Genomic DNA, 57,671 nt, shown 5'->3' with positions numbered 1-57,671 from the left:
GGTATCGGTCCCAGTCGACCTGAGTGGTCACTCGGGTGGGGCATGGGGCGTTGAGGTTTCGCTCCAGATACCAGGTCGACAGCGCCTCGAACGGATCACCGTTCTCGGGCACATCGGTGGAGATGTAGCGGTATCCGGTGTACAGGTCGTCGTCGACCACGATCACCCCGGTCTCCTCGATCACGTCCAGCAGTTCGGGCCGCGGGGCGTGGCAGAAGTGGCCGGACAGATAGAGCCTGACCACGTCGGGCTGCGCTTCCGCAGCCGGCTCGATCGCGTCGAGAAGGCGCTCGAGGGCAGCGGTGTGTTCGACGATGTCCATCACCATGCTCGACTTCACCAGCACCTGCATTTCGCTTGCGGTGATGCGGAGCCGGCCGGAGCGACGCAGCTCATAGAACTCGCGCAGCAGACGCCGGTTGGCGTTGAACATCCGAATGCTGGCGGTCAAGGTATCGGAAGTGATCGAAACACCCAGGGCGGCTTCGATCTCGGTGGTGAGTTCGCCGATGCGACCCGCCACCCGCGGTCTTGTCCACGTATCGTCCATGGCGCTGGTGAGCTGGGCGAAGTGCACAGGTTTCTCGGGTCGCGCCCATCGGATCACGTCCACCGCGCCGAGCAATTGCACGCAGTGGTCCGCCGCCACGAAGGCGTCGAAGACGTCGAGCTGACCGAGCGCCGCCTGATCGGCGACACTGCGGGTGTATCCGCAGTAGAACTCGGCGAGCAGGTTGCGGCCTTCGGTGATCGGGGTCCGGTTCTCCTGGATGAGCACCGGAAGGGCGCCGGCGGCGTGCACGAGTTCGGAGGGAAAGTTCATCGGGAAGGAACCGATCAAGCTGCGGCCATGGGTCGCCTTCCATGTCTGCGCGTAGGTGACCGGATCGTCGGCCGCGGCGCGCAGCGTCGCCATCAGTTCTGGACTGAGTCTGTTCACGTTTCGCCCTCGGATTCGTCGATGGATGCCGACAGCGACAAGTCGGTGCTTCGCTGCGACGTCGAGCTAGATAATACTTAATTTGGTAGTTAGTATCCAGAGTTGTCAAACATTGATGCCGTTCGGAGGTAGAAGATGACGCGTGTACTCGACGGGCTGCGGGTGGTCGAGCTGGCCGGGATCGGCCCCTCCCCCCATGCCGCGATGCTGCTGGCCGACCTCGGGGCGGACGTCGTGCGGATCGAACGTCCCGGCGGGGTGAGCCAACTCCTGCCCGTGGAGCAGGACGCCGGCCTGCGCAACCGTCGCTCGGTCCGCGCCGATCTGAAAGATCCCGACGATCTGCAGCGCGTGCTGGACCTCGTCGACAATGCGGATGTGCTCATCGAGGGCTACCGCCCCGGCGCGGCGGAACGCCTCGGCATCGGCCCCGAGGTGTGCCGAGCACGCAATCCCCGACTCGTCTACGCCCGGATCACCGGATGGGGACAGGACGGTCCGCTGGCCCCCTACGCGGGGCACGACATCAACTACCTCGCCCTCACCGGGGCGTTGAACGCGATCGGACGGAAAGGCGAACGCCCGCTGGCGCCGCTCAACCTGGTCGCCGACCTGGGGGGAGGCTCGATGCTGGCGATCACCGGCATCCTCGGTGCCCTCTATGCGCGGGAGCGGTCCGGGCAGGGTGACGTCGTCGACGTCGCGATGGTCGACGGCGTCAGCACGCTGATGACGATGTACTGGACGCTGACCGAAAACGGCCTATGGTCCGCCGACCGGGGAACCAACGTCGTCGACGGCGCGGCCCCGTTCTACGACACCTACGAATGTGCCGACGGGCGGTACGTCGCAGTCGGCGCGGTCGAGCCGGCGTTCTACGCGCACCTGCTCACGGGCCTCGGACTCGACCCGGCACACCTTCCCGATCAATACGATCGCACGGCCTGGCCTACGGTGCGCACTCGGTTCGCCGAGATCTTCCGCGGACGCGATCGCGACGAATGGGTGGAGCACTTCGCCCCCCTCGACGCGTGTTTCACGCCGGTGCTCGCCCTGGACGAGGTCGCGGCGCACCCGCACATCGCCGCACGCGGGACAGTCGTCGAATCGTTCGGACAGCGTCAGCCGGCGGCATCGCCACGCTTCGCGAACGCGGCGCCGGCCACGTACTCGGCACCTCGCGTGCCCGGCGCGGACACCGACGCCGTCTTGCGCGACTGGGGTGTCGACGGTGCGGACTGATGTGCGACATCCCGCCGCCCCCGCCCCGCCGGGGTCCGGTGTGGCGTTGCTCCGACCGCCTGCGCGACGATGGACCCATGATTGATCCCGACATCGGATCCGCGTCCGACAAGGACGCAACCCCCACCCGCAGCGCCCGATCCGTGCTTGTGACGGTGCTCGGCGAGTTGGTCGAACCATACGGTCGACCGGTTCGTACCGCGGCACTGCTCCACGTCCTGAAGGGACTTGGATTCGGTGAGCCCGCGGCACGGCAGGCTCTGGCCCGCACGGGATCGTCCGGGTTGATCGCCGCCGAGCGGGTCGGTCGGGAGACGTTGTGGCACCTGACCGACGAAGCGCACCGACTGTTCGCCGAAGGCGACATGCGTGTCTTTCCCCCCGATGTCGACGTCACCCAGTGGGACGGCCGTTGGCTGGTGATCAACGTCCCGGTTCCCGAATCTCACCGCTCGAGCCGCAAGAAACTGTATGCGGCATTGCGGTGGGCCGGCTTCGGAAACCCGACCCCCGGGGTCTGGGTGACCCCCCACGTCGATCGCGCCGCGGAGGCCGCCAGGACGATCGAGTCGCTGGGGTTGACCGACAACACGGTCACCTTCGTCGGCCCAATCGGCCAGCCGGGCATCACCGAGGCCGAACTCGTGCGGCGGTCCTGGGATCTCGACGAGGCCGAGAAGGTTTACGACGAGCTGCTCGCCCGGTTCGACGTGCGCGGATTCGCCTCGGACGACGAGTTGCTCATCACCCACCTGCAGCTGGCCGATTCCCTGCGCCGGATGCCCTACCTGGACCCCCGACTGCCCGAGGTCCTGCTGCCGGACTGGGCCGGACTGCGGGCGGCGAAGCGACTGCGCGACCTGCGTACCGAGTGGACGCCGGCAGCGCACGCTCGCTGGCGTGAGATCGCGGGCGTCGGGTAGGGGCCACCGGGTCGGAGCCCGGCTGGTACCGGCCCGATCAGACCCCGGCTACCGTCAGCCCCGCCGCCCGGTGCGCGGCGTCGAGAAAGGCACGCACCAGGGCGCCGTCGCGGTAGTACTGATCCCCGACGCCGGCCACGGCCCGGCGCCGCCCGTACTCGTACAGCACCGCCAGCTTCCACAGGGCCAGTGCCGTGTACCAGTCGAGGTTCGACAGGTCCGCGCCGGTGGCAGCCGCATACCGCTGGGCCAGTTCGTCGCGGGTCGGATACCCCTCCTCGAGGACCGCGACACCGAGATCTTCGGTCGGCGTGCGTTCCTCCCCCTCGACGGGATACGACGCAAGGAAATACCCCAGATCGAACAGCGGGTCGCCGATCGTCGCGAGCTCCCAGTCCAGCACCGCCGCAATACGTCCCGGCGGGTCAGAAGCGAGGATGACGTTGCCGATGCGGTAGTCGTTGTGGATGATCGCCGCACCGGACTCGGCGGGAACGTGGGCGGCGAGCCACGCATCGATCTCCGCGAACTCCGGCGGCGGCGTCCCGTCCTCGGCAGCCACCAACCGGCCCATGCGGCGCAGATGACGCTCGTTGAAACCGTCCGGCCGGCCGAGGTCACCGAGGCCGGCGGCCCGCCAGTCGACCGCGTGCAGTGCCGCGAGGGTGTCGATCAGCGCCTCACCGATCCGGCGACGGTCGGCCGGCGCGCTCAGCGCGGCCGGGGTCTCGGTGGTGACCACCGGACCGGCGACGTAATCCATCACGTAGAACGGGACGTCGAGCACGTCGCCCGTCTGACCGACGGCAAGAACGGCCGCCACCGGCACGCCGCTGCCGGCGAGTGCACCGACGAGCCGAGCCTCCCGCAGCATGTCGTGAGCACCCGGCGGGACGGGCGGCGGGGGCGGTCGACGGACGATCACCCGACGTACCCCGTCGGACACCAGGAACGTCAGATTGGAATGCCCGTCACCGATACGCGACGTCGTCAGCGGTCCATCTGTGATACCCCGCTCACGCAGAAATCGTTCCAGCGCGCCGAGGGTGTCGGGAGTCCATTCCCAGGTCATATTCTCGCCTCCATCAGATTGTGCCGCCGGCCGCGCCGCCCGGCCCCGATCGCTGCACGCAGTCGTTCGTCGACGTCTACGCCCCGGTGAAACGCGGAGCGCGCTTCTCCTTGAATGCGGCCAGCGCTTCCGGCATGTCAGCGCATCGGGTCAGTAGCGCCTGCCCCCGGTTCTCCAACTCGAGCGCCGCCGCGTACGAGGTCACCTCCTGGTTCCGCTGCAACGCGCGCTTCGACATCCGGATCCCGCCGGGAGAATTCGTCGCGATCGTCTCGGCCAGTGCGACGGCTTCGTCGAAGAGGTTCTCGCTCGGCACCACGCGGTTGGCCAGCCCGATCCGGACCGCCTCCTCGGCGCCGACGAAGCGCGCCGTGTACGCGATCTCCGCCGCCCGGCCCGGCCCGACAAGGCGGGTCAGTTGCCAGGAGGTGCCGAGTTCCCCGACGGACAACCCCACCTTGACGAAGGCCGCGTTGAATTTCGCGGTCGGGGCGACGAGCCGGATGTCGGCGGCGAGGGCGAGCGACATACCGCCGCCGGAGGCAGCGCCGTGGATCGCCGCGATGACCGGGAACGGCAGATGCCGCAGCGCAGCAAGGCCTCCGGTCGCGGTCTCCTGGAATTTCAGGAACTCGCGCACGCCCATTTCGGTGATCACACTGATCTCGTCCAGGTCGAACCCGGCGCAGAACGCCCGCTCGCCCGCACCGCGGATGATCAGTGCCCGCGCGTCGGTGTCGCGCAATGCGTAGGCGGCCGTGTTGAACTCTTCGAACATCTTCACGACCATCGAGTTCATCCGGTCGGGCCGGTTGATCGTGAGAACGGCGATCTTGCCCTCGAGCACCTCGAGGGTGAGGGTCTCCAGCCGGGGTGGCTCGTAGTTGCTCAGCACGGACGTATTTTCCCGCGTGTCCATCTGCGTCATGTCGATCACCGGCCCGTGAACTTCGGGCTGCGCTTGTCCTTGAACGCGGCCAGCGCTTCGGGCATGTCCTCACCACGGGTGAGCAGCGCCTGGCCACGGTTCTCCAGTTCGAGCGCCGCGGCGTAGGACGACACCTCCATGTTCGCGTGCAGTGCGCGTTTCGATAGCTGCACGCCGGCAGGCGAGTTCGCGCAGATGAGGCGCGCCATCACGAGCGCCTCGTCGAGCAGCGACTCGGCGGGAACCACCGCGTTCAGCAGCCCGAGCGACTCCGCCTCGACGGCCTCGATGAATCGGCCCGTGTAGGCGAACTCCGCGGCCCGCGCCGGGCCGATCAGCCGGGTGAGGTGCCAGGAGGCGCCCAGGTCCCCAGCCGAGAGGCCGATTCGCACGAACGCCGCGTTGAACCGCGCGGCCGGCGAGCCGATCCGGATGTCGGCAGCCAGGGACAGGGACAGTCCTCCACCGGCCGCCGCGCCGTTGACCGCCGCGATCACCGGAACGCGGATGCTGCGGATCGCCGAGAGCGCCCGCGCCGCCAGCTCCTGCTGATCGAGCATCCCCATCGGCGTCAACGACGACAGCCCTTCGGCGTCGTCGAGATCGAACCCGCCGCAGAATGCCTTGCCGGCTCCGGTGAGGATCACGACCCGCAGGTCGTCCTCGTGGTCGAGGTGCAACGCCACTTTCTCGAGTTCGACGAACATCGTGTTCGTCATCGAGTTCATTCGTTCGGGACGGTTCAGCGTCACGACGGCGATCCCGGGTTCGGGTCGCTCGAGCGTGAACGTTTCCCATGTCGTGGGCTCGGTCACGGGTTCACTCCTTCTTCGGTCCGGCGGTTCCAGGTGGGCGCCGTGAGTTCGTGTGATCGGTCAGGCTTCGGCGGGGGCGTGTCGTACCGCGCCCGAGCGCAGCCATTGGTCGGTGCGGTCGGGGTCGATTCCCCAGTCGGTCAGGATCTCGGTGGTGTGCTCCCCCGGAGTCGGCGGACGGCGGTCCACTGCCGCCGCCGTCCGGCTGAATCGGGGCGCGGGGGCCGGTTGGACGAGTCCGTCGACCTCGACGAAGGTCCCGCGGGCGACATGGTGGGGATGCGACGGTGCCTCGTCGACGTCGAGGACGGGCGCGATGCACGGCGTGTGTCCTTCGGCCGCGTCGAGCCACTCCGCGAGGGCGCGGCCCCGTACGGCGTCGGCGAAGACCTTCTTCATCTGCGGCCATTGCGCGCGGTCGTTCTGATCCGGCAGATCGTCGGGCAGGCCCAGCAGGGCTACGAGGTCGGCGTAGAAGTGCGGTTCGAGCGCGCCGACCGAGAGCCATTTGCCGTCGGCGGTCTCGTAGGCGTCGTAGAAGGGTGCGCCGCTGTCGACGAGGTTCGTGCCGCGTTCACGGTTCCACGACCCGCTCTGTGTGAAGCCGAAGAACGGCGTCGCAAGGAGGGCGGCTCCTTCCACCATCGAGGCGTCGATCACCTGCCCGGTGCCCGAACGTTGCCTCTCGTAGAGTGCAGACAGCACTCCCATGGCGAGAAGCATTCCGCCACCGCCGAAGTCACCGATCAGGCTGAGCGGCGGGGTGGGCGGGTGACCGTGGCGTCCGATCAGCGACAGGACACCACTGAGTGCCACGTAGTTGATGTCGTGACCGACGTGCTGCGCGAGAGGGCCGTCCTGCCCGAAGCCCGTCATGCGACCGTAGATCAGCCGCGGATTGCGCTGGGCACAGTCGTCCGGTCCGATCCCGAGCCGCTCGGTGACGCCGGGGCGGAAGCCCTCGATCAGCACGTCGGCGTCCGCTACGAGCGACAGCACCACCTCCGCTCCGTCCGGGTGCTTGAGATCGACGGCAAGCGAACGACGTCCCCGGTGCAGCAGTTCGGTGCGGAACTCTGCATTCGGCCCGACCAACCCTGCGCCGGTGGCGCGGTCGACCCGCACCACGTCCGCACCGAGATCGGCCAGCAGCATGGCGCAGAACGGCCCCGGGCCGATCGAACCGATTTCGACCACCTTCAGACCCGACAGCGGACCCGTGAACGAGCGTTTCGTGCCGTTCTGCGTCATTGCTGCACCTTCCCGAATTTGGTCCGATAATAATACCTTCGCGTTGTTCAGGGAAGCTTCCCAGAACACCCGGAATGCTCCAGCTCAGTCGCGGACCATGCTCGTCTCCCCCGAGCGGTCGGCAGCGCGCCCACGCCGGGACCGAGCCTGCGCACTCACCACCAACACGACGGACACCAGGACCACGACGCCACCGACGACCAGCGCAGGAGTGACCGGCTCGGACAGGACGACGGATCCGAGGGCGACGGCCACCACGGGGTTCACGTACGTGTGGGTGGCCACCAGCGGAAGCGGTGCATGGTGCAGCAGCCACGCGTACGCGGTGAATCCGACGACCGAGCCGAAGACCACGAGGTAGCCGAACGCGCCCCAGGCCCGCAGTCCGATCTCACCTCCGAAGCGCTCGCGGGTAACCACCGACGCCAGCATCATCGCCGCACCGGCCGCCAGGAGTTGATACGTCGCGCCCACGTACACGTCCTGCGGCAACCAGAGCCTCGGCTTGATCCAGGAGCCGAACGACCACGACAGACTCGACAGCACGATGACCGCCACACCGACCAGCGGAAGGCTCGAACGCTCACTTCCGGTCGGCAGCACCAGCACGGCCAGGCCGACGAGGCCCACCCCGACGCCGGCCAGTTCGAGAGCTCGCGGGCGGTCGCCGGACACGGAACGGTAGAGGCAGATCCACACGGGCACCATCGCGACGAGAAGCGCCGTCACTCCGGAGGGCACACCGTGCAACTGGCCCACCGACGTCAAGCCGTTTCCACACGCGAGCAGCAGGACCCCGAGGAACGCGGCCCCGCCGGCCTCACGCCGGGTGACGAGCAGCCGCCTCCAGCCGCCACGGACGGCGAGGAACACGGCCATCAGCAGGGCGGCGAGAAGGAAGCGCGCACCCATCGAGCCGAGGGGCGGCACCTCCTCGATCACCAGGCGGATCGCGAGGTAGATCGACCCCCAGATCAGGTAGACCAGCGACAGTGCGAGTGCGATCGCTCCGCGCCCGGCGGATCCGGACGGCACGGCGCTCAGGCGAAGCGCGGGGTGCGCTTCTCGAGGAACGCGGTGATGCCCTCCTTCGCCTCCCCGCTCTCGAACAGGTCCTGTTCCTGGGCGACCTCGAAGCGGAAGCCCTCGTCGAGCGGCGTGTCGAAGGACGCGTCGACGGTCCGGATGACGGCGCGCTGCGCGGGCAGCGACATCGTGCACAGCTCGGCCGCGAGGGCGAGCGCCGCGTCCGTCGCGCCGCCGGCGTCGACGAGCCGGTCGATCAGCCCGATCGCGTGTGCCTCGTCGGCGGAGATCTGGCGGGCGGTCAGCATGATGTCGAGCGCTCGGCCCCGGCCCACGAGGCGTGGGAGACGTTGGGTACCGCCGGCGCCAGGGATGAGGCCGAGTTTGACCTCGGGAAGCCCGAACTTCGCGTCCGCACCGCCGACCCGCAGGGTGCAGGCCATTGCGAGTTCGAGGCCGCCCCCGAGCGCGAGGCCGTCCACCGCGGCGATCGTGATCCGGTCGGCGGACGCGAGCCGGTCTAGCGCCCCGCGGAGCCGATCGCCGTAGGCGGTGAACGACTCCGCGTCCACTGACGACATGTGCTTGATGTCCGCCCCTGCAGCGAAGAAGCTGGGGATGTCCGATCGGACGACGATCACTTTCACCGAACCGTCGGCATCGGCGGCGTCCAGCGCCGCGTTCAGGCCGTCGATGATCGGCAGGCCCAGGGCGTTCGCGGGCCGGCGCTGGAGCGTGATCGTCATGACACCGGCGTCGACGTCACTCCATGCGACTGCGGGCGTAGCGGTTTCCGACATGCACACCATCCTGTTCGGTCCAACAATGACCCAACCATACTAATTGTTGGACCGAAATGGAAGGTCAGGGCCGACGCGGGAACTTCTCGAACTCAGGCCGGCGCTTCGCCTTGTACGCCTCCCGCCCTTCCTTCGCCTCTTCCGTGGAGTAGAACAGCAGATTCGCATCGTGGGCGAGCTGCTGGATGCCGGCCATGCCGTCCTCCGCCGCATTGAAGCTGGCCTTCATCAGGCGCAGCGCGAAGGGGGAGAGCTCGAGCATCTCGCGGCACCACTGGACGGTTTCGCGCTCGAGATCGGCCAACGGGACTACGGTGTTGACCAGCCCCATCTCCCGGGCCTGCTGCGCGTCGTACTGGCGGCACAGGAACCAGATCTCCTTGGCCTTCTTCACCCCGACCAACTCCGCGAGCAGACCCGCGCCGTACCCGCCGTCGAAGGAACCGACCTTGGGACCCACCTGGCCGAAGCGGGCGTTGTCCGCTGCGATCGTCAGATCGCACACCAGATGCAGGATGTGCCCGCCACCAATCGCATACCCGGCCACCATGGCCACCACCGGCTTCGGCAGTCGGCGGATCTGGATCTGCAGGTCGGTGACGTGGAAGCGCCCCACGCCGCCGGCCTTGCCCGGCTCGGTGAGGTAGCCGGTGTCGCCACGCACCCGCTGATCCCCGCCCGAGCAGAATGCATCGGGCCCCTCCCCGGTCAGCACGATGACACCGATCGAGGAGTCCTCCCGGGCATCGACCAACGCGTCGGAGATCTCCATCAACGTCTGCGGCCGGAACGCGTTGCGCACCTCCGGACGGCAGATCGTGATCTTTGCGATCCCGTCGCCGCTGTGCTCGTACCGAATGTCCGCGTACTCGCCGAGCGAGGTCCATTCCACGAAATCCGTTGTATCGCAATTATTCGTCATATACCGATCATAAGCTCTCCTGCAAACGATCGTTAACGGACCGCGACGCACGACAGCGCGGCCGGATAGGCTCCGGACTGCGCTGTCGGGGTGAGAACCGACCGATGACCGTCAGGCCATCGTCAGACCACCACTGACGGACAAGGTCTGGCCGGTGACGAACTCCGCCTCGTCGGAGGCGAAGAACGCCACGGCGGCGCCGATGTCGGTGGCCTTGCCGAGCCGCTTCATCGGCACCGCGCGGGTCATGCCGGCGATCACCTTGTCGGCTTCCTGGCCGGAGTTGTCGGCGAACTTGCGCAGGGCCGGGGTGTCCGTCGGACCGGGGCACACCGTGTTGGCGGTGACGCCCTTCGTGGCGACCTCCCGCGCGAGGGTCTTGGTGAACGCGATGATGCCGCCCTTGGCACCCGAGTACACCGCTTCGAGCGACGAGCCGACGCGTCCGGCGTCCGAACCGATGTTGATGACGCGCCCCCAGCCCTGCTCGACCATGCCCGGCAGGGTCGCCTGGACGACTCGCAGCTGGCCCTTGAAGTTGATCTCGAGAATCCGGTCCCAGAACGCCTCGTCGGTCTTCACGAACGGCATGAAGTCGTCCCACCCGGCGTTGTTGACGACGATCTCGACGGGGCCGAACTGCTCGGCGACCTGCTTGACCGCCGCCTGCACGGACTCGGTGTCCGTCACGTCGACCGGAACGGCCATTGCCTGGCCTCCGGCCTCGCGGATGGCGGCCGCGGTCTCCTCCGCGGCCTCGAGGTTGAGGTCGGCGACCGCGACGCGGAAGCCCGCGGCACCCAGCGCATCGGAGATTCCCTTGCCGATGCCCTGCGCGCCGCCCGTGACGAATGCGACTCGATTGCTCATGATTTCACTCCGTGTTGTCGGTTCTGATGTCGAAGTCGTACCGGGGACGAGGGCGTCAGCGCACGCCCGCGGCCCACTGGATCGGGCCGGCCACGATCGAGTGGCTGGTGAGCTTGCGGCCCAGCACCTGCTGAGCCTCGCGAGCGGCGTCGATGACCAGGTCGAGGTCGAGGCCGGTGTCCACACCCATTTCGTGGAACATGCTCACCAGGTCCTCGGTGGCGATGTTGCCGGTCGACCCCACCGGGACGGGGCAGCCGCCCAGTTCACCGAAGCTCGACTCGAAGCTCGCGCATCCCGCCTCGAGCGCGGCGAACGCGTTCGCGAGGCCCTGGCCGCGGGTGTTGTGGAAGTGCGCGGTGACCTCGACGCCGGGCAGACGTTCGATGGCCGCGGCGAAGAACTCCGAGGCATAGGCCGGATTGCACATGCCGGTAGTGTCACCGAAGCCGATCTCCGTGGCTCCGGATTCGGCGAATCGCTCCGCCAGGTCCAACACCCGCTTCAACTCCACCTTGCCCTCGAAGGGGCATCCGAACGACGTCGCGATGACCGCGGCGCAGTGCAGGCCCTCGGCGACGATCCGGCGAGCCATGATGTCGTTGTCCGCCATGGTTTCGTCGACGGTGCGGTTGACGTTCTTCTTGTTGTGGGTTTCGGACGCGCTGACGAAGATCGCGACCTCGTGGAAGGTGTCGCGAACCTTCAGCGCGTTGTCCAGGCCCTTGCTGTTCGGCACGAGGACCATCAGCCTCACGTCGTCGGGCACGTCGATGCGGCTGAGCACCTCCACCCCGTCCGACAGCTGCGGGATGACATCGGGCCGCACGAAACTGGCGACCTCGATCCGCTTCAGGCCGGCGCGCCCGAGGGCGTTGATCAGCCGCACCTTGTCGTCGGTCGGGATGGTCTCCGGCTCGTTCTGGAAGCCGTCGCGCGGACCGACTTCTCGGATCTGTACCCGTTGGGGACGCGTCATGGCGTTCACTCCTCGTTTCCGCTCGCTCCGCTACGAAGCAAGGTCGTGCTCGGTCAGTGCGATGTCCAGCTGCTCACGATGCTGCGGGGCTGCGACCGCGATCATTCGTCGGGCCCGTTCCGCGAGCGAACAGCCCCGCAGTTCGGCGACGCCGTGCTCGGTGACGACGTAGTCCACGTCGGCGCGCGCCGTGGTGACGGAGCCGAACTCGAGGGCCGGCTTGATCGACGAGCGGCCGCGCGCGGTGGACCGCAGCGCGATGATCGAGCGTCCACCGGTCAGGGCCGCGGCCCGGGAGAAGTCCACCTGGCCGCCGACCGCGCCGACGTAGGCGACTCCGGCCTGCTCCGCCCCCACCTGCCCGGTGAGGTCGACCTCGATGGCGGAGTTGATCGACACGAGCGCGGTCAGCTGCGAGAGCACCTGCGGCGCATGGGTATAGCTGGCGGGACGGAATTCCACCGGCAGGTGCGGCAGACGCTCGTACAGGGTGGCCGTGCCCAGCGCCGCCCCGGTGACGTGGCGTCCGACGTCGATCTGTTTGCGCGCACCGGTCAGCACGCCCTTGTCGATCAGCCGCAGCACCGCATCGGAGATCATGCCGGAGTGCAGGCCGAGGTCCCGATGTCCTTCCAGAGCCGCCAGCACCGCCGAGGGCAGCGTGCCCACGCCGACCTGGATGGTGTCACCATCCTCGACGAGGCCGGCGACGTGCCGGGCGATCGCCGTCTCGACGGCGGCGGGCTCACGGTCGGGCGCTTCGAGGAGCGGCCGGTCGGTCTCGACGACCGCCGCGAACCGCGACAGCGGGATCGCGGGTGCACCGTGGGTTCTCGGCATGCGCTGATTGATCTCGGCGATCAGGACGGGGGTGTGCTCGAGTGCGTCGGCGACGTAGTCGACGCCGACGCCGAGCGAGCAGTTGCCGTCGGCGTCGGGAGGAGCGACCTGCACGAACCCGATGTCGCACGGCAGGCGGTGCTCGGCGAACAGCCGGGGCAACGCCGCGTAGTGGCAGGGCACGACCTCGAGCCGGTCCCGTTGGCTGAGCCGGCGCAGTTCACCGAGCCCACCGTAGGAGACGACGGACAATTCGTCCGGGGTCTGCTCGGTGAGTCGGCGGTCCCAGGTCAGTCCCACGAACGCCCGGACCGCGCCGATCGACGGGAGCTGGTCGAGCAGGGCGTGGACGAGCGGGGTGGGTTCCGCGCTCGTCTGGCTCCACCAGATTCCGTCGCCGGCCCGGACGTGGGGCGTGAGGTCGATCATCAGTCGATCCGTTGAATCAGGGTGGCGGTTCCGAGTCCGCCACCGCAGCACATGGTGACCAGCCCGATTTCGGCGTCGCGACGTTCGAGTTCGGCGACGATCGTCGCGATGAGACGGGCGCCGGTGGCACCGACCGGGTGCCCGAGCGCGATCGCGCCGCCGTTGACGTTGACCCGGTCCATGTCGGGCTTGAGCTCGCGCTCCCAGGCCAGGACCACGGAACTGAACGCCTCGTTGATCTCGAAGAGGTCGATGTCGTCGATCGTCATCCCGTTGCGGTCGAGCAGCTTCTGCGTTGCCGGAATCGGACCGGTGAGCATGATGATCGGGTCGACTCCGACCGTGGTCTGGTCGAGGATCCGGGCGCGGGCGCGCAGACCGTGGGTATCGACCGCGTCCCGGGACGCGAGCAGGACACCGGCCGCGCCGTCCGAGATCGGCGACGAACTGCCGGCGGTGATCCGGCCGTTCTCCCGGAACGCGGTCCTCAAACCGGCCAGGGTGTCCAGGCTCGTGCCGGGCCGGACGGTCTGATCGGTCCTGCGGAACTCGCCGTCGAGCTCGAGGGGGATCATCTCTTCGTCGAACCGCCCGGCCTCGATGGCCTCGGTCGCCAGACGATGAGATCGGACGGCGAATTCGTCCATCTCCTGCCGGGTGATGCCCCACCGGTCGGCGATGAGCTCGGCGCTCTCGCCCTGGTGCACGAAGTCGTACTTCTCCCGCAGCTCGGCCGGCCACGGATCGCCGTAGAGCTCGGAGATCTTGGCCGGGGAGTTGATCGGCACGTGGCCCATGTGCTCGACGCCGCCGGCGATGACGAGGTCGTGCGTGCCGGACCCGACGAGGGCGGCACCCATCTCGACCGCGGTCTGCGCGGAGCCGCAACGGCGGTCGAGGACGACGGCCGGCACCTCGGGCGGGTATCCGGCCTGCAGCCATGCGTTGCGGCCGATGTTGCGGGACTGCTCACCGAAGGGCGCGGTGCAACCGACGATGAGGTCCTCCACCGCCGCCGGGGCCAGACCACTGCGGCGGATCAGATCCGTGTAGACCGCGCCGAGCATCTCGTTCGGATGCGTATCGCGGAACCACCCGCGTTCGGCGTGGGATCGGCCCATGGGGGTGCGAGCCGCTTCGGCGATGATCACCTCGCGCGCGGAGCGCTGGAACGGGTTGGTTGCGTTGGTCATCAGATCACCGTTCCACCGTCGACGGGCAACACCTGGCCCGTGATGTACGAGGCGCCGTCGGAGGCGAAGAACACGAAGCTGGCCGAGATCTCGTTCGGCTCGGCCCAGCGCCTCAGCGCGACACGCTCGAGGGTCTTGGCCGCGAGCTTGTCGTTGCTGCGGATGTTCTCGGTCATCGGCGTGGCCGCAAGGGGCGCAATGGCATTGACGGTGACCTGCTTGCGGGCGAGCTCGCGGGCCAGCGACTTGGTCAGGCCGATGATGCCCGCCTTGGCCGCCCCGTAGTTGGCCTGGCCGATGGTGCCCTGCAGGCCGGCGGCGGAGGTGACGTTGATGATGCGCCCGGTGCCGTCCTCCGGCAGATAGGGCAGTACGGCTTTACTGCACACGTAGCTGCCGACGAGGTGGATGTCGACGATGCGGCGGAAGTCGTCTTCCTCGAGATTCGGGAACATCGCCGGTGCGATGGCCCCGGCGTTGTTGACCAGGATGTTGACGACGCCGCCACCGAGTGCGGCGGCCTGTTCCGCCGCCGCGGCGGCCTGCGCGACGTTGCGGACGTCGAGCACGGCGGATTTGGCGGTACCGCCGGCGGCAATGATCTCCGCGGCGACGGCGGCGGCCGCGTCTTCGTTGACATCGGTGACGAGGACGGCAGCGCCGGCGGCGGCGTAGGCGTGCGCCACGGAGGCGCCGATGCCGCTGCCCGCGCCGGTCACGAGGGCGGATCTTCCGGTGAGTTCGAACATCAGTAGCTCCTGGGAAGGCCGAGCACGTGCTCGCCGAGGTAGTTGAGAACCATTTCCTGGCTCAGCGGTGCGATGCGGGTCAGGCGCGCCTCACGGAAGTAGCGCGCGACGTGGTATTCCTCCGAGTAGCCCATGCCGCCATGGGTCTGCAGGGCACGGTCGGCGGCCTGGAAGCCGGCGTCGGCGCACAGGTACTTGGCCATGTTGGCCTCGCGTGCACAGGGGCGGCCGTTGTCGTAGAGCCAGGTCGCCTTGCGCAGGACGAGCTCGGCGGCGTCGAGGTGGGCGAGGGAATCCGCGAGGGGGAACTGGATGCCCTGGTTCATGCCGATCGGGCGGCCGAACACCTCACGGTCGGTGGCGTACTGGGTGGCGCGGTGCAGGGCGGCACGGCCGATGCCGAGGGCCTCGGAGGCGACGAGCATCCGTTCCGGGTTGAGCCCGTCGAGGATGTACTTGAAGCCCTTGCCCTCCTCGCCGACCCGATCCTCGACGGGGATCTCGAGGCCGTCGATGAACAACTCGTTGGAGGTGACGGCGTTGCGGCCCATCTTCTTGATGGGGCGGATCTCGACCTTCGAGCGGTCCAGGTCGGTGAGGAAGAGCGTGAGACCGTCGGTCTTCTTCGTCACGTCCTCGAACTTGGTGGTGCGGGTGAGCAGGAGAATCTTCTCCGACTCCATCGCCTTCGAGATCCACACCTTGCGTCCGTTGACGATGTACTTGTCGCCGTCGCGCCGCGCGAAGGTGGTGATCTTGGTGGTGTCCAGGCCCGCGCCGGGCTCGGTGACCCCGAAGCACACGTGCAGGTCTCCGTTGACGATCCGCGGCAGGGTGCGCTGCTTGAGTTCCTCGGAGCCGTGCACGATCACCGGGTGCATGCCGAAGATCGACAGGTGCATCGAGCTGGCGCCGTTCATACCGGCGCCGGACGCGGCGACCTCCTGCAGCAGGATCGAGGCCTCGGTGATGCCCAGGCCGTGTCCGCCGTACTCCTCGGGGGTGGTGATGCCCAGCCAGCCGCCCTTGGCGAACGCGTCGTAGAACTCCGTGGGGAATTCGTGGGCGGCATCCTTCTCCACCCAGTACTGCTCGTCGAACTTGCCGGCGAGTTCTCGTACCGCATCTCGGATCGTTGCCTGATCCTCGGTCAGATCGAAGTCCACAACACAGTCCCGTCGTCGTCGCTACCGTTTGGCATTAAGTTACTAAAGGACAGACCATTTAGTCAACGGTAGGTCAGCCGGCCGCCGGCAGAAGAGGTAGGTCCCGAGCGAGACGCTCGTTCCACACCTCCGGGCTTCCGAACAGCTTCTCGTCGAGCTTGGTGCGCTTGTAGAACAGCTGCAGGTCGTGCTCCCACGTGTAGCCGATGGCGCCGTGCATCACCAGCGCGCTGTCGGCGGCCTGGACCGCGCTCCGGGTCACCTGAGCCTTCGCAATCGCCGCATGCATCGCACACTCCTCGAGACCGAGATCCACCGAGGCCGCGGCATAGTAGGCGATGGACCGAGCAGCCTCCACGGACACGAGAATCGTTGCGGCAGCGTGCTTCATCGCCTGGAAGGAACCGATCGGCACACCGAACTGGTGGCGTGTTCGGCTGTAGTCCACCGCCAAGTGCAGCATCCGCTCCATCGCGCCGAGCGCGTCCGCGGAGACGAGCACGGCGGCGCGCAATCCCGCGTCGGCCAGCGCGGCCGGCGCGTCGACGTCGAGGCGCTGCGCGACGACGTTCTCGAACCGGAGGTCGGCCGCGCCCCGGGACGGATCGAGGAAGCGCCGCGGCGTGACAGTGACGCCCGGGTCTGCGACCCGGACGAGGTAGAGGGCCGTTCCGTCGCCGTCGTCGGCGGGGACGACGAGCCGGGCGGCCCGTTCGGCGCCGAGCACGGCGGACACGCGACCGGTCAGCACCCCTCGCTCGTCGACGCGCACGGCATCGCGGAGCCCGAGTGGGCGACTGGAATCGACTGCCAGGGAAGCGAATTCGCCACCGGTGAGTGCCGCGTCGGCGACATCAGGCGGCAACAGAGGGGCCGCGAGCACCGAGGCGGTCCACGCGCTCGCCGGTGCGGCATACCGGCCCAGCGCCTCGGCGGTCAGCGCGAGCTCGAGCAGACCGCCGCCCTGTCCGCCCATGTCCTCCGGCAGGCCGGCCGAGAACCATCCCTCTTCCACGAACCTGCGTTCGAACTCTGCAGGTTCACCCGCTTCGCCCCACTTCCGCACGTTCGCGGGTGCCGCGAATCGCTCGAGCCAGCCGCCGAGGGCTTCGGTGAACATTTCCTGCTCTTCTGACAGCTCCCAACGCATGGAACTGGTCCTCTCGATGAGTCGGGGAATACCCTGCAAGATGAATGCAGCGACGATTCGATGGTATATTAGGTCTGACCGTTAGACCAGAGAGGGTGGGGAGTCATGTCACCAGCCGCACCGAGTACGACCCGGACCGGACGTTCCTCCATCCAGCTGACTCCGATGGAGGTTCCCAAGGCGTCGGATGTTCTTGCCAACGAGCTGCGCGAACGCATCCTCAGCGGCGAATACATCGAAGGGACCCCGCTTCCCCCGGAACGCGAACTCGTCGTCCAGACGAAGATGAGCCGGACCACGGTGCGCGAGGCTCTGCGCATCCTCGAGGTACAGGGCCTGGTACGGATCAAGGCGGGACGCGCCGGGGGTGCCTTCGTCCAGCGACCCGGCGAGCAGTCGATGGCCGACACCGTGGCGCTGCTCATCCGAGGACGCCAGATCCGCCTGGGTGCGCTGCTCGAAACGCGTGAGGCGATCGAACCGTTCTGCGCGCAACTGGCCGCCCGTCATCGGACCGACGAGGATCTCGCGCGGCTCGACGCCGCGAACGAGGACATCGCGGCCGCCGGCGACAAGCTCGACGCGTTCCTCCAGGCCAACGTCGACTGGCACATCGCCGTCGCCAGCGCGAGCCACAACGAACTGCTGTCGGGTCTGATGATCTCGCTGTCCCGTGCCATCTACGCTGCCACCGAGAACGAGGGCTTCATCGACGAGAAGGTCCGCGAGATCACCGTGAAGGCGCATCGTTCGGTCACCAGAGCGATCCGAGACCGCGACCCCGATGCTGCGGTCCGTCGCATGAGCCGCCACGTCCACTCGTACGCCGAGTCGATCCGGGAGTTCGAAGAGCGAACCGACATTCCACTGGACCAGGAGTCCTGAGCGACGCCCCCGTCCAGGCTCGCGGGCGTCCCCTCACCGGACAGAAACGATGGCCGCCCATACCACTTCGGTATGGGCGGCCATCGTGTTGCCTACGTCCGTACGGCGCCCGGCTCGGCGCCGGTCACCACGGCGCGGATCTCCTCCACCGCCTCCGGGTTCTCGGCACCGGACAGGTCACCGGGATCGGTGCCCAACGCCGCCGCTCGCACCGCGCGGCGCAAGATCTTCGCCGACCGCGTCTTCGGCAGACGCGACACCCGATGAACCACGGTGGGCGCAAACGGCTTACCCAGCTCTGCGGCCACACTGGCGGCCAGCTCCCCCGAGATGTCCGTCCCGTCCGCATCCGCGCGGGGCACCCAGAACGCCCAGACCGTTTCCCCCTTCTTCGGGTCCGGGACACCGACCGCCGCGGCCTCCGACACGGCCGGGTGCGCGGTCAGGACCGCCTCGACTTCCGCCGGAGCCAGGCGTTTGCCGGCCACGTTCATGACGTCGTCGGACCGGCCCCGGATGTACCACTGCCCGTCGCTGTCGACAAGCGCATAGTCTCCGTGCCGCCACATACCGGGGAACGTCGACCAGTACGCCTCGAGGTACCGCTCCTCGTCCTTCCAGACCCCGCGGGTCATCGACGGCCACGGCTGCCGGCACACCAGCTCGCCCTGTTCACCGCGCAGCGGACGGCCAGCATCGTCGACGACGTCGACGTCCATGCCCAGCGACGGACCGCCCAGCGAGCAGCTACGGATCGGCTGCACCGGATACGGTGCGAGGAACGATCCGCCGACCTCGGTACCGCCGGAGAAGTTGATGATCGGGACGCGGCCACCGAACACCTCGCGTGCGAGCCACTCGTACGAGTCCGGGTCCCACGGCTCTCCGGTCGAGCCGATCGTGTGCACCGAGGACAGGTCGTACCGCGCGGCGACATCGCTTCCCTGCCCGCGCAGCGTCCGGATGAGCGTCGGCGAGACTCCGAGCATCGTCACCCGATGCCGTTCGGTCAGCCGCCACAGCCGGTCCCGGTCCGGTATGTCCGGTGAGCCCTCGTACAGCAGCAGCGTCCCCCCGTTGGCATGCGTGCCGACGATCGACAACGGACCCATGATCCAGCCCATGTCGGTGATCCAGCAGAACACCCCGCCCGGCTTCAGATCGAACGAGTACGCCACTTCGCTCGCCGTCTTCACCAGGAACCCGGCGTGGGTGTGAACGGCGCCCTTGGGCTTGCCGGTCGTGCCGGACGTGTAGGCCAGCGCGAACGGCTCGGAGGCGTCCATCGCCTCGATCGGACCCGCATCACGGCTCGCGAGCAGTCCGGTCCAGGAAATCTCGTGCTCACCCGATCCTGCTCCGGCGCCGAGGTTGTCGACCACGACCACCGACTCCACCGTGGGGCAGGTCCTCAGGGCCTCGTCGAGGGCCGGCTTCATCGCGACCGACTTGCCCCGGCGTACGGTGCCGTCCGCGACGACCACCACTTTCGCATCCGCATCCTGAATGCGGGACGCGATCGCGCTGGGCGCAAACCCCGAGAACAGCGGCACGAGAACCGCACCGAGCCGGGCGACCGCGTACACCGACACGACGGCCTCCGGAATCATCGGCAGGAACAGGGCGACAGCGTCGCCCCGGCCCACTCCCAGCTCCCGCAGTCCGGCGGCCGCACGCTCCACCTCCGCCTCCAACTCGCGATACGTCAGCGTGCGGACAGTGCCGTCCTCCGCCTCGTGCACGACGGCGAGCCGATCGGCGGCCACCGGATCGGCGGCCCAGCGACGCAGGCACGCATCGACGACGTTCGTCCGTCCGCCGACGAACCAGTCGGGATGCTCGATGCCGCGTGAGGTGTCGAGCACGTCGCGATACGGCACCTGGAACGGCAGCTCGAGATCACGGACCACCGCATCCCAGTACCACCGCACGTCGGCGACGGAACGGGCACGCAACTCGTCCAGACCGCCGAGGCCGTGCGCGCGGGCGAGCCGCGTGACGTTGGCGTTGTCGACGTAGTCGGCGGTGGGGACCCACGTGTAGTCGGACATGGTCAGCTCCTCGGCATCTCGAGCATGCGCTCGGCGACGATGTTGCGCTGGATGAAGGTGGAACCACCGGCGATGGCGGTGCCGCGCGCCTGATACGCCAGCCGGAGCCAGCGCGACGTTCGCTGCTCCTCGTCGTCGAGCGCGAACTGGCCGCCGGCGGGCTCGAGGGACAGCCGGAAATCCACCAGTTCTTCGACGAGCGGGCAGAAGAACAGCTTGCCGATCGATGTCACCGGACCGGGTGGGCCGTCGTTCGCCGCCAGGGTGATCACGCGCTGGCCGATGAGATAGTGCACGAGCGCGCGGCCGTAGAGGTCCGCGACCTTCTGCCGGATCACCGGATCCGCACCGAGCGGGCGGCCCGACTCGTCGGTCATCTCCGCGATGTCGCCGATGATGTCGTCGACGGCCCGTTTGGTGTTGACCCGGCCGGTGGCGATCGCCACTCGCTCGTAGGCGAGCGTGCCCATGGCCACCTTCCACCCGCCGTCGACGTCGCCGACGACGAGATCGTCGGGGATGAACACGTCGTCGAGAAAGACCTCGTTGAACTCGGCCTCACCGAGCATATGGGCGAGCGGCCGAACCGTGATTCCCTCGCTGTCCATGGGGACGAGGAAGAAGGTGATGCCCTTGTGACGTGGTCCCCCGCCCGTGCGCGCGAGCAGGATGGCATGAGCCGCGATGTGAGCTCGGCTGGTCCAGATCTTCTGCCCGTTGATCTTCCATCCGCCGTCGACCTTCGTGGCCTTGGTGCGCAGTGATGCGAGGTCGGACCCGGCCTCCGGTTCGGAGAACAACTGGCACCAGATCTCGTCTCCGGTGAGGATCGGGCGCAGAAACCGTTCCTTCTGGGCCGGTGTGCCGAAGTCGATGATGGTGGGACCGGCGAAGTCCTCGCCGATCGTGTTGAGGCGCTCCGGCGCGCCCACGCGATCCATCTCCTCGGTGAAGATGGCCTTGCGGATGGGGTCGGCTGCCTGCCCGCCGTACTCCTTCGGCCACGACATTCCTCCGTAGCCGGCGTCGAAGAGCAACCGCTGCCATTGGCGCCAGAACGGGACCTTGTCGACCAGATCCACCGGTTCCGGCCAGGGCAGGGTTGCGACTGCCTTCTCGGCCCATTCTCGGACTTCTGCGCGGAACCGGGCTTCGTCCGGGGAATCAGCGAGCTCCATAGAACCCCTCCTCACGTATTTAGGCCAAATGATACTATAGGTCAGTCCAAAAGAGGAGGACCGTGATGACAGAACCACTCCACTGCGGCGAGGTGGACCGAGTCGAGTACGACGTCGAGCGCGGCAAGATTCGTGAGTTCGCCCGTGCGACGTTCACTACCGATCCCGCCCACACGGACCGGGCCGCCGCGCACGCCGCCGGATTCGCCGATGTCCCCGCGACCCTGACCCACACGGTCGTCGCCGGACATCAGCGCGACCAGCGCAGGTTTGTCGAGACGCTCGGCCTGGCGCTCGAACGAGTGGTGGTCGGCTCGGTGAAGTGGACATACCTTCGACCCCTGATTGCAGGCGACCACGTCGTCGGCACGCGGCGCATCGTCGACGACGCACAGCGCGAGGGCAAGCGCGGCGGATCGATGCGCGTCGTAACGCTGGAGACCGAATACGTCGACGCCGACGGTGATCCGGTGGTGCGACTGGAGGAAGTGCTGATCGAACGAGGAGAACAACGATGAGAGCACCTATGAAGGCCCGCATCGGTGCGGTCGTCGACACGCGTGTCGTCGGCCCGATCACCCAGACGGACATCGTGCGATTCGCCGGCGCCGGAGGTGACTTCAATCCTCTGCACCATGATCCGGAGTTCGTTGCGACGTCCGGTTTTCCGGGCGTCATCGCGATGGGTCAGATGCAGGCCGGGATCCTGGCCGGCTGGCTCTCCGACACCTTCGGCGTCGAGCACGTCCGTTCCTTCGGCGTCCGCTTCGTCGCCCCGGTCTTCCTGGGCGACACCCTGACCGTGAGCGGGACGATCACGGCGATCACCGAGACCGATGGGGAGGCGCGGGCCGATCTCGATCTGACCGTCTCCGGAACGAAGGGGCCGGTTGTCACCGGTTCGGCGACGGTCGTCGTCGCCGAAGTCTGACAGCCCACGGATTCCGGAGGGGTGATCCGGCGCCGAGGCCCGGTATCCGGCGATCACTCGGTGCGCGCCGTGCCGGTCCTGGCCGGCTCACGGCCGTCGGTGGCCCAGAGCCGCCTCGCGCAGGACGTCGTGTATCCGCCACCGCACCCCGACCCGCACGCAGCAGGCGAAGATCGCGTACACCGGCGTCACCGGCGGGGAAGTCCACCGGCGGTTGCCGCCACGCGATTTCGCCCCGCACGACGTGGAGGACCGTATCGAGCGCCATACGGCGACAGGGCTTCTCGGGCCGTTCGACCTCGCCGTCGGTGTTGCCCGACGGGCTGCATGGGCGGCTCTCGCAACGCCACTGGGTGTCGGTCGGCGACGACGGGTACATCGCACCCCCGTGTCCGGGCACCGTGTCAGGGTCGGGGCAGGACGGGCATGGCGCGATGAGCGCAGGTGAACTCCTGGTCGGTCGTGGCGTAAGCCACTCAACGAGCTACCAGGAGTTCACCTGCCTCCCAACCTTCATGGGCGTTGGGCACCGGCATCCAACTCTGCCGCGATGCGCTTGCGGAGGAGGTGTTTCTGAATCTTCCCGGTGGCGGTCATGGGCAACTCGGCGACCACCTCGACGCGTTCAGGGGTCTTCTGAATCGCAACTCCCCGATCGAGCAGATAGTTGCGGAGATGGTCCAGGGTGGGAGCATTCTGCTCCTCCTTGGGCACCACGTAGCAGCACAACTTCTCCCCGAGCCGCTCGTCGGGCATTCCCACCACGGCGAGAGCGAGGATATCGGGGTGCTCGGCCAACTTGTCCTCGACCTCACGCACACTGATGTTCATGCCGCCGCGGATCACGATGTCTTTGGTTCTGCCGGTAACCCGGACGAACCCATCGGCATCCATGACTCCGAGATCTCCGGACCTCGAGAATCCTTCGGGGGTAAAGAGTTCCGCTGTGTCCTCGGGCCGGTTCAGATACTCGATCATATGCGAGGGCCCGCGATAGGCGATGTCGCCCTCACTCCCCCGTGCCACCTCGAGGCCGTCGTCCCCCACAACCTTGACCTCTGCCCCCGGCAGCGCGGCGCCGTCGGACGTGACCGCCCGGCTCGGGTCGTCCTCGACGGTGCAGGTCGTCGTGGTGAGATTCTCACTCCTCCCGTACAGCGACAGGATGGCGGTGGTGGGCAGGTCGGACTTCGCCTTCTCCACCACGGCCGCCGGGATCGGGGAGCCGGCGCACACCCAGACCCGGAGGGAGGAGAGATCGGCGTCCGGATCCTCTTCGGCCGCAGCCAACAACGTCTGCAGGAACGTGGTGGCCGTGACCGCGGCCGTACATCCGAACTTCTTGATCTCGGCCAGCCCGCGCTCCGGGTCCCACTCCGCCATGATGTGGGTCGCCGCGCCGCTGAGCAGAGGGATGAGCACACTGGTGACGAGTCCTGTGGTGTGCGTGATCGGGGACGGCCCGAATTGGACATCCGCCTCGGTGTGCCCGAAGGCCGTCCTCAGTGCACGTGCGCCCGAAGCGTAGGTGTTGAAGGTGTGGAGGCAGCCCTTGGGACGCGACGTGGTTCCGGACGTGTACACGATGACGAACGGATCGTCGGGGTGGGCACGGAAGTCGAGTTCCGTGTCGATGACGTCCAGGTCCGCGTCCGCGACCAGGCTCTCGAGAGCCTCGATGTCCCGCTCGGCAAGTGTCTGACGGCTCCCGTCCGAAGCGCGCACCGCGATGATCGTCTCCAACGTCTGCGACGACCGCCGGATACCGTCGAACATCGACACATAGTCGAAGCCCTTGAACCGTGCCGGCGCTATTGCCATCCGGATCGAGGCATCGGCGACAACGTGTGACACCTCATCCGCCCGGTAGATCGGCATGATCGGCACCGTCACCACGCCGAGCCGAGCGAGCGCCGCTGCGACGACGACGAACTCCCCCCAGTTGGGCAGTTGAACGGCGACACGGTCGCCGGCCCGGAGCCCTGTTCGGTGGAGGCCGAGCGCCAGCCGCTGCGACTTGTCGTAGAGCTGCGAGAAGGTCAGCTCCTGCGCGCCGTCGGTGACGAAGATCTTGTCGGGACTGCTCTCGGCGCGTGCCCGCAGAAGCTCGGTGAAGTTCTCGTCGGCCCATTGGCCACTGGCATAGAACTCCTCTACCTGCTGGAGGGTGTATCGGCCGAGATTTCGTTCGCGCGTCATGGGAGGATTCCGTCCTTCTTGCTCTGCCACACGTTTACGTAAAGATTAGAATGGTTAGACCGAAGTGGCAACCACCTTCGACGACATTCGCGAGCGCTCATCGCACCCGTCGGTCGATCGGCAAGCACAGGGGCCCAGAGATGTTCGCCATCGGCGGCACACTGTTCAATCGATGGCGCATGCCGTCCGCATCCTCGAGGCCGTCGCCGGGCCGGCAAGAAGCGCGGTTCCTGTCGACGGCGGGGCCCCAGGAGACGGCCCTGGAACCTTCATCGCATTTTCCACACAGGCGAACGCTTCTCACGGAAAGCCGTGACACCTTCGAGAAGATCCTCGGTGGTGAATGCAAGGGCCAGTTGAGACTGCAGCGTCGCAAGTGCGTCCGGCAGCGACATGTCACGAGTGTTGTTGATCGCATCCTTGCCCAGGCGCATCAGCAGCGGTGACTTTCTCGCCAGTCGGCGCGCCCACGCACACACCTCTGCATCGAAGTCGCCGTCCGGGAACACGCGATTCACCAGTCCCAGTTCGCGAGCTTCCGCGGCGGTGAGCTTCTCTCCATACATCATCAGCTCATTGGCCTTGAGCCGGCCGACGTTCCGGTAGATGAGCGCGGAGATCATGAACGGGAAGACGCCGACATTGATCTCCGGGCACCCGAAGTGAGCCGACTCCTTGGCCAGCACGAAGTCGCAGGCGAGCGCGAGCCCGAACGCGCCCGCAAGCACGTCGCCACCGGCGGCGCAGATCACCGGCTTCCCGAGACCGCCGATGAGTCGGTACAACCGCGGGAAGCGGTCCAGGCCCGCATACTTGACGATCGTCGGGGTGTCGCTCGCGAACGCCTTCAGGTCCCCGCCCGCCGAGAAGACCTTCTCGTGCGACGACGCCAGCACGACTACCCGCACATCGTCGTCCGCCCGCGCGCGCTCGAGCGCGGCCAGGAGTTCGTCCAACAGGTCGTCGGACAAAGCGTTGCGGGTTTCCGGGCGATCGAGAGTGAGGACGGCGACGTGCTCGTCGACGTCGTATCGCACGGGGTGAGCCATACTGCCCATCCTTCCATTTTGGTCTTACCATTCGACCCTAGCGTTGCGACAGGATGGAGACAAGAGCCGATCGCAGTGATTTCCGCCAAGGGGGTGACGGGATTGGACTGACCATATACATTGAAGGTGGGCCACAGACGGCGACCGGACGTCCTGGCGATGCAACTCTCTATACTGTGTTGTGTCACAGGGAGGCGCGACGGCGTCGCCGCCGTCCGTGTGGCCGCCGTGGCGCGAGGAGTAGTGAGTGGTCATTTCGACGAGTTCGTTCGAGCTTGCCGAGCAGGCAATTGCAGAACTGCAGGAACTACTCGGAAGCGAGCCGAACCTGGTTCGCCTGGCCGGTGGCGCGCCCGACCCCGCGGTGATCCGCGCATTCGCAGCCCGCACGCTCCGGGAGGGCGCCAACTCCCCCGAGCAGGCGGTGCGGCTCGCCGAACTCGTCATGCGACTCGACGCCGCCGAGCGTGACGACATTGCGCGTCGCCTGCGCGTGCACACCGAGCAGTTCGAGGCGCTCCAACACGCGATGCGCACCATCGACGCCGGAGCCGACCAGATCGCACGGACCGTGACGCAGGAACTGTGCACGAACCTCGGATACGCCAAGGCCATGTTCTCCGTCGTCCGCGGTTCCATCTGGTCACCCATCGCGCTCGCCGTCCATCCGGAACTGACAGGGGATTTCCACCCACTTCTCGAGGCCATCGACGGTCGGGAGATCTCGCTGCGGGAAGCCCCGCGGGAAGCCGAACTGGTCCGACGTCGCCGGCCGTACGCAGTGGAGGCGGCCGACACGTACCGGCACACGTACCGCCCCCTCATAGACCTGTCGCGCCCGGCGGGATACATCGCCGTTCCCGTCGTCGTCGGCTCCCGCGCAGTGGCGATGATCCACGTCGACCGGCAGAGCGACGGACTGTCCGACACCGACGTCCACATCGTCGGCGCGCTCGCCGCGGTGTGCGCCTCGTCGAAGGAACGCGCCGACCTGCGGCAGCAGATCCATGCGCGCAACGAGAACGTCGAGGCCGAGATCCAACGCCTCACCCGGGCAATGCGGCACCTCGAACAGGCGCCCGTCACGATGCCGGAACTTGGTACCCGTGAACTGTCCCGCTCCGACGTAGCGGCCCTGGACAGTGGGTCGCGGGACCCGGGCGTTCCGCGCGCGCAGTCGCTGACCGCTCGCGAGCGCGAAGTGCTCACCCTCATGGCGACCGGGGCGACCAACGCGGCAATCTCCCGGCGGCTCTGCATTTCCGACGGCACCGTCAAGAGCCATGTCCAGCGGATCTTCAAAAAGCTCGGGGTATCGACGCGCGCCGAGGTGGCAGCGCTGTACGCCAACGCCAAGACGGTGACCGGTGGCGCCTGACGTACCCGAAGCGCATGCGCATCCGGATATGAACATCGGGGACGCCGAGCTCGATCGCGCCATCTCGGACATCCTCACCGACATGCGCACCGCGACCCCCGAACGAGCCACCGAGCTCGGCCGGCGCCTCGTCGATCTCCTCGATCGCAGAAAGGCCTTCGCGGAGAAGCGGTCCGCCGAGATCGGTGCACTTGCGTCAGGCATCGATCGTGCCGTCCACGCCCTGGACGATGCCGCCTCGAGTGCGGAACTCATGCGACGCGCGTGCGAGCGTGTCGCCGAACTCTGCTCTGCGCGGAAGGTCCTCCTGTCTCGGCTCGAGGGAGATCGAATCGTTCCCGTGATCTCCTTCAGCACCGACCCCGGCACGTCGCCGTCGCTGCCCCCCGGGTTCGACCTCGTGCCGGGTTCGCCCGAAGCGCACGCGCTCGCGACGAACACGGTCACGGTGGACGAAGTGGTTGCCGAGTCGTTTCGAGATATCCTGGGCGACAATGGTTTCTCTACCGTTCCGGTCGTCGTCGACGGGAATGCAACTGCGCTCGTGCACGTCGACACAGTGCTGGACGGTCCACGACGCCACGCCCTGAGCGTGTTCGCGGAAATGCTCGGCGGCTGCTTCGAGCGGGTCGGCCTCGAATCGCGACGCGAACGCCAGGACCTTCTCCTCCGCGAGAGCGCCCGGCGGTGGGGCAGCGACACCGACTTCGACGCGCTGCCCCCACGCGACACGCCCGACAGCGCGCCGTCCCACACAGAACACGACGACGTGGACCGGCGCCTGCTCGATCCGCTCACCGAGCGCGAAGCGGACGTCGTTCGGCTGATCCTCACCGGCGCGTCGAACGCCGCGATCGCCGCCGAGCTGGTCATCACCGTCGACACGGTCAAGTCGCATGTGAAACGCATCCTCCGAAAACTGGGCGCTACCAACCGCGCCGAACTGATCGCGAAGTATCAGTCCACCCCCCGGTGACTCGGCGGCTCCGACACCGTGACTCGTCCAGGCGTGGTGGGCCCGGCGATGCAGGCCCACTACGCCGCGTCGTCAGGCGTCCGAAGGCGGCACGGTCACCGTGATGGTGTCCACGTCGGGGGTCAGCACGAGCTGGCAGGCGAGGCGAGAGCACGGCTGGACGCCGTCGAGAAACTCGAGAAGATCCTGCTCCTCTGCCGTCGGCTGCCCGAACACCGCGGCGGAGTCCTCGTCCACGTACACGTGGCAGGTGGCGCACGAGCAGCTGCCGCCGCATTCGGCGACGATGCCGGGAAGGTTGTTGCGTACCGATCCGTCCATAACGCTCTGGCCGGCCGGGACGTCGACGGACGACGTCGAGCCGTCCGGAAGCTGGTACACGACAGTGGGCATGGCGATCTCCTTCAAGTTTGACCGGTGAACATCTGCGCGGCCGCCTCGCGGGGCCGAGTGCCGTACCCGGAAGGGGCGGCCGCGTTCTCCATGCCCAAATTGTGTCGCCGGTCACTCGGCGTACACATCACCACATCGACCGATTACCCCCCTCCCCGAGGGTGAAAGTTGCGGCGGGGCCGGCACGAGGCAGCGGGGTGACCGGGCACACATCCCCCGTTAGGTGGACAACTTTCGTTCGCTGGTGTGATGCCCCTCACTCTCGAGACTGACAGGCTGAAATCACTCCAGTCGGCGTAAGCGCCTGGACGTACGGCGCTACATCTCACTGCACCACGAAGGGGAATCGATGAGCACTACAGAGCAGGTCACGGAGCTGATCCCGGACGCCGTCGCCCGTCAGATCGTGCTGCCCGAAGGGCACCGGGACAACGACGCGTTGTTCGACGCCTACCGTTGGCTGCGCGAGAACAACCCGCTCGGCCGCGCCGTGGTCGAGGGGTACGACCCGCTGTGGCTGGTGAGCAAGCACGCCGACATCATGGAAATCGAGCGCCAGCCCGACATCTTCACGAGCGCGGGCGGCGAGGAGAAGGGGTCCGTCAACCCGATCCTGGCGAACCAGGCCGGCGACGAGTTCACCAAGAGCATCAACAACGGCAGTCTCCGCATCCTGGAGACCCTCACCTACCTCGATCCGCCGGAGCACACCGAGATCAAGGACATCGCGATCGACTGGTTCCGGCCGACCAACCTCGCAAAGTGGGAAGCCACCATCCGTGACCTTGCCAAGGCGTCCGTCGCCCGACTCCTCGATACGGACGGCCGGATCGACTTCGTCAAGGACTTCGCCCTGAACTACCCGCTGCACGTCATCATGAGCCTGTTCGGTGTGCCCGAAGAGGACGAGCCCCGCATGATGGCCCTGACGCAAGAGTTCTTCGGGACGGCCGACCCCGACGCCGTCCGTGAGGACGTCGAACCGCTCACCCCGGACGCCGCCGCCAAGCAGTGGGTGGCCACGATCCAGGACTTCTACGCCTACTTCGAACGGCTGCTCCAGGATCGCCGCGCCAACCCCAAAGACGACCTCGCGACGATCATCTCCCTGGCCCGCGACAAGGACGGTGAGTACTACCCGAACGAGATGGCCTACGGCTGGTTCATCGCCATCGCGACCGCGGGCCACGACACCACCTCGAGCACCCTCGCGGGCGGCATGCTCGAACTCGGCCGCAACCCGGACCAGCTCGCCCGAGTGAAGGCCGATCTGGCACTCGCTCCGCACCTCGTGAACGAGTCGCTGCGCTGGGCCTCGCCGGTGAAGCACTTCATGCGTCAGGCGACGCAGAACTACACGCTGCGCGGCCGCGACATCAAGAAGGGCGACCGCTTCATGCTGCTGTACCAGTCGGGCAACCGCGACGCGGAGGTCATCCCCGACCCCGACCGCTTCGACATCACCCGCCGGCCCAACAAGCACATCGCCTTCGGCTACGGCCCGCACATGTGCATCGGCCAGCACCTGGCGAAGCTGGAACTGCGCATCATGTTCGAGGAACTGCTCCCCCACATCGAGTCCCTCGAGCTGGTGGACGACACCAAGATGATCCAGACCAACTTCGTCGGTGGACTCAAGAACATGCCCGTCAAGATCGAGTTCACCGGATAACACGATGCTCACGCCACACCCGTCACCCACCGTGGTGATCGTCGGAGCCGGGCATGCCGGCGGCACACTCGCCGGCATGCTGCGGCAACAGAAGTTCGACGGCCGCATCGTCCTGTGCGGGGAGGAAGCGCATCCGCCGTATCACCGCCCGCCGCTGTCGAAGAAGTACGCCGACGACGAGTTCGTGCAATGGCTCAAGCCGGAATCCTTTTACGCCGACAACGCCATCGAGACCCGGCTGGACGATCCGGTCGTACACATCGACCGGGACACCCGAACCGCGACGACGGCATCCGGTGCGGCCCTCGAGTACACGACGCTCGTGCTCGCAACCGGCGCCGCACCGCGGACCCTGACGCTCCCCGGAAGCGACCTCGACGGTGTCCTGAGCCTGCGCACCCTCGCCGACGCCGCCCAACTGCGCGAGGCGGTCCACACCGGATCCTCACTGGCCATCGTCGGCGGTGGGTACGTCGGACTCGAGGTCGCAGCGTCGGCCCGCGCCCGCGGGTGCGAAGTCACAGTCGTCGAGCGTGAGGATCGGGTGCTGGCGCGGGTCGCCAGTCCGGAGCTTTCGGCCGTCCTCACCCGGTTCCACCGCGACCGCGGCACGCGCATCATCACGGCAGCCGAGGTCCGGGAGATCACCGGGACAGCCGGTCGAGTCGGTGGAGTCACCCTCGCCGACGGCACCCACATTGCCTGTGACCTGGTGCTGGTGGGCGTCGGAGCGATCCCCAACGACGCACTGGCTCGGGACGCGGGCATCGAATGCCTCGCCGGGATCGTGGTGGACGGTTCCGCGCGCACCGGCGATCCGCATGTTCTCGCCATCGGGGACGTGACCTACCGCCTGCACGACACCCTGGGCAAGATGGTTCGACTGGAGAGCATTCCCAGCGCGGTAGAGCAGGCGAAGCAAGCGGCAGCTGTCATCACGGGCGCACCACTGCCACCCCACGAGGTGCCGTGGTTCTGGTCGGATCAGTTCGACTTGAGAATGAAGATGGCCGGAATGGTCGATCCCGACACCCGGGCAGTCCTGCGCGGAGATCCGTCCGAGTCTTCCTTCGCCCTGTTCCACCTTGACAGCGACGGCGTGCCCATCGCCGTCGAGACCGTCAACGCCGCAGCCGAATTCATGGCCGGCAAACGCTTCATCGGTAACCGCACCAAGCTCGATCCCACCGCACTCGCCGATCCTGCGACCTCGTTGCGGGACGCCGTTCTGTAGAGCATTTCGATTTCCGCCGGCCTTACCGGGCCGGCCCTCAAGACATGGAGTACGTGACGATGGAAGCACTCGCAGCAGTCGCGAGAGAGCCGCACGCCGAGTTCACCCTCGAGCCGATCCTCATCGAGGGACCGAGGGCCGGTGAGGTTCTCGTCGAGATCGAGGCCGTCGGCATCTGCCACACCGACCTCGCCGCCCGCGACGGTGCCCTCCCGACCGCGCTGCCCGCCGTCCTCGGCCACGAAGGATGCGGCATCGTAAGGGAAGTCGGCCCCGGCGTCACCAAGGTCGCACCCGGCGACCGCGTGGGCATCACCTTCCACAGCTGTGGGACCTGCCCGTCGTGCACGACGGGGGCACCCTCCTACTGCCACCAGTTCATGCACCTCGCCTACGACGGGGTGCGCGAGGACGGCACCGGACCGCTGTCCACCACCGACGGGGAGCGCCTCACCGGCCTGTTCTTCGGACAGTCCTCGTTCGCCACCTACAGCCTCGCCTTCGAACGCAACGTCGTGAAGGTTCCCGACGACGTCCCGGCCGAACTGCTCGCTCCCCTCGGCTGCGGCATCCAGACCGGCGCGGGCGCGGTGATGCGCTCCCTGAACTGCCGGCCCGGCTCCGCGGTACTGGTCGCCGGCGCCGGCTCGGTCGGCCTGGCCGCCGTCATGGGCGCCGTCGTGCGGGGCTGCACCACCATCATCGCCGTCGAACCCCATCGGTCCCGGCGCGACCTCGCCCTCGAACTCGGCGCCACCCACGTCGTCGATCCGGCCGCGGGCCCCCTCGTCGAGCAGGTCCGTGCCATCGTCCCGGCCGGTGTCGACTACGCGATCGACACCTCCGGCGTCCCGGCCGTGATCGAGTCGCTCGTCGGCGCCATGACCTTCCACGGCAAGATCGGCCTCATCGGCGTGCCCGCCGACCCGGCGGCCTCCGTACCGCTGAACATCATCAACTCCCTCGCCATGGGACTGACGATCACCGGGATCATCGAAGGCGACAGTGTCCCCGACGAGTTCATCCCCGAACTGGTCGAGCTCTACAAGGCGGGCAGGTTCCCGCTCGACAAGCTCGTCACCACCTTCCCCTTCGCGAAAATCAACGACGCGATCGCGGCCCAGCACCGGGGCGAGGTGCTCAAACCCGTGCTCGTGCAGGACTGACCACCCCACCCCGACACACTTCCCGAGAAGGACACCCCGATGACGATCGACTACACCGAGCTCTACATCCGCGGCGGATGGGTACGACCGTCCGGCGATGCCACGATCCCGGTCATCTCCCCGAGCACCGAACAGCGGATCGGCTCGGTCCCGGACGGTACCGAGTCCGACCTCGACGATGCGATCGACGCCGCCCGCGCAGCATTCACCGGCCCGGACGGCTGGGCGTCCTGGAGCGCCGCCCGGCGCGCCGAAGTCCTGGGCCGGTTCGCCGACGAACTCGAAGCCCGCGCCGAGGACACCGCAACCCGGGTGAGCAGCCAGAACGGCATGCCCATCGGCCTGGCCCGGCAGTTCGAGGGCGGCTTCCCGCCCCTCCTGCTGCGCTACTACGCCGAGATGGCGGCCCAGCAGGAGGACGAGATCCGTCCCGGCATGCTGGGGGGAGCGACCCTCGTCACCCGCGCCCCCATCGGCGTGGTGGGCGCGATCGTGCCGTGGAACGTCCCCCAGGCCATCACGTTCCTCAAACTCGCTCCGGCACTCGCCGCCGGCTGCACCGTGGTCCTCAAGCCGTCTCCGGAGACGGTGCTCGACGCCTTCCTGATGGCCGAAGCAGCGATCGCGGCGGGACTGCCCGCCGGTGTGCTCAACATCGTCCCGGGCGGCCGCGAACTCGGCGCCTACCTGGTGGCGCACCCGGGCATCGACAAGGTCTCGTTCACCGGCTCCACCGCCGCCGGCCGGGCCATCGGCCGCACCTGCGGTGAACTGCTGCGCCCGGTCACCCTCGAACTCGGCGGCAAGTCCGCCGCCGTGATCCTCGACGACGCCGACCTCGCCGCGAACGTCGAATCCTTCTACGCGGCGACTCTGCTCAACAACGGGCAGATCTGCTGGCTCGGCACCCGCGTCCTGGCGCCGCGCTCACGCTACGACGAGATCGTCGACACCATCACCGATCTCGCGAAGGGCATCGCGGTCGGCGACCCGCTCTCCGACACGACCCAGATGGGACCGCTGGTCTCGGCCCGCCAACGCGACCGCGTCGAAGGCTACATCGAGAAGGGCAAGTCGGACGGCGGACGCATCACCACCGGCGGCAAGCGTCCCGCCGGCGCGGAGCACGGCTGGTTCGTCGAGCCCACCATCTTCGCCGACGTCCAGACCGGGCACACCATCGCCCAGGAGGAGATCTTCGGCCCGGTGCTGTCGGTCATCCCCTACACCGACGAGGCCGAGGCCGTGGCCATCGCCAACCACTCGGACTACGGCCTCGGCGGTTCGGTCTGGACCGCAGACCCCGACCGCGGTACCCGGTTCGCCCGCAACATCGCCAGCGGCACCGTCGGCATCAACGGCTACGCCAACGATCCCACCGCCCCCTTCGGCGGCATCAAGAACAGCGGACTCGGACGGGAACTCGGACCCGAAGGACTGGCAAGCTACCAACAACTCAAGAGCATCTACCTCGACATGCGATGACCCCGGCGTGGGCGCGGTCGCATGCACGTGCATGCGACCGCGCCCGCGGCGGTAGGTGTCAGGAAAGGAGACACAATGACGAAAGATGAAGTCGCGCTGCTCGACTTCGCGGTGCAGTGGGCACCTTACGGCGGCGGCGACGAGCATATCCTTCCCGAGTTCGGACTCGTCCCCACCGACTTCTACCACCGATTGCGATGTCTCCTCGACGCGCAACCGAAGATCGACGCCGGGACCCGCCGCCGTCTGAAGAACCTCTGCACACGCAAACTCGGCTATCCACCAGTCGTCCAGCAGAAGCCGATGTCGCGCAGCCGACGACGGTGACATGCACGGCGGATCCGATACGCGACCCGGGACAGCCACATCAGCCCGGTGGGTGGTACGGGCTCTCCAGCAATCGGTCCAGGTAGAGAGCCGTGGCGGGACTGAGAGCGTGGGCGCTTCCCTCCTGCGCGAGGCGGTGTAGAAGGGCGCGGAGGGCCGATCCTGCATCCAGCAACGGCTGGACGATCCTCACCCCGGCGCATTGCTCGAGCAACGGAAGAACCACGCGCTCCGCCTCACGGCTCGACCCGGCAGTGGCGAGGCACTCGGTCAGCAAGACGCCCGCATAGAGGGATGCTCTCGGCCGCTGGGTGGCGTCGATCGACTCTGCAAGCACGCGAGCCCTGTCACAGGCTTGTGTCCGGGCGCCGGGCGAGCCGGCAACAAGGAGCCGGATGACCGATTCTTCTGCGATCTCGGTGGTGACCCGACTGATACCGTCCTGCGGTTCCTGCGAGAGCTGCCGAGGAAAGCTGTCCGGGCTGAAATACCCGGATCCGATTCCCAGGCGAATGCGCTCGTTCACCAGGTGCGCCGACAGGCGCGGAAGGTGCAGGGTGCGTGCCAGCTGTTCGCCTTCGTTCAATCGCTCGGCAGCGGCGTCGTACCTGCCGAGCCGGTGCTTCAGGCGCGCACCGACGACGTAGGTGGACAGCATGAAATCGACCGTGCCGCCTTCTGCCCCGAGACTGTAGCTCTGGTCGAGGAATCGCTCGGCCTCGGCCAGGTTCCCCTGTTCGTACAGCAGGTCTCCGAGAAGGGCCCCGGTGAGCCGGGAGCCGTAGGACAGTTCCTCTCCTCGCTCGGTTGCCAGCTGCATGGCGTGGCGGAAACTGGCCTCGGCACCGTCGAGGTCGAGTTGTTCTCTTGCGGCCAGCCCGTCGAGGCAGTACCCGTAGATGACGCTGAAGGGCCCGGAAGACCGCCGATGGTATGGACGTACCCATTGCTGCCAACGCCGGGCGTCGGCAAAGTCGAACCGATGGATCGAGCGAAACGACGCGACGTCAGCGGTGCCGCACACGACCCAGGGGCGTAGCCGGTCGGAACGGGCACTGCAGGCCTCGACCGCCGCATCCATACCGTCGAGCCGGTCGTCGAAGGCGTTGACCGTGGCCTGGATGAGCGCTGCTTCGGCTCGGATGTCAGCTTCGTCGGCACTTGCCGACGGCAGAGTTGCCGCGATGTTGCCGAGCGCCTCGGCAGCGGCAGCGCGATGATGCAGGACGGCGTGCGCCCAGGCCAGCGCGGTCTGCAGGCGCAGCCGACGCGCGCTGGATGTGCCGGGGAGCTTTGCGGCCAGCCCGAGCAGGGTACTCATCTGGGAGCGCTCGAGCAGCGGTATCGCCTCGTGTTCGACGGCATCGATCGCGTCGTCGTCGCTGCCGGCGGCGAGGAAGTGATCCACAGCCGGGCTGAGTAGATGCTGTCCGAGAAACCACCGGGCGGCAGTGAGATGCAAACCGATCAGGCGTTCCGGATCGTCACGCTCGAGTCGGCGGCGTAGGAATTCGGCGAACAGGTGGTGGTAGCGGAACCACTGCCCGTCCTCGTCGAGACGCGTCAGGAACAGGTTCCGCGCCTCGATGTCTTCGAGCACCGTCTGGGTATGCCCCCGACCGGTCAAGGCGGTGGCCAGGGCAGCGCACGTGCGCTCGGTGATCGACGTGGCAAGCAGGAAGTCGAGCAGATCCGGCTCGAGGGTGTCGAGGACGTTCTCGGCGAGGTATTCGCCGATAGCCCGGTGCCGGCCGGACAGGTGCCGGATCGCCGCACGCGGATCGCGGTGTTCGCGCAGGGCCAACGAGGCCAATTGCAGCGCCGCCACCCACCCGTCGGTCGATTCCTCCAGATCGACGACCTCCTCGTCCTCGAGTTGCAGATCCGTGGCGCCGGTGAGTAGTTCCCGGGACTCGTCGAGGTCGAATCGCAATGCGGCCGAGTCGATTTCGATCAACTCGTTGCGCACCCGCAGGCCGCTCAGCGGCAGACCCTGCCGGGTCCGGCTGGTGACGACCAGCTGCAGGTGGTGGCAGCCGTGTTCGAGCAGGAACCGGGCGATGGCTCGGCTCGCAGGGTTGGTCACCCGGTGCCAGTCGTCCAGGACCACCGCGATGTGCTGTCCACCCGTGTGCGCCCGGTTGATCAGCGTCGTCAGCACGAACCGCTCGGCACCCTCCCCGTGTCCCTCCAGCGCCCGGGTCAGCTCTCTGCCCAACCCGGGCAGGGTCACCGTGACCGCATCGACGAGATGCGCGAGAAACCACGCCGGGGTGTTGTCGTCCTCGTCGATCGACAACCAGGCGGTCGTCCCCCCGGTGCGCTCGAGCATCTGCACGTACTGGGCGGCCACGGTGGTCTTGCCGTATCCGGCCGGACCATGAATCAAGATCAACCGGGGTCGGGTTCCGGTCCCGAGCCTGCCGAGCAGCCGGGCGCGCGGCACCATCGCGTGCGCCGTGACCGGGGGGCGGTACTTGGTGGTCACGGCGGGCGGAGGGACGGGCCCGGACGCCCCGGCCGACGGATCGAGGCGCAGGTACGCCGCGGTGCCCGCAGGTTCACGCTTTTCCCGCTGCGGTGAGCTTTCCTCGTCCCACGCCAGCGGCAGCGGCAGGTCGGCAACGAGGTATCCCAGATCCGTCCCGGCCCGGCGCAACGCCTCCCCCAGCGCCGCCGCCGTCCCGAAGCGGTGGGCAGGGGCGCGGGCCATCGCCTGCTCGATCACCACCCGGACGCCCTCCGGGACATCGTTCTCGCGCAGGTCGGGGATCGGTTCGGTGCTGATCCGCAGCAGCTGCGCCACCAGTTCCTCACCCCGGTGGCGCGCGAAGGCCGGTCGACCGGCCAGGGCGGTGAACAAGGTCGCGCCGAGCCCGTAGACGTCCGAGGCAACCGATGGAGGATGTCCGTGCAACACCTCCGGCGCGGTGTAGGCGGGAGAACCCACTATGAGCCCCCGGGTGGTGTCCTGCCGGTCCGACAGTCGGGCGATCCCGAAATCGGCGAGTTGCGGTTCGCCGTACTCGGAAATCAGGATGTTCGCCGGTTTGACGTCCCGGTGCAGCACTCCGGCCCGATGCGCCGTCTCGAGGGCTCCGGCCAGCTTGATGCCTATGTCGACAACTTCGGCGGTCGTGCGGGGCCCGCGTCGGGTGATCCACGCTTCGAGCGAGTCGCGGCGGTGGAACGGCATCACGATGTAGGGACGCCCGGTATGGGTGACGCCGGCCTCGAGCACGTGCACGATGTTCGGATGCCCCGACAGCCGGCCCATCGCCTGCTGCTCACGCAGGAAGCGGGTGCGGTCGGACTCACCGGGGCTCGAGCTCAAGACCTTGATCGCCACTACCCGGTCCAGGGCAGGTTGACGGCAACGGTAGATGATGCCGAACCCGCCGCGGCCCAGCACCCGAGGCTCGTCGAATCCGACAGCAGCCAGCTCGTTCGCTATCTCTGCCTCGAACTGATTCGAGGGATGCTCGACGGCTTCGTCGGACACGGTTCGTCCTCACCGACTGTTACGCCACTGACTGTCTCCGGTCGGATCATGGTTACTCATGGCTCTACCTGGGGTTGGTTCCTCATTCTAGCCTTACCGGCACAGACTGAGGCGGGAGTCGAGGCCGGCGAGAGTAACGGAAGTCGGAGCAGACCCGTCCCGCACTCATGGCGCCACATCTCACGTGCCTTCCGGCATGTGCGCCCGATTCGCGATGGTGGCGGCCGCCCCGGTTGCCCCCGCCCGGACCGAGGAGGCGTGGAGCTCGGGCCCGAATCGGTCGACGGCACCTGCGATGCTGAGCGCGGCGATCGCGCGGTTGTCTAATTCCAGCACGGGAGAAGCGATTTCGGCGTGCCACAGAACCATCGGTGAAAACATGCCGCCCGGCTCGAGTCCGGTCACAGCGGGCCCCGGAGCATCGGAAGACCGGACTCGGCGATCCCCGATTCCTGGAGCCGGAGCCGGGACCGCAGGGCACCCCGCCCCCGCTCGCGTCGGATTCCTCGACGCCGGAGGGAGTTACCCCGCCCGAAGGTAGCGGGAGACCGCCTCGGCTCGGTTGGCGGCACCGAGTTTGCGCAGAATGTGCCTCACGTGGGCCTTGACGGTGGCCTCCGAGATGAACAGCCGGTTCGCGATGCGGGCATTCGAGTCGCCCTCGGCCATGTGCGCAAGGACCTCGAGCTCCCGCCGGGTCAGCAGGTCCACATTCCCCGCAGGGTGGCCGGACTGCATCGGGTGGCGATATCCCGGAAGCGCAACGACCGAATCGTTCGCCGGCTCTTCGTTGGAACCGATCATTTCGTCCAGCATGTCCGGCGAGGCATCCATGACGGCGGTGACCTGCCGCCGGATCGTCCGGAGGCGTTCCTGGTAGTAGAGACGTTCCAGGGCATAGCCGAGACATTCCGAGAACGTGCGGACAAGCGTCCGATCGAACTCGCCGACCTCCCGCCCGTCGCTCGGGCTGTCGGCGTGGACGAAGCCGAACACTCCGGAGCCGACCATGATGGGAGCGGCGACGTAGGAGGATGTGCTTGTGACCTGCTTGAAGCCCGGATCCACGCGGTCGTCGGCCTGCGCCCGGGGGACCAGCACCGGAGAACGGCGCCGCACGATCTCGCTTTCGATGAGCCGGTGGCCCAGGGTTCTGCTGCGACTGCCGACCTCAAGGATCTCGGCAGCGAGCGCCGAATCGTTCCGCACGTAGCACGACTTCGCCACCCAGCGGTTGCCCTCGACGCGGGACAGCATGCACCGCTGATACCCCAGCTCGCCGACATGGGTCGGGGCGAACCGGACGAGGTCGGCTACCGACCCGACGGTCCGCAGCGCATCGAGCGCCCGCCCGACTCCGGCGATCGCCTCCGATCGCTGCGCCAACTCGGCTTGGCGCAACATCACCCGCGCGTGACCGACCTGCTGAGACAATCCGAGCAGACGTGCGATCTCCGCGCCTGGCGCTGTTTCACCGAGCCTGCGCGTGAGGGCCTCCTCGACGACCTCGAGGGCGATATCGGCCTCGTCGAGGTCGGCCGCAGTGCGCGGATCCGCCGGGGCGCCCCGTCCCAGGAGCTCGTGGGCAAGTGCCAGCACGCCCCGGGCCCGCTCCAACTCCTCGCCGACACTCCCGACAGGGCGTAGCGCAGGCGAAGAAGCGCGGCCGGCCGCGGTCGACCCGAAAGGCATCGTCGGTACCACGTATTCGGTGCTCCTTCCCGGCCATATTGCCAGAGCAGATAAGAGAAACGTTAGCAAATCATGCATGCATGTCTCAATACTCCGGGTTTTCTGAAGGAATCCGATCGGCGTAGTTCGTTCGAGCCCGGACTGGTGGCGTTTCTCGCTCGCCCGCGCCGACCGCGCCCAGGAGCCCGTCCGCCGAGCCACTCGACCGCGGGGTGAGACATGGATGCATGTTTTCGAATCTTCCTCCTGTCCGTCGAACGATAGGCGTGGCGACGCGCTCGTCCCCCTTGGGCGCAGGTGGTCGTCGAGGCCGAGTCAGCCGTTGGGATGAGAAACGTGCGCCCAGGGAGTGATGCGCATCACCCCGCCCGGGATCGAAGATTATCGGGACTCGAGTGATCGGCGTCACGCAACGGACGGCCGGACCGCGACGTCTCCGCGACATTGCTGCCACCCATCGGAGGAAAACTGTGACCACCATCGAGGCCATCACGGGTCCCACCCGACCCGTACCGGACGAAATTGCCCGCCAGATCGTTCTTCCCGAGGGTCACCGAGACGAAACCACTCTGTTCGCAGCCTACAAATGGCTCCGGGAAAACAATCCGCTCGCCAAGGTGCACGTGGAAGGCTACGACCCGCTGTGGCTGGTAAGCAAGCACGCCGACATCATGGAGATCGAACGCCAACCGCAACTCTTCTCCAACGGGGGCGGGTCCGAACCCGGCTCGCACAATCCGATCCTGACCAACCAGGCCGGCGATGCCTTCACCAAAAGCCTCACCGGTGGGAGCCTCCGCATCTTCGATGCCCTGCCCTACCTGGATCCGCCCGAGCACACCGCGGTCAAGGATGTCGCGGCGGACTGGTTCCGTCCGGCCAACCTCAAGCGTTGGGAGGACCGGATCCGAACGCTGGCCGTGGATGAGATTGCGCGGCGGCTGCGACCGGGAGTGAACGAGATCGATCTCGTCAAGGATTTCGCCATGTTCTACCCGTTACACGTCATCATGACCCTCTTCGGAGTTCCGGAGGAAGACGAGCCACGGATGCTGGCGTTGACGCAGGAGTTCTTCGGAACAGCCGACCCGGACGAAGCCAGAGACGACGTCGAACCGCTCAGCCCGGAAGCTGCGGCCAAGCAGTGGGCCAACGCCCTTTCGGACTTCTTCGCCTATTTCGATGTACTGGTAGAAGATTGCCGCGCCAATCCCCGAAATGACCTCGCCTCCCTCATCGCCAACGCACGGCAGGCCGATGGGGAGTACTGGCCCAAGAAGTTTGCCTACAGCTGGTTCGTGACGATCTCCACCGCCGGGCACGACACCACCGCTTCCACCCTGGCCGGCACCCTCGAAGCACTTGCTCATCATCCCGAGCAACTCGCCGCGTTGCAGCGAGACCCGTCGCTGATCGGTGACCTGGTCAACGAGGGTCTGCGCTGGATTTCACCGGCGAAGCACTTCATGCGCCAGGCCACCGAGGATTACGAACTTCGGGGTCGGCACATCAAAGCCGGTGACAGGCTGATGATGCTGTACCAGTCCGGCAACCGTGACGCCGAGGTCTTCGACGCGCCTGACGAGTTTCGATTCGACCGGAAGCCCAATCGACACATAGCCTTTGGATACGGACCGCACATGTGCACCGGGCAGCATCTGGCCAAGCAGGAATTGCGGATCATGTTCGAGGAGTTGCTCCCGCGCATCCACACGATCGAGGTCACCGGTGAGCGAAAAGTCGTGCAGACCAACTTTGTCGGTGGATTGAAGAACCTTCCCGTCCGATTGGAACTCACATGACCACCACGCTGTCGGCGGCCGACCGGAATGTGGTGGTCGTGGGCGCAGGGCATGCCGCGGCCTCACTCGTGGGCCTGCTCCGACAGGAGGGACACACCGGCAGGATCACGATGCTCGGTGAGGAACTCGACTACCCGTACCACAGGCCGCCGTTGTCGAAGAAGTTCGCCGAGGGAGAGCTCGAGCAGTGGCTGCGACCCCCGGAGTTCTACCGGGAGCAGGACGTCGAGGTGCGCCTCGGCGAACAGGTCACCGAGATCGACCGTAAAGCCGGCAGGATTGTCACGGCCTCTGGCGAGCGGATCGGTTACGACGTGCTGGTCCTGGCCACCGGGTCCCGTCCCCGTCCCTTGCCGGTGGCGGGCGCCGGCCTGGCCGGCGTCGGTGCGCTACGCAATCTCGGCGACGCCCGCGCCCTGCGCAAGTGGGTCGGGGAAGGGCGCAAGCTGGCCATCATCGGTGGCGGCTACATCGGACTGGAGGTCGCTGCGGTGGCCCGCGCCGCGGGCGCGGAGGCCGTGGTTCTCGAACGCGAGGACCGAGTGCTGGCCCGCGTCGCGAGCCCCCAGCTGTCGGCGATTCTCACCGCGCGACATACCGAGCAGGGCACGGTAGTGCGGACCCGTGTCGGAGTCACCGGACTGGAGGGCGCCGCCGGGCAGGTGCAGAGCGTTGTGCTCGAAGGCGGCGAGACAATCGACTGCACCGCGGCGCTGGTCGGAATCGGTGCCCTGCCGTGCGACGAGTTGGCCGCAGCCTGCGACCTCGAGCGCGGCCCGGCCGGCGGCATCGTCGTCGACGAGTTCGCTCGCACAAGCGATCCCGCGATACTCGCCATCGGAGACGTGACCTGCCGGCGTGTGCCCGGACTCGACGGCATCGGGCGACTCGAGAGCATCCCGAGCGCGACGGAGCAGGCCCGGCAGGCGGTAGCCGCGATCCTGGGCACACCGTCGCCGCAGCCCGAGACGCCATGGTTCTGGTCCGACCAGTTCGATCTGAAGCTGAAGATCGCCGGCGTCGTGCGGCCGGGAGCGGACGTCGTCCGCCGCGGTGACCCGGAGACGGGCCGATTCGCACTGTTTCACCTACGCGACGGCGTGCCGGTGGCGGTGGAGTCTGCCAACGCTTCACCGGATTTCATGGCAGGCAAGAAGTGGATCGGCGCCGGCACCAGCGTCGATCCGGTTCGGCTGGCCGACCCCGGTATCGCCCTGCGCGACGCCGTCCGCTGAAACGACACCCGCCAACCCCACGTACGACCCGAGGAATATCATGCCGAAGATCACCTATCTCGTCCCCGACGGAACCACCCACATCGTCGATGTTCCTGCAGGACAAAGCATTATGGACGGCTCCGTGCGCAACAACCTGCCCGGCATCGTCGCCGAATGCGGCGGCAGCTGCTCCTGTGCGACCTGCCACGTACACGTCGACTCCGAGTTCGCCGATCTGTTCGGCGAGGCGACCGACGAGGAGCGCGACCTACTCGAATACGCCGACGACGTCGACGAACGCTCCCGACTGTCATGCCAGCTCATCGTGAACGCCGCATGCGAAGGCGTCCGAGTGATCGTGCCCGACTCCAACGGCTGACCCGGCGCTGCCTACCCTGCCCACCCTGCTCGCCTGCCTGCCCGCATCCCGAGATACCGCACAAAGGAACCACACCAATGACCGCACTCACCGGAACCACCGACTATCGGCAGTTCTACATCGACGGCGGCTGGGCCGACCCGTCGTCCTCACGCACCCTCGAGGTGCGGGCCGCGGCCACCGAGGAACGCCTCGGCAGCGTCCCGGAGGCTACCGAGCGGGACATCGACGACGCCGTTGCCGCCGCCCGCCGGGCATTCGACGACCCTCAGGGCTGGTCCCGCTGGGATCCGGCGCGCCGCCGCGAGGCGCTCGAGCGTTTCGCGGTGGCACTGGAGAAGCGCGCCCCCGAAACCGCGACCCGAGTGAGCTCGCAGAACGGTATGCCGATCTGGCTCGCTCAGCAGTTCGAGGGCGGGTTCCCGGCCCTGCTGCTGCGCTACTACTCCGGCCTGGTCGCCGACACCCCCCAGGAGGAGACCCGGCAGGGCATGCTCGGCGGGCAGGCGCGGGTGATCCGTGAGCCGATCGGGGTGGTCGGCGCGATCGTCCCGTGGAACGTCCCGCAGGGAATCACCTTCCTCAAGCTCGCCCCCGCCCTGGCCGCCGGGTGCACGGTCGTGCTCAAGCCTGCTCCGGAGACGGTCCTCGACGCCATGCTGATGGCCGAGGCAGCCGCCGAGGCAGAACTGCCGGCGGGCGTGCTGAACGTCGTGCCCGGCGGAGGCGATGTCGGGGCCTACCTGGTAGCCCATCCGCAGGTGGACAAGGTCTCGTTCACCGGGTCGACGGCGGCCGGCCGGACGATCGCCGAGACGTGCGGGCGCCTGCTGCGCCCGGTGACCCTCGAGCTCGGCGGCAAGTCCGCCGCGATCGTCCTCGACGACGCCGACCTGGCTTCGACGATCGAGAGTTTCTTCGCCTCGACACTTCTCAACAACGGCCAGATCTGCTGGCTCTCGACCCGCGTACTGGCGCCGCGATCGCGATACGCCGAGGTCGTCGACACCGTCAGCGGACTCGTGTCCTCCCTGCGGATCGGCGACCCCCTGGCCGAGACCACTCAGGTCGGTCCGCTGGTCTCGGCACGGCAACGCGATCGGGTCGAGTCCTACATCGCCAAGGGGAAGGCCGAGGGGGCCCGGCTCACCGTCGGCGGCGGCCGGCCGGAGGGCCTCGACCGCGGCTGGTACGTGCAGCCGACCGTGTTCGCCGATGTCGACAACAACCACACCATCGCCCAGGAGGAAATCTTCGGGCCGGTCCTGTCGGTGATCCCGTACACCGACGAGGACGAGGCCGTTGTCATCGCCAACGCCTCGGACTACGGCCTGGGCGGCAGTGTCTGGACCGCCGACCCGGAGCGTGGCGAGGCCGTCGCCCGCCGGGTGCGCACCGGCAGCATCGGCATCAACGGCTACGTCAACGACCCCGTCGCCCCCTTCGGCGGAATCAAGGCCAGCGGCATCGGCCGTGAACTCGGACCCGAGGCCCTGCACAGCTACCAGGTCCTCAAGACCGTCTATCTCGACGCCTCGGCCGCGCAGGCCTGAGCAGAACCCGTCACACCGACCCACAACCGAGGAGTCCTCATGAAAAGCCGCGGCGCCGTTCTCCGCCAAGCCCCTGGCAAGTTCGAGATCGTCGACCTCGTCGTCGACGAACCCCGACAGAACGAGATCCGAGTCCGGATGGTCGCCTCAGGGCTGTGCCACTCCGACGACCACATGGCCACCGGTGACCTCCCCGTCGCTGTCTACCCGGTCTGCGGTGGACACGAGGGCGCCGGCATCGTCGAGTCGGTCGGCCCGAACACCTCCGGCTTCGAACCGGGAGACAAGGTCATCTTCTCGTTCCTGCCTGCCTGCGGAAAATGCCGCTGGTGCTCCACCGGGCACCAGAACCTCTGCGACCTCGGCGCCAATGTCCTGGTCGGCTCGCGCTGGGAAGATCCGACGAGCTTCCGGCTGCAACTCGAGGACGGCACCCCCGTCGCCCAGGCGCTCGGCATCTCCACCTTCTCCGAATACACGACGGTCGCCGTCGACTCCGCCATCAAAGTCCCGGCGGACACCCCGCTGGAAAAGGCGTGCCTGCTCGGTTGCGCAGTCGGGACCGGCTGGGGCTCGGCGGTCAACACCGGCAAGGTGCAACCCGGCGACACCGTGCTGATCCTCGGTGTCGGCGGCATCGGCGCAAACGCCGTCCAGGGTGCCGTGCACGCCGGCGCGGCACGGGTAATCGTGGTCGACCCGGTCGCCTTCAAGCGGGACATGGCGCTCTCGCTGGGTGCCACCCACGCATTCGCCACCGTCGAGGAGGCCATCGAGACCGCGAAGAGCTTCACCAACGGCCAGGGCGCCGACGTCGCGATCGTCACCGTCGGCGTCATCACCGGCGACCACATCGCGCAGGCATTCGCCGGGATCCGCAAGCAGGGCACGGTCGTTGTCACTGCCCTCGGAAACGCCACCGCCGTCGGCATCCCGGTACCGATCCTCGAATTGATCCTCTATGAGAAGAAGATCGTGGGTTCGCTGTTCGGCTCGTCGAGCCCGCGCGCAGACATCCCCAAGCTGCTCGACCTCTACCAGGCCGGCTATCTGAAGCTCGACGAGTTGATCACCACCGAGTACGCCCTCGACGACATCAACCAGGGATACGACGACATGCGTGCAGGCACCAACATCCGCGGTGTCATCCGGTTCTAGCGACCGCACGACTGCGCCGATCCGGCCCCTCGGATCCCCTCCCCGCACCAACCTCGGCCCAATCCCAGAGAGGCACCGATGACCGTCACAGACGACCCGACCACCCAGCTACCGACACCCCACGGACCGTTCGTCGAGGACGATCGTGAAGCACACAGCTTCCGTGTCCACCGCTCCACCATGACCTCACCGGAGATTCATGCGATGGAACTCGAGCGGGTCTTCGCGCACAGCTGGCTCTACGTCGGCCACGAGTCGGAAATCCGCAAGAAGGGCGACTACGTGCGCCGCCCCGTCGGCGGACGCCAGGTCTTCATGGTCCGCGGACGATCGGGGCAGGTGAACGTCTTCCACAACACCTGCACCCACCGCGGCGCCATGGTCTGCCGCGCCGAACGCGGCAACGCCAAGATCTTCTCGTGCTTCTACCATGCCTGGTCGTTCAACACCGACGGCGAACTGGTGGGCATCCCGGACCGCCAGGCCTACGGCGACGACCTCGACTTCGGCAAACTCGGGCTCCGACCCGCCGCCAAGGTCGCCAGCTACCGCGGCTTCGTCTTCCTCTCCTACGATCCCGACATCGTGCCCCTGGTCGACTACCTGGCGGGCGCCACGGAGTACCTCGACCTCGTCGTCGACGCGGTCGAGGACGCGGAAATCATCTCCGGAACCAACGAGTACGCGATCAATGCCAACTGGAAACTCCTGGCGGAGAACAGCATCGACGGCTACCACGCGGTCAGCACCCACGACACCTACTTCAAGTACCTGGTAGCGCTGGGCACCGACCTCGCAGGTGGGGTCCAGGGCACGGCGAAGGCGCTCGGCAACGGGCACGCGGTACTCGAATACACCGCACCGTGGGGCCGACCGGTGGCGAAGTGGGAGCCGCTGTTCGGTGAGGGCGCGCGCGAGGAGATCGGCCGGCTGCGCGCCGAACTCGTGGCCAAGCACGGCGAAGAGCGCGCCGCGCGCATGGCCGACGTCAACCGCAACCTGTTGATCTACCCGAACCTGGTGATCAACGACATCATGGCTGTCACCGTACGCACCTTCATGCCTGTCTCCGCGGACCGGATGGAGATCACCGCCTGGGAGCTCGCTCCGAGTCAGGAGCAATCCCAGCTGCGGCAGCGCCGTCTCGACAGCTTCCTCACCTTCCTGGGGCCCGGTGGCTTCGCCACCCCGGACGACATCGAAGCCCTCGAGTCCTGCCAGCAAGGCTTCCACAGCGGCGGAGTGGAGTGGAACGACATCTCACGCGGCATGGCGCGCACGCCCGAGGCCAATGACGAAGAGCAGATGCGTGCCTTCTGGCGACGCTGGAACGAGCAGATGATCGGAGAGGCCCGATGACCACCACCGCACCCGAGACCCCGAAGGCCGCGCCGGCGCCCTCCCCGCAGGTCGGCGACCTTCGGCAGGTCACCCGCAGCCGAGTCGAGGACCTGCTCTACCTCGAGGCCGAACTGCTCGACGACTGGGACCTCGACACCTGGATCACCCTCTACACCGACGACTGCCGCTACGTCGTGCCCTGCAACGACACCCCCGACGCCGACCCGGCCCGGGACCTGGTGCTCGTCGACGACGACCACCTGCGTCTGTCCTGCCGCGTGGAGCGACTCAATTCCCGCCGGGCACACCGGGAATACCCGCACTCGGCCACCAGCCACCAGGTGTCCAACGTGCGGCTGCGCCCGGTCGTCGACGGCACCGGCGGTGCAGCCGAGCTTCCGGTGGTCGCCGAGTTCGTCGTCTGGCGCTTCCGCGGCGAACGCTCCTACACCTACGCCGGCCGCTACCACTATCGACTGCGCGTCGTCGACGGGCACCTGCGGATCGCGTCGAAGCGGTGCGTGCTGCGCATGGGAAGCCTGCGCCAGGTGTCCGACGTCGCGATCATCCTGTGAACGCCGAACTGGACGGGGCACCGTTGCGGGGCCGCACCGTGGTCGTCACGGGAGGAGCGACCGGCATCGGTCTCGCGATCACCCGCAGGTTGCTCGCCGACGGCGCGTCGTTGCTCGTCGCTGCCCGGGACGAGGACGAACTCCATCGCGGGCTCGGGGCGCTGAGCGCACCCCCCGGCGTTCCCGAGCCCACCGGATTCGTCGGTGATCTGGCGCTCCCGGGCGCCGCGGACGCGATGCTCACCGCGGCCACGGACGCGTTCGGCCCGGTGTACGGACTCGTCAACAACGCCGGCGGGGGCGTCATCGCGCCGACGCTCCAGCACACCGAGCAGACGCTGAAGTCGACCATCGACAACAACCTGTGGACCACGCTGCGGGCCAGCATGGCGTTGCTCCCCCATCTCGTCGACAACGGCGGGGGACGCATCGTCAACATCGGCGCCGAGTCCGTGCGCAACGGGCTCACCGCCCACGCGGTCTACAACGCCGCAAAGGGCGGGGTGCACGCGTTCGCCGTCGGATTGGCGCGCGAGTTCGCGCCCGCAGGCATCACCGTGAACACCGTGGCGCCGGCCTACACCCTGACCGCGGAGCTGGCCGCCGCGATCGAAGCGAACCGCCTCCCCGAGGTTCTGCGGCCGGTCGTCGAGGACGCGGTGCGGCTCATTCCGATGGGACGCCCTGCCGTTCCCGACGAAGTCGCCGGCGCCGTCGCCTATCTCCTTCGCCCGGAATCCGGCTTCGTCACCGGCCAGGTGATCAGTGTGAACGGCGGCAGCAGCATGGGCTGAAACCTCTCCGCTCCGCCGCGGCACAGACCGACCCGCACCCAGCGTCCCTACCCCGAAAGGTGAGCCATGACCGGCGTATCCCACGTCGACGACACATCTCGTGTCACGGATGCTTCTGCTCCCGAACCACTGTCGACCCCCGGCACAGCAACCGAACTCTACCGGTCGGCCCGCGATCTGCTCCAGGATCTCGGCCGCGACTACCGCAAGGCGGTCGACGAGTTCACCTGGCCGGATCTCGGGGAGCGGTTCAACTGGGCCGTGGACTGGTTCGACGCGATCGCACGGGGCAACGACCGGGTGGCCCTGTGGATCGTGGAGGAGAACGGCGCCGAGGCGAAGTACACCTTCGACGAGCTCGCACGCCGGTCCGATCAGGTCGCCGCCCATCTGGCCGCCCACGGGGTGGCCCGGGCCGACAGAGTCGTCCTCATGCTGAACAACCAGGTCGAACTCTGGGAGGCCATGCTCGCGGTCATGAAGCTCGGTGCGGTCATCATGCCCACGACCACCGCGCTGGGCCCGGTGGATCTGGCCGATCGCATCGGCCGGGGCGGTGCCCGGCACGTCGTCGCCAACGTCGCCGACACCGCCAAGTTCGACGAGATCGAGGGTGAGTACACGCGTTTCGTGGTCGGCGGCGGGCATGACGCGCCGGCCGGCTGGGTGCGCTTCGCCGGCGCGTACGCGCTCGACGTTCCCCGTGCAACGCACCCCGGTACCGCTCCGCACGACCCCCAGCTGCTGTATTTCACCTCCGGCACCACGAGCCGGCCGAAACTCGTCGAGCACACGCAGGTGTCCTACCCCCTCGGGCACCTCGCGACCTCGTTCTGGGTCGGAGCCGCACCCGGGGACGTCCACCTGAACATCAGTTCGCCGGGCTGGGCGAAGCACGCCTGGAGTTGCTTCTTCGCCCCGTGGATCGCCGAAGCGACGATCTTCGTCTACAACTATTCCCGCTTCGATGCCGCCGCGTTGCTCGGACAGATCCGCCGGGCCGGCGTGAGCACGTTCTGTGCTCCACCGACGGTGTGGCGAATGCTGATCAACGCCGACCTCTCCGGCGGCCCCGGGCAGCTGCGTGAGCTGCTTTCCGCGGGAGAACCGCTGAACCCCGAAGTCATGGATCAGGTGCGGCGGCAATGGGGATTGACGATCCGCGACGGGTTCGGCCAGACCGAGCTGCCACTGGCTGTCGGGAACGTACCCGGTATGCCGGTCAAGCCCGGATCGATGGGGCTGCCGTTGCCCGGTGTTCCGGTCGTGCTGGTCGATCCGCTGTCCGGCGCGCGGGTCGACGGAGTCGGAGAGGGTGAGCTCTGCGTCGATCTGACAGCGCGACCGATGAGCCTGATGACCGGCTACCTGGGCGATCCCGAACGCAACGCCGAGGCGATGGCAGGGGGCTTCTACCACACCGGCGACGTCGCTTCCCGGGACGCCGACGGCTACATCTTCTATGTCGGGCGCACGGACGATGTGTTCAAGGCCAGTGACTACAAGATCTCGCCGTTCGAGCTGGAAAGCGTGCTGATCGAGCATCCGGCGGTCGCCGAGGCCGCGGTCGTGCCGGCCCCCGACGAAGTCCGGCTGGCCGTGCCCAAGGCCTATGTCAGCCTCGCGCCGGGTCACGAGCCGACGCGGGCGACGGCACTGGCGATTCTGCGGCACGCCCGCGCGAACCTCGCGCCGTACCAGCGCGTACGCCGCCTGGAGTTCGCCGACCTGCCGAAGACCATCTCCGGCAAGATCCGCCGCGTGGAACTGCGTGGCCGCGAGGAATCCGGCGTCGCCGGTGCCGGTGAATGGCGCGACGACCAGTTCCCCGAATTGCGGTCCTGAGTCACGTCCCCCGGGGCTGCAAGCGCCCCGGGGTGCGCGAACGCACCTGAACGAGTCCTGGTTCCGTCGCAGGTCTCCGGGACCGAATCCCATTGTGATAGCTCCTGGTTCACGAACGACCAAGGCGTGCCCACGCGTGGCAGGCGGTGGATGGCCGGACAGCAGTACGTGGTCACGGTCTCGCCGCGACGCAGCTTCCGCCGGCGCTGGGTGGAAGTGTGCCTGCTGTGTACCCCGATATCGGGAGTTCGTCGTCAGCGGGCGTTTGCCGGTCCGGTGAGCGGGCGAACCGTGGCAATGAGCTCGGCGGCGTTGTCGCGGCGGATCGCGGCCGCGAGGTCGTCGGAGCAGGCGCCGAGGACGGCTCCGGGTGGTGTCTCGCGCGCGGCGAACGGGTAGTCGGTGCCCAGCAGGACGTGCTCGCCGCCGAATCGGGCGACGGCCTGGCCGAGTGCCGCCGCGTCGTAGGTGAGGGAATCGCACCACAGGTCCCGGGCCCGCACACTCGGCGCCGGTCCGGGCGTGCCGGAGAGAACGGCGCCTCGGTCGAGTCGGGGCAAGATCGCAGGCAGGGCGCCACCGCCGTGGGCCAGGCACAGGCGCACGCCCGGAGTACGGGTCCGCCCCGTGAGCAGTGCCGCCGCGGCGGTCGTTGTCTCCATGGGCATCCCCAGCCCGAACTCCAGGCCCAACTTCGACAGCCGCGGGTCGAGCGTCGTGTCCACCGGGTGCACCAGCACCAGTGCCGAGCGCTCGGCCGCAGCGGCGAAGAACTCGTCGAATGCGGGGTCGGCCAGCTCCCGCGTGCCGACACGAGTGCCGATCTCGACACCGAGGAAACCCAGTTCGTCGATGCAGCGGGAGAGCTCGGCGACCGCGGCGCCGGGGTCCTGCAAGGGAACGGCACCGAGGGCATACAGCCGCCCCGGTGCCTCGGCGACCAGTGCGGCGAAGGCATCGTTCTGCGCCGCAGCCAGGATCCGTGCGCCGTCGGCGGGCTGGTCGTGACACAACGTGACAGGAATTGGCGAGACGACCTGTGCTGCAATCCCCTCGGCGTCCATGTCGACGAGTCGGCGCTGGGCGGACCAGCACCGGTGGTCGATCTCGCGGTAGGGACGACCGCCGAGCAGGAGCTGGGCGCGTCGGGGATCGAGGAGTTCGATGGACGGCCAGCGTCCCGGTCGGCCGGACAGGTCCGGAAGCCGGGTACCGATCGCGTGGGTGTGAACGTCGATCGCCCCGAGAGGAAGCGGCAATCCGGCGTCGCCGTTCACGTGCGTGCTCATGCTGGCTCCCTCGACGACGCCCGCGGGGTCGATGTTCCGACGGTGTGGTCGACACCGTAACAAATCATGACTACAGGATTCAAGATGATTACGTCGGTCCACCTTCCCGAACCGGCCCGCCCGCTACACCCCGTACCCGGAGGCTCGTACCGTGCGATTCTCGCCAATCCTGCAGATACGATTGTGGTCGGACTACGGCCCCGCGCCGGCGTCTCCGGTATATACGCAGCTCACAGCCCTGAGAAGAGGTCGAACCTGATGACGTCATCGACTAGGAATCACCCGCGGACAGTGGACGGCCACGACAAGGGGCAGGCCCAGCGGTCGCTGTCGCGGGCACAACAGGTCGCGGTCGAAGTGGAGAACGAGCTGCTCGCCGCGCACACCCCGGTGGGGACCTCCCTCGGCCGACGTACGGACCTCATGGAGCGCTTCAGGGTCAGCCCGACGGTGATCAACGAGGCGTTGCGGATCCTGCGCGACCGCGGGCTCGTGGTGGTCAAGCCCGGGCCCGGCGGCGGGGTGTTCGTTGCGAGCCGGCCGCCGCAGGTCCGGCTCGGAGCGCTCGACCTGTGGTTCTCCGGAACAGGAACGGATCCACTGGATCTGTTCGAGGCCCGCATGCACTTGGAGGACGTCCTGACCAGGGTTGCCGTAGAGCGGGCGGGCCCGACGGACATCCGTGACATGGAATGGGCACTGGAGTCGATGCAGTCGGCGAGTACGCCGCGCGATTTCCTGGATGCAAACCTGAGGCTGCACCTGGCGATCGCGCGGGCCGCCCGGATCCCCGTGCTGGCGGGCATGTACGAGGCGATCGCCGCGATCATCGGAGGCGCGGCCACGCGCGTCGAACTGCTACCCGATCACGAGGAGATGTACCAGCACAGCATCGCCGTGCACGCCGAGATCGTGGCCGCGATCCGCGGCGGCGACCGCGAGGCGCTGGACAAGTGCCTGGACCTGCACCGTCAGGACCTGGTGCGGGCGGTGGATCCGACTCGTTCACCGGTGGCGCCGGAATAGTTGCCAACGATTGCGCTCCAGCCCTTGAATTATGCATGCATGATTCCGTAATGTTTTGTCTCGGCAGCGATGCCGAATGCATGAGGAGGAGTCATGGCAGAATTCCTCGGGTTGGGGATCACTCACTATCCCCTGCTCGCCGGCACCGACGAGCACATGGCTGGGCTACTGCGGTGGACCCTGACCGACCCGGACATCCCGGAAGACCTGAAGGATCCGGCGAACTGGCCGGCCCGGATGCGCCGCGAATGGGACGCCGACGGCGGCACAGCCGCCGCAGCCGCGCATCGCGCCGAGCTGGTCGAGCACCTCGCCCGGTGCAGGGCCGCACTCGACGAGTTCGAACCGGATCTCGTGGTGGTATGGGGTGACGACCAGTACGAGAACTTCCGCGAAGAGGTGGTGCCGCCGTTCTGCGTGCTGGCCTACGACGACCTCGAGGTCCCGGCGTTCGAGGTGATGAACGAGCGTGGCAGCCCCAATGCCTGGGGGCTACCCGACGACTTCACCATCACCCTGCACGGCGACCCGCACGCCGCGAGGAATCTGGCAAATGCCTTGATCGAGGACGGCTTCGACATGGCCTACTCGTACCGCAAGCGCGCCGAGGCTCACTTCCCGCACGCCATCCTCAACACACAGATCTTTCTCGACTACGAGAACGCGGGATCGAAACTCCCCTATCCGATCGTGCCGATCACCGTCAATTGCTATGGCCAGCACGCGATTGCCCGCAAGGGCGGCCTCGCTCGATTCGCCGACATCGCCGACGAACAGCTCGACCCGGTCGGCCCGACCCCGAACCGTTGCTTCGACCTCGGCGCCGCCGTGGCGCGCGCGTTCGCCGCGACCGACAAGCGGGTCGCCCTGGTGGCCTCGTCGAGCTGGTCGCATGCCTTCCTCACCGACAAGCTCTGGCATCTCCGCCCGGACACCCCGGTCGACGAGCGGCTCTACGACGCCTTCGTGCACGGGGACGTCGACACCTGGCGTGCAGTGAGCGGCGCCGAGATCGTCGAGTCCGGCCAGCACGAGATGCTCAACTGGTACTGCCTGCTCGGCGCAATGCACGAACTCGGGCTGCCCCTTACATGGTCCACCCTCGTCACCACCGACGTATTCAACTCCAACAAGTGCTTCGCCGTGTTCTCCGGCAAGCCCGACGATGCCTACGCCGGCGGTGCCGGTGGCCGGGCGGGACAGGAACCACGATGACCACCACCGACCTCGCCCAGGGCCGCCGAGTCGCCGTGCCCGGTGTTACCGCCGAGCCCATCGATACGTTCTACCTCGAGGCCGGCAGCGGCGATCCCGTTGTGCTGCTTCATGGATCCGGCCCCGGGGTGTCGGGCTGGGCGAACTGGCAGCACACGATTCCCGGGCTGGCCGAGCACTTCCGAGTGATCGCACCGGACACCGTGGGATACGGGGCCACCTCGCGTCCCGGGGACATCGTCTACTCACTTCGCACTTGGAGCGACCACATCCTCGGCCTGCTCGACGTGCTGGAACTCGATCGGGTGTCGCTCGTAGGCAACTCCCTGGGCGGACGGATGGCGCTCGACCTCGCCGAACGCCATCCGGAACGGATCTCCCGAATGGTCCTCATGGGTTCGCCCGGCGTCGGGATGACCGTGACCGACGGGCTGAAGGCTCTGCGCGCCTACGAACCCTCCCTGGAGAACATGCGGGCGCTGCTGCTCGACTACTTTGCGGTGAACCCGTCCATCATCACCGACGAGCTGGTCCGCATTCGCTACGAGGCGAGCCTGGAAACCTTCGACGCCTATCGCGCGATGTTCCTCGACCCCCGGCACAAAGGCAACGAACTCGGTATCACCGAGGAGCAAGTGCGGTCGATCCGCACGCCCTCGCTCCTGATTCACGGAAGGGAGGACAAGGTCGTGCCGCCGGAGGTCTCGTGGACCATGCTGCACCTGCTGCAGGACGCGGACCTGCACGTCTTCGCTCGTTGCGGGCACTGGACGCAGATCGAGCGGGCCGCGGAATTCAACGAACTCGTCGCGGACTTCCTGCGGGGCTGAGCGCCGTCACCCACTGTGCGGAGCACAGAGTTCGTTGTCGGCTGCGTCCGTTGGCAGCGACCACGCGAGGGACTTCGGGACGCCGGACAGCGGGAACCGCGGCCCGACTCGCGTGGAGTCGGGCCGCCGTTGTCTATGACACCTCCCGCTCCGGTGAGCGGTCAGGACTCAGCCGAAGGAGAAGTGGTGGCTGCCGACGAACCGGGTCTGCGCCGGGCCGGGGATCGAGACGTCGATCGACCCGACGCTCCGGTACACGTGGTCGTCGTCCTGACAGTCCGCGTCGACCGTGTAGTCGCCGTCGGGCACGTTCTCGAACTTCACGGTTTCGTAGTCGGCGTAGTAGATCTCGGCCACTCGCACGTCGGGGATTCCGTCGATCACCGCGTTGCAGTAGTGCGGGTAGTCCGCCTCGGGAGCCCGGTAGTAGATGAACTTGACCGTGATCGTGTTCTCCCGCACGCTCACGCTCCAGCTGCCGTACGGGTAGGGATCCACTGCTGATGCCGTGGGCGCGAGGCCCGTCATCAATGCGAGCGGCGCCGCGAGGGCGACCGCCGCGCGTCCGAGCTTCGAGCCCTTCATGGGCGTTCCTTTCGACCGTCGACCAGCCCGACCGGTTCAATGGTCGACCCAGGAACGGGTACAGGAACTGCAAAGCGCCGCAGTCGAACACAACCCGTGATCAATATCGGTCGGCTGTCACCAGACCGTGACCCAGTGTGTCACGGAACAGTTACACTGCGTGTCCGTAGCACCGACGATGCAGGGCACGCACCTCGTCGACGAGTTCCGGCACCGGCCCCTCGACGGTCACCGCGGGCGCGACCTCCCGGATCGGCAGAGACCGGACGGGCGCCGGCGGCACACCCAGCTCCTCGAGCCAGCGGGCGAGTTGCGCCGAGGACGCCACGTACACGACGCGTCCGAGCCCGACCCAGCCGTGCGCGGCCGCGCACATCGGGCAGTGCTCACCGGAGGTGTACACCGTCGCGCCGGCGCGCTCGGCCTCGCTCATATGTGCGGCGGCCCAGCGGGCCAGTTCGAACTCGGGATGCCTGGTCCGGTCGCCGCCCGCGACCCGGTTGCGGTCCTCCGCGAGCCGCGTGCCGTCGGCCGACACCAGCACCGAGCCGAACGGTTCGTCGCCGGCGTCGAGCGCCTCCCGTGCCAGCTCGACGCACCGTCGCAAGTGCGTCATCTCCGATTCGTCGATCACGTGGTCCTCCCGGTGTCGCGGTCGCCGACCGCATCATGTCACCGCGGTCGCCGACCGCATCATGTCACCGCGGCCGGCAGGCCGGTCTCAGCCCGCGCAGGTGTCCTCGTCGGGCATGCCGGCGAACCGCCGGTCCATCCAGTCCATCCCCTCCACGGCGGCGGGAAGCAGGCCGATCCCGTGACCCGCGCCGGTCCCAGGCAGCACCGGCGGAATGGCGTAGCGCCGATAGGTGACGGATGTGCCTCCGGCACACCATTTCCCGACCATCGTGTCGACGCCGCTCACCTGGACGAAGTCGTCCGTCGCGTTCTGCGCGACGAATGTCGGGATCGTAGGGGCGATGTTGCCGAGTTCCTGCTCGCGCACGAGCGAGGCCCACGGTTCGGCGGCCAGGTGGTCGGCGATGGGCCGGCCGTCGACCGTGTACCAGGCCGTGGGGAAGAACGGGTTCATGCGGGGCGCGTCGTAGACGCAGTACGTCTCGGCGCGCGCGAGAATGTCGCGTCCGGCGGGATTGAACACTTCGAGCAGTTCCTCCCGCACCTGCGGATAGGCGGCCGCGAAGCCGTTGACGACCCAGCCGATCCCGCCGGAGAGCAGCGATCCGTCGCCGGCGACGGCGAGGTCGGCGAGCGACGCGGGCGGGGAACCCGCGACCGCGGCGACGACGGGCAGTTCGGGGGCGTAGGTGTCGGCCAGCTCCGCGGCCGCCGCCGACGACATGCCGCCCTGCGAGTAGCCCCAGAAGCCGATGCGGGTGTCCTCGTCGATACCGCGGTCGGTCAGTTGCAGCGCCGCACGGGCCATGTCGAGCATGGCGTGCCCCTGAGAGACGCGGTTCAGGTAGGGATGCCCACCGGGCGTGCCGAGGCCCTCGTAGTCGGTCATCGCGACGGCGTAGCCCCGCGCGAGCAGCGGCACGATGTGCAGGTATTCGTACTCCTGGAGGTGGTTCGTCAACTTCGACGGCGCGCACTGGTCGCCCATGCCCTGCGTGCCCGGACCGAGGACGACCGTCGGGCGCGGACCGTCGCCGGCCCAGGGCCGCGACGGCACGAATACCGTGCCGGTGACCGCGATCGGGCCGCCCGTGGCGTTCTCGCTGCGGTACATCACCCGGGTGGCGAGAGCGTCGAGCGCCGGTGCGACGACGGGCTCGGCGCGCAGGACGTCGCCGGCCGCGCCGCCGGGCAGCGGATCGGGTGGGAGGTAGAACGCGTCGTGGCCCGATGCGGACCCCGTGGGAGCGGCGGCCGCGACGGACCCTGCGACGAGTGGCGCCAGCAGCATCGTCAGGGCGGCGGTGAACAGGCGGGCGGTGGGCGTCGGCATGCCGAGCATTCTGCACACATATGTACTCCGAAGGAAGGCGCCGCGACGAGGTTTCTGAAACGAGTTCTACGATCGTTCCGGTGCTGCGGCCCGATGAGCGGGACGAGCGCCGCCGGCATTCTCCCGCCGCGGCTAGGGTCCGGGTCGCCGCTGTATCCGCAGGACGGAAGGGACGCGACCATGACCGTCGAAGAGCGACTGGCCCGGCTCGAGGCGCTCGAGGAGATCCGGATGCTCAAGCACCGGTACTTCCGTGCGTGCGACGCCAAGGACCCGGAGGGCATGCGCGCCTGCTTCGTCGCCGAGGGTGCCGACATCTACTACGGCCCCGCGCTGGGCAGCTTCGACGACGCCGACGGTCTCGTCGAGGTCTACGCCCGCCTCGCCCTCGAGCGCCTTGACGACCGGTACGTCATCCTCGACATGCACCACGGCATGCACCCGAGCATCGAGATCACCGGCGAGGGCACCGCCACCGGGGCGTGGACGCTGCGGTTCCGGCAGGTTGACCTGCGGGCCCGCACCGAGCGGGTCAGCGCACTCGACTACGACGACGACTACGTCGTGGAGGACGACCGGTGGAAGATCGCCCGGTGCCACGTGCGGGTGCACTGGTCCATCGAACGCCCACTGACCGACGACGCGAAAGTGGTGCATTAACGCCTCTCCTTCCCGAAGGC

General features: G+C 67.7%; 52 protein-coding genes (1 of these 52 running past the window's edge). 25 read left to right on the top strand and 27 right to left on the bottom strand.

The annotated features are described in order from the left end of the window. Positions 1-916, bottom strand: the 5' portion of a protein-coding gene (locus RR3_RS22515; RefSeq protein WP_010593366.1) for a 2-hydroxyacyl-CoA dehydratase subunit D. Its footprint begins 233 nt before the window's first position; the window shows 916 of its 1,149 coding nt (coding positions 1-916); it begins with the start codon at positions 914-916; its stop codon lies off the left edge, out of view. Positions 917-1,075: 159 nt separating this feature from the next. Here RR3_RS22515 and RR3_RS22510 point away from each other — a divergent pair, with 159 nt between their 5' ends. Next, on the top strand, positions 1,076-2,182 hold the full coding sequence (locus tag RR3_RS22510; protein WP_010593367.1) for a CaiB/BaiF CoA transferase family protein: 1,107 nt from the start codon (positions 1,076-1,078) through the stop codon (positions 2,180-2,182). A gap of 77 nt (positions 2,183-2,259) precedes the next feature. Next, positions 2,260-3,105, top strand: coding sequence for a PaaX family transcriptional regulator (locus tag RR3_RS22505; RefSeq protein ID WP_010593368.1), 846 nt, complete (start codon positions 2,260-2,262; stop codon positions 3,103-3,105). A gap of 37 nt (positions 3,106-3,142) precedes the next feature. On the opposite strand, the gene RR3_RS22500 is transcribed toward RR3_RS22505, so the two are convergent. The 14 genes from RR3_RS22500 to RR3_RS22435 form a co-directional block, all read right to left on the bottom strand. Next, on the bottom strand, positions 3,143-4,177 hold the full coding sequence (locus RR3_RS22500; RefSeq protein ID WP_010593369.1) for a phosphotransferase family protein: 1,035 nt from the start codon (positions 4,175-4,177) through the stop codon (positions 3,143-3,145). A 76-nt stretch (positions 4,178-4,253) separates the two neighbouring features. Further along, positions 4,254-5,105: an enoyl-CoA hydratase/isomerase family protein gene (locus RR3_RS22495; RefSeq protein ID WP_051009371.1), complete on the bottom strand. Its 852-nt coding sequence runs from the start codon at positions 5,103-5,105 to the stop codon at positions 4,254-4,256. Between the two features lie 5 nt (positions 5,106-5,110). After that, complete coding sequence (locus tag RR3_RS22490) at positions 5,111-5,920, bottom strand: enoyl-CoA hydratase/isomerase family protein (protein WP_064065741.1); 810 nt, start codon at positions 5,918-5,920, stop codon at positions 5,111-5,113. Between the two features lie 60 nt (positions 5,921-5,980). After that, positions 5,981-7,171 carry a CaiB/BaiF CoA transferase family protein gene (locus RR3_RS22485; protein WP_064065740.1) on the bottom strand — a complete coding sequence of 397 codons (1,191 nt, stop codon included), beginning with the start codon at positions 7,169-7,171 and terminating at the stop codon, positions 5,981-5,983. Between the two features lie 84 nt (positions 7,172-7,255). Then, complete coding sequence (locus RR3_RS22480; protein WP_010593373.1) at positions 7,256-8,206, bottom strand: EamA family transporter; 951 nt, start codon at positions 8,204-8,206, stop codon at positions 7,256-7,258. Positions 8,207-8,211: 5 nt separating this feature from the next. Then, the gene (locus RR3_RS22475) at positions 8,212-8,997 is read right to left on the bottom strand and encodes an enoyl-CoA hydratase-related protein (protein WP_010593374.1); all 786 of its coding nucleotides are present in this window, start codon (positions 8,995-8,997) and stop codon (positions 8,212-8,214) included. A 64-nt stretch (positions 8,998-9,061) separates the two neighbouring features. Then, on the bottom strand, positions 9,062-9,919 hold the full coding sequence (gene menB, locus RR3_RS22470) for a 1,4-dihydroxy-2-naphthoyl-CoA synthase (protein ID WP_029539943.1): 858 nt from the start codon (positions 9,917-9,919) through the stop codon (positions 9,062-9,064). A gap of 111 nt (positions 9,920-10,030) precedes the next feature. Further along, positions 10,031-10,789, bottom strand: coding sequence for an SDR family NAD(P)-dependent oxidoreductase (locus RR3_RS22465; protein ID WP_010593376.1), 759 nt, complete (start codon positions 10,787-10,789; stop codon positions 10,031-10,033). Positions 10,790-10,844: 55 nt separating this feature from the next. Further along, positions 10,845-11,768 carry a hydroxymethylglutaryl-CoA lyase gene (locus RR3_RS22460; RefSeq protein WP_064065739.1) on the bottom strand — a complete coding sequence of 308 codons (924 nt, stop codon included), beginning with the start codon at positions 11,766-11,768 and terminating at the stop codon, positions 10,845-10,847. Between the two features lie 30 nt (positions 11,769-11,798). After that, positions 11,799-13,037 (bottom strand): acetyl-CoA hydrolase/transferase family protein, encoded by a 1,239-nt coding sequence (locus tag RR3_RS22455; protein WP_064065738.1) that lies wholly within the window; start codon positions 13,035-13,037, stop codon positions 11,799-11,801. Then, positions 13,037-14,230 carry a thiolase family protein gene (locus RR3_RS22450; RefSeq protein ID WP_064065737.1) on the bottom strand — a complete coding sequence of 398 codons (1,194 nt, stop codon included), beginning with the start codon at positions 14,228-14,230 and terminating at the stop codon, positions 13,037-13,039. Before RR3_RS22450 ends, RR3_RS22455 begins: the two co-directional genes overlap by 1 nt. After that, entirely contained in the window at positions 14,230-14,979 is a 750-nt protein-coding gene (locus RR3_RS22445; protein WP_064065736.1) for an SDR family NAD(P)-dependent oxidoreductase, read from the bottom strand. Before RR3_RS22445 ends, RR3_RS22450 begins: the two co-directional genes overlap by 1 nt. Further along, positions 14,979-16,145, bottom strand: a complete 1,167-nt coding sequence (locus tag RR3_RS22440; RefSeq protein ID WP_064065735.1) for an acyl-CoA dehydrogenase family protein — start codon at positions 16,143-16,145, stop codon at positions 14,979-14,981. The genes RR3_RS22445 and RR3_RS22440 overlap by 1 nt, the downstream gene beginning before the upstream one ends. A 73-nt stretch (positions 16,146-16,218) precedes the next feature. Then, on the bottom strand, positions 16,219-17,295 hold the full coding sequence (locus RR3_RS22435; RefSeq protein ID WP_064065734.1) for an acyl-CoA dehydrogenase family protein: 1,077 nt from the start codon (positions 17,293-17,295) through the stop codon (positions 16,219-16,221). Positions 17,296-17,460: 165 nt separating this feature from the next. Here RR3_RS22435 and RR3_RS22430 point away from each other — a divergent pair, with 165 nt between their 5' ends. After that, positions 17,461-18,180, top strand: coding sequence for a FadR/GntR family transcriptional regulator (locus RR3_RS22430; RefSeq protein ID WP_064065733.1), 720 nt, complete (start codon positions 17,461-17,463; stop codon positions 18,178-18,180). 92 nt (positions 18,181-18,272) lie between these two features. Here RR3_RS22430 and RR3_RS22425 read toward each other — a convergent pair whose 3' ends face one another. Both RR3_RS22425 and RR3_RS22420 read right to left on the bottom strand, forming a co-directional pair. After that, positions 18,273-20,231: an AMP-binding protein gene (locus RR3_RS22425; RefSeq protein WP_064065732.1), complete on the bottom strand. Its 1,959-nt coding sequence runs from the start codon at positions 20,229-20,231 to the stop codon at positions 18,273-18,275. Positions 20,232-20,233: 2 nt separating this feature from the next. Then, positions 20,234-21,409: an acyl-CoA dehydrogenase family protein gene (locus tag RR3_RS22420; RefSeq protein ID WP_064065731.1), complete on the bottom strand. Its 1,176-nt coding sequence runs from the start codon at positions 21,407-21,409 to the stop codon at positions 20,234-20,236. A gap of 65 nt (positions 21,410-21,474) precedes the next feature. On the opposite strand from RR3_RS22420, the gene RR3_RS22415 reads away from it, so the two are divergent. Next, a complete protein-coding gene (locus RR3_RS22415; RefSeq protein ID WP_064065730.1) occupies positions 21,475-21,927 on the top strand; it encodes an FAS1-like dehydratase domain-containing protein in 453 nt (150 codons plus the stop codon). Beyond that, positions 21,924-22,340, top strand: coding sequence for a MaoC family dehydratase (locus RR3_RS22410; protein WP_064065729.1), 417 nt, complete (start codon positions 21,924-21,926; stop codon positions 22,338-22,340). Before RR3_RS22415 ends, RR3_RS22410 begins: the two co-directional genes overlap by 4 nt. Positions 22,341-22,853: 513 nt before the next feature. Here RR3_RS22410 and RR3_RS22405 read toward each other — a convergent pair. Both RR3_RS22405 and RR3_RS22400 read right to left on the bottom strand, forming a co-directional pair. Further along, positions 22,854-24,539 (bottom strand): AMP-binding protein, encoded by a 1,686-nt coding sequence (locus tag RR3_RS22405; protein WP_064065728.1) that lies wholly within the window; start codon positions 24,537-24,539, stop codon positions 22,854-22,856. A gap of 269 nt (positions 24,540-24,808) precedes the next feature. Beyond that, entirely contained in the window at positions 24,809-25,588 is a 780-nt protein-coding gene (locus tag RR3_RS22400) for an enoyl-CoA hydratase/isomerase family protein (protein ID WP_064065727.1), read from the bottom strand. A 247-nt stretch (positions 25,589-25,835) separates the two neighbouring features. Between RR3_RS22400 and RR3_RS22395 the strand changes: the two genes are divergently transcribed. Together RR3_RS22395 and RR3_RS22390 are read left to right on the top strand one after the other, a co-directional pair. Beyond that, entirely contained in the window at positions 25,836-26,966 is a 1,131-nt protein-coding gene (locus RR3_RS22395) for a LuxR C-terminal-related transcriptional regulator (RefSeq protein WP_064065726.1), read from the top strand. Between the two features lie 28 nt (positions 26,967-26,994). Then, on the top strand, positions 26,995-27,942 hold the full coding sequence (locus tag RR3_RS22390) for a helix-turn-helix transcriptional regulator (protein ID WP_174557597.1): 948 nt from the start codon (positions 26,995-26,997) through the stop codon (positions 27,940-27,942). Between the two features lie 72 nt (positions 27,943-28,014). Here RR3_RS22390 and RR3_RS22385 read toward each other — a convergent pair whose 3' ends face one another. Beyond that, positions 28,015-28,335, bottom strand: coding sequence for a 2Fe-2S iron-sulfur cluster-binding protein (locus tag RR3_RS22385; protein ID WP_064065725.1), 321 nt, complete (start codon positions 28,333-28,335; stop codon positions 28,015-28,017). Positions 28,336-28,684: 349 nt separating this feature from the next. Here RR3_RS22385 and RR3_RS22380 point away from each other — a divergent pair, with 349 nt between their 5' ends. The 5 genes from RR3_RS22380 to RR3_RS22360 all read left to right on the top strand — a co-directional run bounded on the left by RR3_RS22380 (position 28,685) and on the right by RR3_RS22360 (position 34,219). Next, complete coding sequence (locus RR3_RS22380; RefSeq protein WP_064065724.1) at positions 28,685-30,007, top strand: cytochrome P450; 1,323 nt, start codon at positions 28,685-28,687, stop codon at positions 30,005-30,007. 4 nt (positions 30,008-30,011) lie between these two features. Next, positions 30,012-31,241, top strand: a complete 1,230-nt coding sequence (locus tag RR3_RS22375; RefSeq protein ID WP_064065723.1) for an NAD(P)/FAD-dependent oxidoreductase — start codon at positions 30,012-30,014, stop codon at positions 31,239-31,241. A gap of 59 nt (positions 31,242-31,300) precedes the next feature. Beyond that, positions 31,301-32,407 carry an NAD(P)-dependent alcohol dehydrogenase gene (locus tag RR3_RS22370; RefSeq protein WP_064065771.1) on the top strand — a complete coding sequence of 369 codons (1,107 nt, stop codon included), beginning with the start codon at positions 31,301-31,303 and terminating at the stop codon, positions 32,405-32,407. A 39-nt stretch (positions 32,408-32,446) separates the two neighbouring features. Continuing rightward, positions 32,447-33,892 (top strand): aldehyde dehydrogenase, encoded by a 1,446-nt coding sequence (locus RR3_RS22365; protein ID WP_010593397.1) that lies wholly within the window; start codon positions 32,447-32,449, stop codon positions 33,890-33,892. A gap of 75 nt (positions 33,893-33,967) precedes the next feature. Beyond that, entirely contained in the window at positions 33,968-34,219 is a 252-nt protein-coding gene (locus RR3_RS22360; protein WP_010593398.1) for a DUF3263 domain-containing protein, read from the top strand. Between the two features lie 40 nt (positions 34,220-34,259). Here RR3_RS22360 and RR3_RS22355 read toward each other — a convergent pair whose 3' ends face one another. The 3 genes from RR3_RS22355 to RR3_RS22345 all read right to left on the bottom strand — a co-directional run bounded on the left by RR3_RS22355 (position 34,260) and on the right by RR3_RS22345 (position 39,320). Next, positions 34,260-37,721: a serine/threonine-protein kinase gene (locus RR3_RS22355; RefSeq protein ID WP_010593399.1), complete on the bottom strand. Its 3,462-nt coding sequence runs from the start codon at positions 37,719-37,721 to the stop codon at positions 34,260-34,262. Between the two features lie 180 nt (positions 37,722-37,901). Beyond that, complete coding sequence (locus tag RR3_RS22350; RefSeq protein WP_064065722.1) at positions 37,902-38,126, bottom strand: hypothetical protein; 225 nt, start codon at positions 38,124-38,126, stop codon at positions 37,902-37,904. A gap of 117 nt (positions 38,127-38,243) precedes the next feature. After that, the gene (locus tag RR3_RS22345) at positions 38,244-39,320 is read right to left on the bottom strand and encodes a LuxR C-terminal-related transcriptional regulator (protein WP_010593401.1); all 1,077 of its coding nucleotides are present in this window, start codon (positions 39,318-39,320) and stop codon (positions 38,244-38,246) included. Between the two features lie 563 nt (positions 39,321-39,883). Here RR3_RS22345 and RR3_RS22340 point away from each other — a divergent pair. The 9 genes from RR3_RS22340 (at position 39,884) to RR3_RS22300 (ending at position 50,077) form a co-directional block, all read left to right on the top strand. Further along, a complete protein-coding gene (locus RR3_RS22340) occupies positions 39,884-41,215 on the top strand; it encodes a cytochrome P450 (RefSeq protein WP_064065721.1) in 1,332 nt (443 codons plus the stop codon). Continuing rightward, complete coding sequence (locus RR3_RS22335; RefSeq protein ID WP_010593403.1) at positions 41,212-42,450, top strand: NAD(P)/FAD-dependent oxidoreductase; 1,239 nt, start codon at positions 41,212-41,214, stop codon at positions 42,448-42,450. Before RR3_RS22340 ends, RR3_RS22335 begins: the two co-directional genes overlap by 4 nt. Before the next feature lie 40 nt (positions 42,451-42,490). Further along, positions 42,491-42,811, top strand: a complete 321-nt coding sequence (locus tag RR3_RS22330; RefSeq protein ID WP_010593404.1) for a 2Fe-2S iron-sulfur cluster-binding protein — start codon at positions 42,491-42,493, stop codon at positions 42,809-42,811. Between the two features lie 77 nt (positions 42,812-42,888). Further along, on the top strand, positions 42,889-44,364 hold the full coding sequence (locus tag RR3_RS22325; protein ID WP_010593405.1) for an aldehyde dehydrogenase: 1,476 nt from the start codon (positions 42,889-42,891) through the stop codon (positions 44,362-44,364). Positions 44,365-44,403: 39 nt separating this feature from the next. After that, on the top strand, positions 44,404-45,522 hold the full coding sequence (locus tag RR3_RS22320) for an NDMA-dependent alcohol dehydrogenase (protein ID WP_064065720.1): 1,119 nt from the start codon (positions 44,404-44,406) through the stop codon (positions 45,520-45,522). A 78-nt stretch (positions 45,523-45,600) separates the two neighbouring features. Then, positions 45,601-46,881: an aromatic ring-hydroxylating oxygenase subunit alpha gene (locus RR3_RS22315; RefSeq protein WP_010593407.1), complete on the top strand. Its 1,281-nt coding sequence runs from the start codon at positions 45,601-45,603 to the stop codon at positions 46,879-46,881. After that, positions 46,878-47,438, top strand: a complete 561-nt coding sequence (locus tag RR3_RS22310) for an aromatic-ring-hydroxylating dioxygenase subunit beta (protein ID WP_010593408.1) — start codon at positions 46,878-46,880, stop codon at positions 47,436-47,438. The genes RR3_RS22315 and RR3_RS22310 overlap by 4 nt, the downstream gene beginning before the upstream one ends. Further along, positions 47,435-48,232 (top strand): SDR family NAD(P)-dependent oxidoreductase, encoded by a 798-nt coding sequence (locus RR3_RS22305; protein ID WP_010593409.1) that lies wholly within the window; start codon positions 47,435-47,437, stop codon positions 48,230-48,232. Before RR3_RS22310 ends, RR3_RS22305 begins: the two co-directional genes overlap by 4 nt. A gap of 66 nt (positions 48,233-48,298) precedes the next feature. Further along, a complete protein-coding gene (locus RR3_RS22300; protein ID WP_010593410.1) occupies positions 48,299-50,077 on the top strand; it encodes an AMP-binding protein in 1,779 nt (592 codons plus the stop codon). A gap of 254 nt (positions 50,078-50,331) precedes the next feature. Here the strand turns inward: RR3_RS22300 and RR3_RS22295 are convergent, their stop codons facing one another. After that, positions 50,332-51,366 carry an amidohydrolase family protein gene (locus RR3_RS22295; RefSeq protein ID WP_064065719.1) on the bottom strand — a complete coding sequence of 345 codons (1,035 nt, stop codon included), beginning with the start codon at positions 51,364-51,366 and terminating at the stop codon, positions 50,332-50,334. A 258-nt stretch (positions 51,367-51,624) separates the two neighbouring features. On the opposite strand from RR3_RS22295, the gene RR3_RS22290 reads away from it, so the two are divergent. From RR3_RS22290 to RR3_RS22280, 3 genes are all read left to right on the top strand, one after another. Continuing rightward, the gene (locus RR3_RS22290) at positions 51,625-52,392 is read left to right on the top strand and encodes a FadR/GntR family transcriptional regulator (protein ID WP_064065718.1); all 768 of its coding nucleotides are present in this window, start codon (positions 51,625-51,627) and stop codon (positions 52,390-52,392) included. Positions 52,393-52,485: 93 nt separating this feature from the next. Then, on the top strand, positions 52,486-53,607 hold the full coding sequence (locus tag RR3_RS22285; protein ID WP_010593413.1) for a DODA-type extradiol aromatic ring-opening family dioxygenase: 1,122 nt from the start codon (positions 52,486-52,488) through the stop codon (positions 53,605-53,607). Further along, on the top strand, positions 53,604-54,437 hold the full coding sequence (locus RR3_RS22280) for an alpha/beta fold hydrolase (RefSeq protein WP_010593414.1): 834 nt from the start codon (positions 53,604-53,606) through the stop codon (positions 54,435-54,437). The genes RR3_RS22285 and RR3_RS22280 overlap by 4 nt, the downstream gene beginning before the upstream one ends. A 168-nt stretch (positions 54,438-54,605) precedes the next feature. Here RR3_RS22280 and RR3_RS22275 read toward each other — a convergent pair whose 3' ends face one another. The 3 genes from RR3_RS22275 to RR3_RS22265 form a co-directional block, all read right to left on the bottom strand. Beyond that, positions 54,606-55,022: a hypothetical protein gene (locus RR3_RS22275; protein ID WP_010593415.1), complete on the bottom strand. Its 417-nt coding sequence runs from the start codon at positions 55,020-55,022 to the stop codon at positions 54,606-54,608. Positions 55,023-55,173: 151 nt separating this feature from the next. Next, the gene (locus RR3_RS22270) at positions 55,174-55,656 is read right to left on the bottom strand and encodes a nucleoside deaminase (RefSeq protein ID WP_064065717.1); all 483 of its coding nucleotides are present in this window, start codon (positions 55,654-55,656) and stop codon (positions 55,174-55,176) included. Positions 55,657-55,743: 87 nt separating this feature from the next. Continuing rightward, positions 55,744-57,000 carry a lipase family protein gene (locus tag RR3_RS22265; protein ID WP_017679941.1) on the bottom strand — a complete coding sequence of 419 codons (1,257 nt, stop codon included), beginning with the start codon at positions 56,998-57,000 and terminating at the stop codon, positions 55,744-55,746. 171 nt (positions 57,001-57,171) lie between these two features. Between RR3_RS22265 and RR3_RS22260 the strand changes: the two genes are divergently transcribed. Beyond that, a complete protein-coding gene (locus RR3_RS22260; RefSeq protein ID WP_017679940.1) occupies positions 57,172-57,651 on the top strand; it encodes a nuclear transport factor 2 family protein in 480 nt (159 codons plus the stop codon). Positions 57,652-57,671: the final 20 nt, after the last annotated feature.

It is taken from the genome of Rhodococcus ruber NBRC 15591 (assembly GCF_001894945.1).
Lineage (GTDB): Bacteria > Actinomycetota > Actinomycetes > Mycobacteriales > Mycobacteriaceae > Rhodococcus > Rhodococcus ruber.
This window is presented reverse-complemented; position numbering and strand designations above follow the sequence as displayed.

Excerpts from the sequence above, each read along its gene's own strand:
- RR3_RS22385 (WP_064065725.1), bottom strand. The coding sequence starts at position 28,335 with ATGCCCACTGTCGTGTACCAGCTTCCGGACGGCTCGACGTCGTCCGTC.
- RR3_RS22450 (WP_064065737.1), bottom strand. The coding sequence starts at position 14,230 with ATGACCAACGCAACCAACCCGTTCCAGCGCTCCGCGCGCGAGGTGATC.
- RR3_RS22485 (WP_064065740.1), bottom strand. The coding sequence starts at position 7,171 with ATGACGCAGAACGGCACGAAACGCTCGTTCACGGGTCCGCTGTCGGGT.
- RR3_RS22295 (WP_064065719.1), bottom strand. The coding sequence starts at position 51,366 with ATGAGCACGCACGTGAACGGCGACGCCGGATTGCCGCTTCCTCTCGGG.
- RR3_RS22260 (WP_017679940.1), top strand. The coding sequence starts at position 57,172 with ATGACCGTCGAAGAGCGACTGGCCCGGCTCGAGGCGCTCGAGGAGATC.
- RR3_RS22330 (WP_010593404.1), top strand. The coding sequence starts at position 42,491 with ATGCCGAAGATCACCTATCTCGTCCCCGACGGAACCACCCACATCGTC.
- RR3_RS22510 (WP_010593367.1), top strand. The coding sequence starts at position 1,076 with ATGACGCGTGTACTCGACGGGCTGCGGGTGGTCGAGCTGGCCGGGATC.
- RR3_RS22425 (WP_064065732.1), bottom strand. The coding sequence starts at position 20,231 with ATGTCCGACTACACGTGGGTCCCCACCGCCGACTACGTCGACAACGCC.
- RR3_RS22380 (WP_064065724.1), top strand. The coding sequence starts at position 28,685 with ATGAGCACTACAGAGCAGGTCACGGAGCTGATCCCGGACGCCGTCGCC.
- RR3_RS22460 (WP_064065739.1), bottom strand. The coding sequence starts at position 11,768 with ATGACGCGTCCCCAACGGGTACAGATCCGAGAAGTCGGTCCGCGCGAC.
- RR3_RS22310 (WP_010593408.1), top strand. The coding sequence starts at position 46,878 with ATGACCACCACCGCACCCGAGACCCCGAAGGCCGCGCCGGCGCCCTCC.
- RR3_RS22375 (WP_064065723.1), top strand. The coding sequence starts at position 30,012 with ATGCTCACGCCACACCCGTCACCCACCGTGGTGATCGTCGGAGCCGGG.
- RR3_RS22285 (WP_010593413.1), top strand. The coding sequence starts at position 52,486 with ATGGCAGAATTCCTCGGGTTGGGGATCACTCACTATCCCCTGCTCGCC.
- RR3_RS22360 (WP_010593398.1), top strand. The coding sequence starts at position 33,968 with ATGACGAAAGATGAAGTCGCGCTGCTCGACTTCGCGGTGCAGTGGGCA.
- RR3_RS22430 (WP_064065733.1), top strand. The coding sequence starts at position 17,461 with ATGGAGGTTCCCAAGGCGTCGGATGTTCTTGCCAACGAGCTGCGCGAA.
- RR3_RS22435 (WP_064065734.1), bottom strand. The coding sequence starts at position 17,295 with ATGCGTTGGGAGCTGTCAGAAGAGCAGGAAATGTTCACCGAAGCCCTC.
- RR3_RS22290 (WP_064065718.1), top strand. The coding sequence starts at position 51,625 with ATGACGTCATCGACTAGGAATCACCCGCGGACAGTGGACGGCCACGAC.
- RR3_RS22315 (WP_010593407.1), top strand. The coding sequence starts at position 45,601 with ATGACCGTCACAGACGACCCGACCACCCAGCTACCGACACCCCACGGA.
- RR3_RS22405 (WP_064065728.1), bottom strand. The coding sequence starts at position 24,539 with ATGACGCGCGAACGAAATCTCGGCCGATACACCCTCCAGCAGGTAGAG.
- RR3_RS22275 (WP_010593415.1), bottom strand. The coding sequence starts at position 55,022 with ATGAAGGGCTCGAAGCTCGGACGCGCGGCGGTCGCCCTCGCGGCGCCG.
- RR3_RS22445 (WP_064065736.1), bottom strand. The coding sequence starts at position 14,979 with ATGTTCGAACTCACCGGAAGATCCGCCCTCGTGACCGGCGCGGGCAGC.
- RR3_RS22390 (WP_174557597.1), top strand. The coding sequence starts at position 26,995 with ATGAACATCGGGGACGCCGAGCTCGATCGCGCCATCTCGGACATCCTC.
- RR3_RS22465 (WP_010593376.1), bottom strand. The coding sequence starts at position 10,789 with ATGAGCAATCGAGTCGCATTCGTCACGGGCGGCGCGCAGGGCATCGGC.
- RR3_RS22495 (WP_051009371.1), bottom strand. The coding sequence starts at position 5,105 with ATGACGCAGATGGACACGCGGGAAAATACGTCCGTGCTGAGCAACTAC.
- RR3_RS22475 (WP_010593374.1), bottom strand. The coding sequence starts at position 8,997 with ATGTCGGAAACCGCTACGCCCGCAGTCGCATGGAGTGACGTCGACGCC.
- RR3_RS22335 (WP_010593403.1), top strand. The coding sequence starts at position 41,212 with ATGACCACCACGCTGTCGGCGGCCGACCGGAATGTGGTGGTCGTGGGC.
- RR3_RS22415 (WP_064065730.1), top strand. The coding sequence starts at position 21,475 with ATGACAGAACCACTCCACTGCGGCGAGGTGGACCGAGTCGAGTACGAC.
- RR3_RS22365 (WP_010593397.1), top strand. The coding sequence starts at position 32,447 with ATGACGATCGACTACACCGAGCTCTACATCCGCGGCGGATGGGTACGA.
- RR3_RS22325 (WP_010593405.1), top strand. The coding sequence starts at position 42,889 with ATGACCGCACTCACCGGAACCACCGACTATCGGCAGTTCTACATCGAC.
- RR3_RS22300 (WP_010593410.1), top strand. The coding sequence starts at position 48,299 with ATGACCGGCGTATCCCACGTCGACGACACATCTCGTGTCACGGATGCT.
- RR3_RS22280 (WP_010593414.1), top strand. The coding sequence starts at position 53,604 with ATGACCACCACCGACCTCGCCCAGGGCCGCCGAGTCGCCGTGCCCGGT.
- RR3_RS22455 (WP_064065738.1), bottom strand. The coding sequence starts at position 13,037 with ATGATCGACCTCACGCCCCACGTCCGGGCCGGCGACGGAATCTGGTGG.
- RR3_RS22320 (WP_064065720.1), top strand. The coding sequence starts at position 44,404 with ATGAAAAGCCGCGGCGCCGTTCTCCGCCAAGCCCCTGGCAAGTTCGAG.
- RR3_RS22370 (WP_064065771.1), top strand. The coding sequence starts at position 31,301 with ATGGAAGCACTCGCAGCAGTCGCGAGAGAGCCGCACGCCGAGTTCACC.
- RR3_RS22410 (WP_064065729.1), top strand. The coding sequence starts at position 21,924 with ATGAGAGCACCTATGAAGGCCCGCATCGGTGCGGTCGTCGACACGCGT.
- RR3_RS22265 (WP_017679941.1), bottom strand. The coding sequence starts at position 57,000 with ATGCTCGGCATGCCGACGCCCACCGCCCGCCTGTTCACCGCCGCCCTG.
- RR3_RS22505 (WP_010593368.1), top strand. The coding sequence starts at position 2,260 with ATGATTGATCCCGACATCGGATCCGCGTCCGACAAGGACGCAACCCCC.
- RR3_RS22420 (WP_064065731.1), bottom strand. The coding sequence starts at position 21,409 with ATGGAGCTCGCTGATTCCCCGGACGAAGCCCGGTTCCGCGCAGAAGTC.
- menB (WP_029539943.1), bottom strand. The coding sequence starts at position 9,919 with ATGACGAATAATTGCGATACAACGGATTTCGTGGAATGGACCTCGCTC.
- RR3_RS22400 (WP_064065727.1), bottom strand. The coding sequence starts at position 25,588 with ATGGCTCACCCCGTGCGATACGACGTCGACGAGCACGTCGCCGTCCTC.
- RR3_RS22500 (WP_010593369.1), bottom strand. The coding sequence starts at position 4,177 with ATGACCTGGGAATGGACTCCCGACACCCTCGGCGCGCTGGAACGATTT.